The sequence below is a fragment of the Mycolicibacterium aubagnense genome (assembly GCF_010730955.1).
In the GTDB taxonomy this organism is placed as follows: Bacteria; Actinomycetota; Actinomycetes; order Mycobacteriales; family Mycobacteriaceae; genus Mycobacterium; species Mycobacterium aubagnense.
Window position 1 is genome coordinate 2168515 of sequence record NZ_AP022577.1, and the last position, 54599, is coordinate 2223113.

At 67.0% G+C, this 54599-nt stretch carries 63 protein-coding genes and 1 pseudogene (1 of these 64 running past the window's edge); 18 read left to right on the top strand and 46 right to left on the bottom strand.

All coding sequences use genetic code 11. The annotated features are described in order from the left end of the window. Window positions 1–6: 6 nt before the first annotated feature. From G6N59_RS10690 to G6N59_RS10705, 4 genes are all read left to right on the top strand, one after another. Window positions 7–1527 (top strand): CoA-acylating methylmalonate-semialdehyde dehydrogenase, encoded by a 1521-nt coding sequence (locus G6N59_RS10690; protein ID WP_138232165.1) that lies wholly within the window; start codon window positions 7–9, stop codon window positions 1525–1527. A gap of 16 nt (window positions 1528–1543) precedes the next feature. Then, the gene (locus tag G6N59_RS10695; RefSeq protein WP_138232349.1) at window positions 1544–2704 is read left to right on the top strand and encodes an acyl-CoA dehydrogenase family protein; all 1161 of its coding nucleotides are present in this window, start codon (window positions 1544–1546) and stop codon (window positions 2702–2704) included. 76 nt (window positions 2705–2780) lie between these two features. Next, on the top strand, window positions 2781–3653 hold the full coding sequence (gene mmsB / locus G6N59_RS10700; RefSeq protein ID WP_138232166.1) for a 3-hydroxyisobutyrate dehydrogenase: 873 nt from the start codon (window positions 2781–2783) through the stop codon (window positions 3651–3653). A 108-nt stretch (window positions 3654–3761) separates the two neighbouring features. Then, window positions 3762–4751 carry a hypothetical protein gene (locus G6N59_RS10705; RefSeq protein WP_138232167.1) on the top strand — a complete coding sequence of 330 codons (990 nt, stop codon included), beginning with the start codon at window positions 3762–3764 and terminating at the stop codon, window positions 4749–4751. 64 nt (window positions 4752–4815) lie between these two features. Here the strand turns inward: G6N59_RS10705 and G6N59_RS10710 are convergent, their stop codons facing one another. After that, window positions 4816–5586, bottom strand: coding sequence for an HAD family hydrolase (locus tag G6N59_RS10710; RefSeq protein ID WP_234884383.1), 771 nt, complete (start codon window positions 5584–5586; stop codon window positions 4816–4818). Between the two features lie 175 nt (window positions 5587–5761). On the opposite strand from G6N59_RS10710, the gene G6N59_RS10715 reads away from it, so the two are divergent. The 5 genes from G6N59_RS10715 to G6N59_RS10735 all read left to right on the top strand — a co-directional run bounded on the left by G6N59_RS10715 (window position 5762) and on the right by G6N59_RS10735 (window position 9829). After that, on the top strand, window positions 5762–6442 hold the full coding sequence (locus G6N59_RS10715; protein ID WP_138232168.1) for a response regulator: 681 nt from the start codon (window positions 5762–5764) through the stop codon (window positions 6440–6442). Then, a complete protein-coding gene (locus G6N59_RS10720) occupies window positions 6439–7677 on the top strand; it encodes a GAF domain-containing sensor histidine kinase (RefSeq protein WP_138232169.1) in 1239 nt (412 codons plus the stop codon). Before G6N59_RS10715 ends, G6N59_RS10720 begins: the two co-directional genes overlap by 4 nt. A 348-nt stretch (window positions 7678–8025) precedes the next feature. Next, window positions 8026–9189: an ABC transporter substrate-binding protein gene (locus G6N59_RS10725; protein ID WP_138232170.1), complete on the top strand. Its 1164-nt coding sequence runs from the start codon at window positions 8026–8028 to the stop codon at window positions 9187–9189. Window positions 9190–9205: 16 nt separating this feature from the next. Beyond that, on the top strand, window positions 9206–9421 hold the full coding sequence (locus G6N59_RS10730; protein ID WP_138232171.1) for a hypothetical protein: 216 nt from the start codon (window positions 9206–9208) through the stop codon (window positions 9419–9421). A gap of 87 nt (window positions 9422–9508) precedes the next feature. Further along, the gene (locus G6N59_RS10735; protein ID WP_138232172.1) at window positions 9509–9829 is read left to right on the top strand and encodes a hypothetical protein; all 321 of its coding nucleotides are present in this window, start codon (window positions 9509–9511) and stop codon (window positions 9827–9829) included. A 6-nt stretch (window positions 9830–9835) separates the two neighbouring features. Here G6N59_RS10735 and G6N59_RS10740 read toward each other — a convergent pair whose 3' ends face one another. The 10 genes from G6N59_RS10740 to secY form a co-directional block, all read right to left on the bottom strand. Next, on the bottom strand, window positions 9836–10324 hold the full coding sequence (locus tag G6N59_RS10740; protein ID WP_138232173.1) for a MarR family winged helix-turn-helix transcriptional regulator: 489 nt from the start codon (window positions 10322–10324) through the stop codon (window positions 9836–9838). Between the two features lie 40 nt (window positions 10325–10364). Beyond that, entirely contained in the window at window positions 10365–11408 is a 1044-nt protein-coding gene (locus tag G6N59_RS10745; protein WP_138232174.1) for a pyridoxal phosphate-dependent aminotransferase, read from the bottom strand. Continuing rightward, on the bottom strand, window positions 11405–12424 hold the full coding sequence (locus tag G6N59_RS10750; protein WP_138232175.1) for a 3-oxoacyl-ACP synthase III family protein: 1020 nt from the start codon (window positions 12422–12424) through the stop codon (window positions 11405–11407). The genes G6N59_RS10745 and G6N59_RS10750 overlap by 4 nt, the downstream gene beginning before the upstream one ends. An 8-nt stretch (window positions 12425–12432) precedes the next feature. Then, window positions 12433–13080 carry a DUF8713 domain-containing protein gene (locus G6N59_RS10755; RefSeq protein WP_138232176.1) on the bottom strand — a complete coding sequence of 216 codons (648 nt, stop codon included), beginning with the start codon at window positions 13078–13080 and terminating at the stop codon, window positions 12433–12435. Continuing rightward, the gene (locus tag G6N59_RS10760) at window positions 13061–14785 is read right to left on the bottom strand and encodes a thiamine pyrophosphate-binding protein (RefSeq protein WP_170212445.1); all 1725 of its coding nucleotides are present in this window, start codon (window positions 14783–14785) and stop codon (window positions 13061–13063) included. Before G6N59_RS10760 ends, G6N59_RS10755 begins: the two co-directional genes overlap by 20 nt. Window positions 14786–14860: 75 nt before the next feature. Beyond that, window positions 14861–15583 carry an anti-sigma factor family protein gene (locus G6N59_RS10765; RefSeq protein ID WP_407665881.1) on the bottom strand — a complete coding sequence of 241 codons (723 nt, stop codon included), beginning with the start codon at window positions 15581–15583 and terminating at the stop codon, window positions 14861–14863. Window positions 15584–15585: 2 nt separating this feature from the next. After that, a complete protein-coding gene (locus tag G6N59_RS10770; RefSeq protein WP_138232177.1) occupies window positions 15586–16110 on the bottom strand; it encodes a sigma-70 family RNA polymerase sigma factor in 525 nt (174 codons plus the stop codon). 51 nt (window positions 16111–16161) lie between these two features. Continuing rightward, window positions 16162–16965 carry a type I methionyl aminopeptidase gene (gene map / locus G6N59_RS10775; protein ID WP_138232178.1) on the bottom strand — a complete coding sequence of 268 codons (804 nt, stop codon included), beginning with the start codon at window positions 16963–16965 and terminating at the stop codon, window positions 16162–16164. A gap of 27 nt (window positions 16966–16992) precedes the next feature. Further along, window positions 16993–17538, bottom strand: coding sequence for an adenylate kinase (locus G6N59_RS10780; protein ID WP_138232179.1), 546 nt, complete (start codon window positions 17536–17538; stop codon window positions 16993–16995). Next, window positions 17535–18857, bottom strand: a complete 1323-nt coding sequence (secY, locus tag G6N59_RS10785; protein ID WP_138232180.1) for a preprotein translocase subunit SecY — start codon at window positions 18855–18857, stop codon at window positions 17535–17537. Before secY ends, G6N59_RS10780 begins: the two co-directional genes overlap by 4 nt. 329 nt (window positions 18858–19186) lie before the next feature. Here secY and G6N59_RS10790 point away from each other — a divergent pair, with 329 nt between their 5' ends. From G6N59_RS10790 to G6N59_RS10805, 4 genes are read left to right on the top strand one after another with little or no spacing between them, the layout of a single operon-like run. Next, the gene (locus G6N59_RS10790; protein WP_138232181.1) at window positions 19187–20113 is read left to right on the top strand and encodes a class I SAM-dependent methyltransferase; all 927 of its coding nucleotides are present in this window, start codon (window positions 19187–19189) and stop codon (window positions 20111–20113) included. A gap of 21 nt (window positions 20114–20134) precedes the next feature. Next, entirely contained in the window at window positions 20135–21064 is a 930-nt protein-coding gene (locus G6N59_RS10795) for a class I SAM-dependent methyltransferase (RefSeq protein ID WP_138232182.1), read from the top strand. A 13-nt stretch (window positions 21065–21077) separates the two neighbouring features. Continuing rightward, on the top strand, window positions 21078–21989 hold the full coding sequence (locus G6N59_RS10800; RefSeq protein ID WP_138232183.1) for a class I SAM-dependent methyltransferase: 912 nt from the start codon (window positions 21078–21080) through the stop codon (window positions 21987–21989). A gap of 5 nt (window positions 21990–21994) precedes the next feature. Beyond that, on the top strand, window positions 21995–22912 hold the full coding sequence (locus G6N59_RS10805) for a class I SAM-dependent methyltransferase (protein ID WP_138232184.1): 918 nt from the start codon (window positions 21995–21997) through the stop codon (window positions 22910–22912). 9 nt (window positions 22913–22921) lie between these two features. Here G6N59_RS10805 and sppA read toward each other — a convergent pair whose 3' ends face one another. Next, the gene (sppA, locus tag G6N59_RS10810) at window positions 22922–24709 is read right to left on the bottom strand and encodes a signal peptide peptidase SppA (protein WP_138232185.1); all 1788 of its coding nucleotides are present in this window, start codon (window positions 24707–24709) and stop codon (window positions 22922–22924) included. 143 nt (window positions 24710–24852) lie between these two features. On the opposite strand from sppA, the gene G6N59_RS10815 reads away from it, so the two are divergent. Together G6N59_RS10815 and G6N59_RS10820 are read left to right on the top strand one after the other, a co-directional pair. Further along, on the top strand, window positions 24853–25122 hold the full coding sequence (locus tag G6N59_RS10815; RefSeq protein WP_138232186.1) for a hypothetical protein: 270 nt from the start codon (window positions 24853–24855) through the stop codon (window positions 25120–25122). A 56-nt stretch (window positions 25123–25178) separates the two neighbouring features. After that, the gene (locus G6N59_RS10820; RefSeq protein ID WP_138232187.1) at window positions 25179–26405 is read left to right on the top strand and encodes a serine hydrolase domain-containing protein; all 1227 of its coding nucleotides are present in this window, start codon (window positions 25179–25181) and stop codon (window positions 26403–26405) included. Window positions 26406–26520: 115 nt separating this feature from the next. Here G6N59_RS10820 and rplO read toward each other — a convergent pair whose 3' ends face one another. From rplO to rpsJ, 25 genes and pseudogenes are all read right to left on the bottom strand, one after another. Continuing rightward, entirely contained in the window at window positions 26521–26964 is a 444-nt protein-coding gene (rplO, locus tag G6N59_RS10825; RefSeq protein ID WP_138232188.1) for a 50S ribosomal protein L15, read from the bottom strand. Continuing rightward, complete coding sequence (gene rpmD, locus G6N59_RS10830; RefSeq protein WP_020101428.1) at window positions 26964–27143, bottom strand: 50S ribosomal protein L30; 180 nt, start codon at window positions 27141–27143, stop codon at window positions 26964–26966. The genes rplO and rpmD overlap by 1 nt, the downstream gene beginning before the upstream one ends. A gap of 2 nt (window positions 27144–27145) precedes the next feature. After that, window positions 27146–27814 carry a 30S ribosomal protein S5 gene (rpsE, locus tag G6N59_RS10835; protein ID WP_043401777.1) on the bottom strand — a complete coding sequence of 223 codons (669 nt, stop codon included), beginning with the start codon at window positions 27812–27814 and terminating at the stop codon, window positions 27146–27148. Between the two features lie 34 nt (window positions 27815–27848). Next, entirely contained in the window at window positions 27849–28250 is a 402-nt protein-coding gene (gene rplR / locus G6N59_RS10840; protein ID WP_138232189.1) for a 50S ribosomal protein L18, read from the bottom strand. A gap of 2 nt (window positions 28251–28252) precedes the next feature. Continuing rightward, a complete protein-coding gene (gene rplF / locus G6N59_RS10845) occupies window positions 28253–28792 on the bottom strand; it encodes a 50S ribosomal protein L6 (protein WP_138232190.1) in 540 nt (179 codons plus the stop codon). 12 nt (window positions 28793–28804) lie between these two features. Beyond that, window positions 28805–29203 (bottom strand): 30S ribosomal protein S8, encoded by a 399-nt coding sequence (rpsH, locus tag G6N59_RS10850; RefSeq protein ID WP_138232191.1) that lies wholly within the window; start codon window positions 29201–29203, stop codon window positions 28805–28807. Window positions 29204–29604: 401 nt separating this feature from the next. After that, window positions 29605–29790: a type Z 30S ribosomal protein S14 gene (locus G6N59_RS10855; RefSeq protein WP_023955966.1), complete on the bottom strand. Its 186-nt coding sequence runs from the start codon at window positions 29788–29790 to the stop codon at window positions 29605–29607. A 2-nt stretch (window positions 29791–29792) separates the two neighbouring features. After that, the gene (gene rplE, locus G6N59_RS10860) at window positions 29793–30356 is read right to left on the bottom strand and encodes a 50S ribosomal protein L5 (RefSeq protein ID WP_138232192.1); all 564 of its coding nucleotides are present in this window, start codon (window positions 30354–30356) and stop codon (window positions 29793–29795) included. A gap of 1 nt (window position 30357) precedes the next feature. Next, complete coding sequence (gene rplX, locus G6N59_RS10865; protein ID WP_138232193.1) at window positions 30358–30675, bottom strand: 50S ribosomal protein L24; 318 nt, start codon at window positions 30673–30675, stop codon at window positions 30358–30360. Next, window positions 30675–31043 carry a 50S ribosomal protein L14 gene (gene rplN, locus G6N59_RS10870; RefSeq protein ID WP_020101420.1) on the bottom strand — a complete coding sequence of 123 codons (369 nt, stop codon included), beginning with the start codon at window positions 31041–31043 and terminating at the stop codon, window positions 30675–30677. Before rplN ends, rplX begins: the two co-directional genes overlap by 1 nt. A gap of 233 nt (window positions 31044–31276) precedes the next feature. Next, window positions 31277–32335: pseudogene (locus tag G6N59_RS10875) on the bottom strand (YeiH family protein); the annotation flags it as partial. A gap of 85 nt (window positions 32336–32420) precedes the next feature. Further along, window positions 32421–32546 (bottom strand): hypothetical protein, encoded by a 126-nt coding sequence (locus G6N59_RS31575; RefSeq protein ID WP_268815826.1) that lies wholly within the window; start codon window positions 32544–32546, stop codon window positions 32421–32423. Window positions 32547–32691: 145 nt separating this feature from the next. Further along, window positions 32692–33411, bottom strand: coding sequence for a hypothetical protein (locus G6N59_RS31125; RefSeq protein ID WP_234884384.1), 720 nt, complete (start codon window positions 33409–33411; stop codon window positions 32692–32694). Between the two features lie 7 nt (window positions 33412–33418). After that, entirely contained in the window at window positions 33419–35770 is a 2352-nt protein-coding gene (locus tag G6N59_RS10885; protein ID WP_138232194.1) for an arylsulfatase, read from the bottom strand. Between the two features lie 232 nt (window positions 35771–36002). After that, window positions 36003–36299, bottom strand: a complete 297-nt coding sequence (gene rpsQ, locus G6N59_RS10890; protein ID WP_020101408.1) for a 30S ribosomal protein S17 — start codon at window positions 36297–36299, stop codon at window positions 36003–36005. Window positions 36300–36301: 2 nt separating this feature from the next. Then, window positions 36302–36532 carry a 50S ribosomal protein L29 gene (gene rpmC / locus G6N59_RS10895; RefSeq protein ID WP_138232195.1) on the bottom strand — a complete coding sequence of 77 codons (231 nt, stop codon included), beginning with the start codon at window positions 36530–36532 and terminating at the stop codon, window positions 36302–36304. Next, window positions 36532–36948 (bottom strand): 50S ribosomal protein L16, encoded by a 417-nt coding sequence (gene rplP / locus G6N59_RS10900; RefSeq protein WP_020101406.1) that lies wholly within the window; start codon window positions 36946–36948, stop codon window positions 36532–36534. The genes rpmC and rplP overlap by 1 nt, the downstream gene beginning before the upstream one ends. Window positions 36949–36950: 2 nt before the next feature. Next, a complete protein-coding gene (gene rpsC, locus G6N59_RS10905; protein WP_138232196.1) occupies window positions 36951–37775 on the bottom strand; it encodes a 30S ribosomal protein S3 in 825 nt (274 codons plus the stop codon). Continuing rightward, window positions 37775–38242, bottom strand: coding sequence for a 50S ribosomal protein L22 (gene rplV / locus G6N59_RS10910; RefSeq protein WP_138232197.1), 468 nt, complete (start codon window positions 38240–38242; stop codon window positions 37775–37777). Before rplV ends, rpsC begins: the two co-directional genes overlap by 1 nt. Next, window positions 38242–38523, bottom strand: a complete 282-nt coding sequence (gene rpsS / locus G6N59_RS10915; protein WP_043401734.1) for a 30S ribosomal protein S19 — start codon at window positions 38521–38523, stop codon at window positions 38242–38244. The genes rplV and rpsS overlap by 1 nt, the downstream gene beginning before the upstream one ends. Before the next feature lie 18 nt (window positions 38524–38541). Further along, the gene (rplB, locus tag G6N59_RS10920; protein WP_043401731.1) at window positions 38542–39381 is read right to left on the bottom strand and encodes a 50S ribosomal protein L2; all 840 of its coding nucleotides are present in this window, start codon (window positions 39379–39381) and stop codon (window positions 38542–38544) included. 29 nt (window positions 39382–39410) lie between these two features. Beyond that, the gene (gene rplW, locus G6N59_RS10925; protein WP_138232198.1) at window positions 39411–39713 is read right to left on the bottom strand and encodes a 50S ribosomal protein L23; all 303 of its coding nucleotides are present in this window, start codon (window positions 39711–39713) and stop codon (window positions 39411–39413) included. Further along, window positions 39713–40369, bottom strand: a complete 657-nt coding sequence (rplD, locus tag G6N59_RS10930) for a 50S ribosomal protein L4 (protein WP_138232199.1) — start codon at window positions 40367–40369, stop codon at window positions 39713–39715. Before rplD ends, rplW begins: the two co-directional genes overlap by 1 nt. Continuing rightward, complete coding sequence (gene rplC / locus G6N59_RS10935; protein ID WP_138232200.1) at window positions 40369–41022, bottom strand: 50S ribosomal protein L3; 654 nt, start codon at window positions 41020–41022, stop codon at window positions 40369–40371. Before rplC ends, rplD begins: the two co-directional genes overlap by 1 nt. A 13-nt stretch (window positions 41023–41035) precedes the next feature. After that, window positions 41036–41341, bottom strand: coding sequence for a 30S ribosomal protein S10 (rpsJ, locus tag G6N59_RS10940; RefSeq protein WP_003883485.1), 306 nt, complete (start codon window positions 41339–41341; stop codon window positions 41036–41038). A gap of 594 nt (window positions 41342–41935) precedes the next feature. On the opposite strand from rpsJ, the gene G6N59_RS10945 reads away from it, so the two are divergent. Beyond that, a complete protein-coding gene (locus tag G6N59_RS10945; RefSeq protein WP_138232201.1) occupies window positions 41936–42409 on the top strand; it encodes a hotdog fold domain-containing protein in 474 nt (157 codons plus the stop codon). Here G6N59_RS10945 and G6N59_RS10950 read toward each other — a convergent pair. Both G6N59_RS10950 and G6N59_RS10955 read right to left on the bottom strand, forming a co-directional pair. Continuing rightward, window positions 42406–42759, bottom strand: coding sequence for a nuclear transport factor 2 family protein (locus G6N59_RS10950; protein WP_138232202.1), 354 nt, complete (start codon window positions 42757–42759; stop codon window positions 42406–42408). The two genes, G6N59_RS10945 and G6N59_RS10950, sit on opposite strands and share 4 nt — an antisense overlap. 124 nt (window positions 42760–42883) lie before the next feature. Next, window positions 42884–44521: a carboxylesterase/lipase family protein gene (locus tag G6N59_RS10955; protein WP_138232203.1), complete on the bottom strand. Its 1638-nt coding sequence runs from the start codon at window positions 44519–44521 to the stop codon at window positions 42884–42886. Between the two features lie 126 nt (window positions 44522–44647). Between G6N59_RS10955 and G6N59_RS10960 the strand changes: the two genes are divergently transcribed. Next, window positions 44648–45898 carry a cytochrome P450 gene (locus tag G6N59_RS10960; protein WP_138232204.1) on the top strand — a complete coding sequence of 417 codons (1251 nt, stop codon included), beginning with the start codon at window positions 44648–44650 and terminating at the stop codon, window positions 45896–45898. Here the strand turns inward: G6N59_RS10960 and G6N59_RS10965 are convergent. Continuing rightward, window positions 45864–46505: a TetR/AcrR family transcriptional regulator gene (locus G6N59_RS10965; protein ID WP_138232205.1), complete on the bottom strand. Its 642-nt coding sequence runs from the start codon at window positions 46503–46505 to the stop codon at window positions 45864–45866. The two genes, G6N59_RS10960 and G6N59_RS10965, sit on opposite strands and share 35 nt — an antisense overlap. A gap of 83 nt (window positions 46506–46588) precedes the next feature. Here G6N59_RS10965 and G6N59_RS10970 point away from each other — a divergent pair, with 83 nt between their 5' ends. Beyond that, on the top strand, window positions 46589–48172 hold the full coding sequence (locus G6N59_RS10970; RefSeq protein WP_138232206.1) for an MFS transporter: 1584 nt from the start codon (window positions 46589–46591) through the stop codon (window positions 48170–48172). A 54-nt stretch (window positions 48173–48226) separates the two neighbouring features. Here G6N59_RS10970 and mftG read toward each other — a convergent pair whose 3' ends face one another. The 6 genes from mftG to mftB form a co-directional block, all read right to left on the bottom strand. Further along, window positions 48227–49657 carry a mycofactocin dehydrogenase MftG gene (mftG, locus tag G6N59_RS10975; protein WP_138232207.1) on the bottom strand — a complete coding sequence of 477 codons (1431 nt, stop codon included), beginning with the start codon at window positions 49655–49657 and terminating at the stop codon, window positions 48227–48229. After that, window positions 49654–51072 carry a mycofactocin biosynthesis glycosyltransferase MftF gene (gene mftF, locus G6N59_RS10980; RefSeq protein ID WP_138232208.1) on the bottom strand — a complete coding sequence of 473 codons (1419 nt, stop codon included), beginning with the start codon at window positions 51070–51072 and terminating at the stop codon, window positions 49654–49656. The genes mftG and mftF overlap by 4 nt, the downstream gene beginning before the upstream one ends. Before the next feature lie 13 nt (window positions 51073–51085). Next, window positions 51086–51856, bottom strand: a complete 771-nt coding sequence (gene mftE / locus G6N59_RS10985; protein WP_138232209.1) for a mycofactocin biosynthesis peptidyl-dipeptidase MftE — start codon at window positions 51854–51856, stop codon at window positions 51086–51088. Between the two features lie 136 nt (window positions 51857–51992). Then, window positions 51993–53168 carry a pre-mycofactocin synthase MftD gene (gene mftD, locus G6N59_RS10990; RefSeq protein ID WP_138232210.1) on the bottom strand — a complete coding sequence of 392 codons (1176 nt, stop codon included), beginning with the start codon at window positions 53166–53168 and terminating at the stop codon, window positions 51993–51995. Between the two features lie 3 nt (window positions 53169–53171). After that, window positions 53172–54374 (bottom strand): mycofactocin radical SAM maturase, encoded by a 1203-nt coding sequence (mftC, locus tag G6N59_RS10995; protein WP_138232211.1) that lies wholly within the window; start codon window positions 54372–54374, stop codon window positions 53172–53174. Continuing rightward, window positions 54371–54599, bottom strand: partial view of a mycofactocin biosynthesis chaperone MftB gene (gene mftB / locus G6N59_RS11000; RefSeq protein ID WP_306789639.1) — the 3' portion only. Its footprint extends 146 nt past the window's final position; only the last 229 of its 375 coding nucleotides appear in the window; its start codon lies beyond the right edge, outside the window; the stop codon is at window positions 54371–54373. Before mftB ends, mftC begins: the two co-directional genes overlap by 4 nt.

The following is a 54599-nucleotide window of genomic DNA, read 5'->3' on the forward strand; positions in this document are numbered from 1 at the left end:
GACGTCATGACGACCCAGATTCCGCACTTCATCAATGGACAGCGCACCACCGGCGAATCCACCCGCACCGCCGACGTGCTCAACCCCAGTACCGGACAGGCTCAGGCGCAGGTGCTCCTCGCATCAGTCGCCGACGTCGACTCCGCGGTGGCGGGTGCCGTTGTCGCACAACGGGAGTGGGCGTCCTGGAACCCGCAGCGCCGGTCGCGCGTGCTGATGAAGTTCATCGACCTGGTCAATCAGAACAAGGACGAACTGGCCCGGCTGCTGTCCCTGGAACACGGCAAGACCTTCGAGGACTCCCTCGGCGACATCCAGCGCGGCGTCGAGGTGATCGAGTTCGCCGTGGGCATCCCCCACCTGATGAAGGGCGAGTTCACCGAGGGCGCCGGATCCGGGATCGACGTGTACTCGATGCGGCAGCCGCTCGGCGTCGTCGCCGGCATCACGCCGTTCAACTTCCCGGCCATGATCCCGCTGTGGAAGGCCGGACCCGCGCTGGCGTGCGGCAACGCCATCATCATCAAGCCGTCCGAGCGCGACCCCTCGGTGCCGCTGCGTCTGGCCGAACTGTTCATCGAGGCCGGCCTGCCGGCCGGCGTCCTGCAGGTGGTCAACGGCGACAAGGAAGCCGTCGACGCCATCCTGGCGCACCCCGACATCAAGGCCGTCGGCTTCGTCGGCAGCACGGACATCGCGCAGTACATCTACTCGAACGCCGCCGCCAACGGCAAGCGGGCGCAGTGCTTCGGTGGCGCCAAGAACCACATGATCGTGATGCCCGACGCCGACCTGGACCAAGCCGTCGACGCGCTGATCGGCGCCGGGTACGGCAGCGCGGGCGAGCGCTGCATGGCCATCAGCGTGGCGGTGCCCGTCGGCGAGGAGACGGCAAACCGGTTGCGCAACAAGCTCGTTGAGCGCGTGAACCAGCTGCGCGTCGGCCACAGCCTGGACCCGAAGGCCGACTACGGCCCACTGGTTACCGGCGCCGCCCTGGAGCGGGTGCGGGGCTACATCGGCCAGGGCGTCGACGCCGGCGCCGAGCTGGTGGTCGACGGCCGCGAACGCGCCAGCGACGACCTGACGTTCGATGACGCAGATCTGTCCGGCGGCTTCTTCATGGGCCCCACCCTGTTCGACCACGTCACGCCCGACATGTCGATCTACACGGACGAGATCTTCGGGCCGGTCCTGGTGATCGTGCGCGCCAAGGACTACGAGGAGGCGCTGCGCCTGCCGTCGGAGCACGAGTATGGCAACGGCGTCGCGGTGTTCACCCGCGACGGCGACACCGCCCGCGATTTCGTGTCGCGCGTGCAGGTCGGCATGGTCGGCGTCAACGTGCCGATCCCGGTTCCGGTGTCCTACCACAGCTTTGGCGGCTGGAAGCGGTCCGGCTTCGGCGACCTCAACCAGTACGGGACGGCGTCGATCCAGTTCTACACCAAGGTCAAGACCGTCACCGAGCGCTGGCCGTCGGGCATCAAGGACGGGGCCGAGTTCTCGATCCCGACCTTCAAGTAAGGCCCCGGCGTTGAGCATCGATCCTTTCGGACTGGACGACGACGAACGCGTGATCGCCGAGACGGCGGCCGCGTTCGCCGAAAAACGGCTGGCACCAAACGCTTTGGTGTGGGACGCCGACGATCACTTCCCCACCGACGTGCTACGGGAAGCGGCCGAGCTGGGCATGGCGGCCATCTACTGCAGCGACGACGTGGGCGGCAGTGGGCTGCGCCGGTTGGACGGCGTGCGGATTTTCGAGCAGCTCGCCGCCGCCGACCCGACCATCGCGGCGTTCCTGTCGATCCACAACATGTGCGCCTGGATGGTGGACAGCTTCGGCACGCCGGAACAGCGCAAGACGTGGCTGCCGAAGCTGGCGTCGATGGAGGCCATCGCCAGCTACTGCCTCACCGAGCCGGGCGCCGGCAGCGACGCAGCGGCCTTGCGCACCAAGGCTGTTCGTGATGGCGACTACTACGTGCTGGACGGCGTCAAGCAGTTCATCTCGGGTGCGGGCGTCTCCGACGTCTACGTGGTGATGGCCCGGACCGGAGCCGACGGCCCCCGCGGCATCTCGGCCTTCATCGTCGAAAAGGACACGCCCGGACTGAGTTTCGGCACCAACGAGGAGAAGATGGGCTGGCACGCCCAGCCCACCGCCCAGGTGATCCTGGAAGGCGTGCGGGTGCCCGCCGACGCCATGCTCGGCGGCTCGGACGGCGAGGGCACCGGTTTCTCCATCGCGATGAACGGACTCAACGGCGGCCGCATCAACATCGCCGCCTGCTCGCTGGGTGGCGCCCAGGCCGCCTACGACAAGGCCGTCGGCTACCTGGCCTCTCGGGAGGCCTTCGGCTCGGCGCTGATCGACGAACCCACCATCCGGTTCACCCTCGCCGAGATGGCCACCGCCCTCGAAACCTCGCGGAACATGTTGTGGCGGGCGGCAACTGCCCTCGACACCAACAATCCACGCAAGGTCGAACTGTGCGCCATGGCCAAGCTGCACGTCACCGAGGCCTGCTACACGGTGGCCGACCAGGCGTTGCAGTTGCACGGCGGCTACGGCTACCTGCGCGAGTACGGGTTGGAAAAGATCGTCCGCGATCTGCGGGTGCACCGCATCCTGGAGGGGACGAACGAGATCATGCGTGTGGTCATCGGGCGAGCTGCCGCGACCGCCGCACGCAATTGAGCGATTTGTGCACGAAAATCCGCGATGAGCGCGGGAAATCGTGCACAAATCGCGGAGAACTAGGGAGGACGAACTGATGGCGACGATTGCATTCCTGGGCCTGGGCCACATGGGCGGCCCCATGGCCGCGAACCTGATCGCGGCGGGGCACACCGTGCACGGCTTCGACCCGGTGCCGGCCGCGACACAGGCGGCGCAGGACCACGGTGCGACGACCTTCGACAGCGGCCCCGAGGCAGTGGCCGGCGCCGACGTCGTCATCACCATGCTGCCCAACGGTGACCTGGTGAAGAGCTGCTACGCCGACGTCATGCCCGCCGCGGCCCCGGGAGCGCTGTTCATCGACTCCTCCACCATCTCGGTCGACGACGCCCGCGAGGTGCACCGCCTGGCCGGTGAGCGCGGCTTCGCTCAGCTGGACGCCCCGGTGTCCGGCGGCGTGAAAGGCGCGACGGCCGGCACGCTGGCATTCATGGTCGGTGGCGAGCCCGAGGCCTTCGAGCGCGGGCGGGCGGTGCTCGAGCCGATGGCCGGCAAGATCATCCACTGCGGCGACTCAGGCGCCGGCCAGGCCGCCAAGGTCTGCAACAACATGGTGCTGGCCGTCCAGCAGATCGCGATCGGTGAAGCATTCGTGCTCGCCGAGCACCTCGGCCTCGACAAGCAATCACTGTTCGACGTGATCACCGGGGCGACCGGCAACTGCTGGGCCGTGCAGGTGAACTGTCCGGTGCCCGGGCCGGTGCCCGCCTCCCCCGCGAACAACGATTTCCAGCCGGGTTTCGCCACCGCGCTGATGAACAAGGACCTCGGTCTGGCGATGGCTGCAGTGCGCTCGACGGGGTCGTCGGCACCCCTCGGCAGCCACGCCGCGGACATCTACGCAAAGTTTGCCGCCGAGCATGCCGATCTCGACTTCAGCGCGGTAATCAATCTGCTTCGTCAATGACGTCGCCACACCATCACCGCACGTCACAGTGGTGTTCGTTAGTTAACTGTGACATCGCGCGCATTAGGGCATAAGATGCGTGGGTCGCACAGGGAGGATTCGCGCCGCATGACTTTCAAACTTTTCGCCCGGGGGGCAACCGTCTCCGCAACGGCGGTTGCTGTTGCGCTCTGCGGAGCCGGCGTCGCGTTCGCGTCGCCTGACCCGGTGAGCCCTGACAGCCAGGATTCGTCGCAGCAGAACAGCAAGAACAACGAGTCGGCCACCACCCCGTCAAGTGACGTCGGCACGGCCAACACCAAGAACGTCTCCAACTCGCCCTCGAGTTCCACCGCGGGCCACACCGGCAAGACGGCGCGCAACAACGACAACGGCCTCGACTGGGGTGACGACTGGAGCCTGGGCGGCTTCCCGCCGATCAACCTCTCCAGCATGCAGCCGCCGGAGGCCACCGTCGCCATCCCGCTGTCGCTGGGCCTGCCCGGCTTGAGCCTGCCCAGCCTGGTGGTCGATGCCGGCCTCGGTGGTCTCGTCACCAGCCTCGCGGGCCTCGTCCTGGGTAATCTCTCGGTGCCCGCTGCCGCCGTTCCCACCGCCTCCGCCGCCGTGGCTCCGGTCGCGACCGCCGCCACGTTCGGCACCATGTCCGCCGTCGGCGACATCGCGAAGGTCTCGTCCGCGGCTGCCGTGGCTCCGGCCATCGCGGCTCCGGCTGTCGCGGCACCGGCCCTGGGCGGACTGCCGGCCTTGGGCGCTCCGGCGCTGCCGGCCCTCGGAGTACCGGCACTCGGCTCGCTCACGGCGCTCGCCGCGCCGAAGCTGCCCCCCATCGGCATGCCGCAGCTGCCGCCTGGCGTCGGCCTGCCGAAGATGCCTGGTATCGGCATGCCGCAGCTGCCGGACTTCACCAAGCTGCCGGCCCCGCAGATGCCGGACCTGACCAAGTTGCCGTCACCCCAGATCGGTTTGCCGCAGCCGCCGCCGATCGGTATGCCGCAGCTGCCGCCGCCTCCGCCGATCGGTCTGCCGTCGATTGGTCTGCCGAAGATCGGTCTGCCGTCGATCGGCCTGCCGAGCATCGGTCTCCCGCACTTCTGATCGACCAAAGCGAGGCGGGCCACAGGCCCGCCTCGACAATTCAAAAGCTCTGAAGAACTGGTGGTCAGCCCTGGGCTGACCACCAGTTCTTGTGCAGGCGCTCACACCCGGCGGCCAGCAGGCCGTCGTACTCTGCACGCACCTGGACCGCCCCGGGGAATTCGTGTCCGGCCGAGTAGCCGGTGGTGACCACCAACGTCGCCAGCTTGGCCGCCCGCGCGGCGCGGAAACCGCGGACGCCGCCCGCCACCGCCAACGCGCTCTCCGGCCCCAGACCCAATTCCCACAGTGCGTGGCCGTGCAGATCGGGTTCGCGGCGCGGACGCGGCAGATCGTCGGGCGTCACGATGGTCTCTGCGATGCCATCGCCCAGCAGCTGACGGACCAGCGGCTCCACCCACGACCGGCTACCGGTACTCACCACGGCCACCGAAAACCCGGCGCCGAACAGTCCGGCCGCCAGATCGGCCAGGCCGTCGCGCGGGCTCACGTCACCGTCGAGCACCGACGTCTCGAACAGTTCGGTCTTGGTGCGGTACACGTGGGCTGCGATCTCGCTGCTGACCCGCCCGAAGCCGCGTCGCCGCAGGGCCGACGCGATACGACGGGACTCGTCCGCGATGCGGACCAGCCGACCGTATTCGGCCACAGACCAGGAGATGTCGAGCCCGTGTTCGGCGAAGGCAGAATTGAACGCCACCCGGTGGGCATCGCGCTCGACGTCGGCCAGGGCTCCGTCGAGGTCGAAGATCACCGCACGCAACGGATCGATCACGGCATGGGCGGGCCGCGCCACATCCCACCAGAACGTGCGCTCCACACAACTCACCGACATGGGTATAAGGGTGTCCCACATCACAGGTCCGGGGCCTCCCCCAATCGGGGGATTGGACGGGCGAGATTGCCGGTGAACATTCGCGGCGGTCCACAGCCGGTCTCCCGACCTGCGCGGAAGCGCCGCTCTAAGGTGTTGCCATGACCACCAGCGAGAAGCCGGAGGCGGATCGCGCATGACCGCTGACCCCGAAGCCGACGCCGGCACGCCGGTGCGGCTGATCCTGGTCGACGACCACGAAATGGTCATCGAGGGACTCAAGGCCATGCTGGCCGCATTCAGCAACCGGGTGCGGGTGGTCGGCCAGGCCGTCGGGGCCGAACGAGCCGCCGCCGTGGTCGACGAACTGCAGCCCGACATCGTGCTGTGCGATGTCCGGATGCAGGGCGCCAGCGGCCTGGACCTGTGCCGTGAACTGCGGGAACGCAACCCGGACCGCAAAGTCGTCATGCTGTCGGTGTACGACGACGAGCAGTACCTCTACCAGGCACTGCGGGTCGGTGCTGCGGGATATCTGCTCAAGAGCATCAGCAGCGACGACCTGGTCCGTCAGCTCGAGTTGGTGCACGGCGGGGCCACCGCCATCGATCCCGGCATGGCGGCCCGGGCGGCAGACACCGCGGCCCGCATGCAGCGTGACGAGTTCTGGCCCGGCGCCCGCCAGGGCCTCACCCAGCGGGAGAGCGAAATCCTGTCGTTCGTGGTCGACGGGCTGTCCAACCGCGGTATCGCGACCCGGTTGGTGATCGGTGAGGAGACCGTCAAGAGTCACCTGCGGTCCATCTACCGCAAGCTCAACGTCAGCGACCGTGCCGGCGCGGTGGCGACCGCGCTGCGGGAGGGCATCTACCGATGACGGCGCGCAAACCTGACGAGCGCCTACGCGAGGAATCGACGGGCAAGGTGCTGACCGCGGACCGCGAACTGGCCCTGCTGCGCGAGCTGATCCGGGCCGCCTCCAGCGGTCCCGGCGTCGAACCGCTGGCCGCGGCAGCGGCCCGGATGATCACCCGGGCCACCGGTACCGACGTCTGCTTCGTCCACGTGCTGGACGACACCGAACGGTCGCTGACCCTGACGGGTGCCACGCCACCGTTCGACCAAGAGGTGGGCAAGATCCGGCTGCCGCTGGGCGAAGGCGTCTCGGGATGGGTGGCCAGCAACCGCGAACCCGTGGTGATCACCGACGACAAGGAGTCCGACCCGCGCTACCGGCCGTTCGAATCGCTGCGCGGCAGTGACTTCGCATCCATGGTGTCGGTGCCGATGGAGACCGACCCGGGCGGGCTGGTCGGCGTCCTCAACGTACACACCGTCGACCGCCGGGAGTTCACCGCGCGCGACGTCGAGCTCCTGCTCGTGATCGGCCGGCTCATCGCCGGGGCCATGCACCAGGCCCGGCTGCACCGTCAGCTCGTGGCCCGCGAACGCGCGCACGAGAACTTCGTGGAGCAGGTCATCGAGGCCCAGGAGATCGAGCGCCGCCGACTGGCCGGCGATATCCACGACGGCATCTCGCAGCGGTTGGTGACGCTGTCCTACCGGCTCGATGCGGCCAGCCGGGCAGTCGGGTCGGATGCCGCCGTCGCCGCCGAGCAGCTGACCTTGGCCCGGGAACTGGTGGACCTGACCCTCGGGGAGGCCCGCGCGGCCATCGGCAACCTACGCCCACCGGTTCTCGACGACCTGGGCCTGGCCGGTGGGCTCGCCAGCCTGGCACGCTCCATCGGCCAGCTCCACGTCGATGTGGAGCTGGCCGACGTCCGGCTGCCCGACCACATCGAGCTCGCGCTGTACCGCATCGCCCAGGAGTGCCTGCAGAACGTCGTCAAGCACGCCCACGCCAGTAACGCGTTGCTGAAGTTCGCGGCCGACGCCGAACATGCCCGGCTCGAGATCATCGACAACGGAATCGGTTTCGACACGTTCGAGCGTCCCTTGGGCGCCGACGAGATGGGCGGCTACGGGCTGTTGTCGATGGCCGAACGCGCCGAGATCGTCGGCGGCCGGCTGAACATCCGCTCCCGGCCGGGCTCCGGCACCATCGTCACCGCCACCATCCCACTGACTTCGGTGCGCGGCCAGGCATAGCCTGCGCCGAAGGGGATGAGGTCAGTCGACCGGATCGACCGGCTCAGTGTGGTCGCGCCTATTCAGGCCTGGCGAGGGGCCCGTCCGGCAGCTGAGGAAAGCGTAGTGGGGTGAGGGATTCGCCTCTCGGCGGTTGCGATTCGGTTCGGTGGCGCGCGAGCGAACACCGCGGCTGTAGGCGGGCCCGGTGTGGTTTCGGCTTGTGTTGACTACCAAGCTCCGGGGTGCGGCGGTATCGGGATGTCGACCGCCGGCGGGTAGTGCGCTATGTGTCGGGGACCAATGGCTCTAGTTCAGTCTGCATTGCTGAGATGGAATGGGCGCCGCTTGAACGCAAGGGGAGATCTCATGACAACTACCGCCAAGCCAGTGACCGCTAAGGAGTCCAGCACGGTTCCGTTGCGTTGGGACGAGGTGTACTACACGAACTGCCCTTTGGTGTCGGCGAGCAATGTCGACCAGGAATTGGGTTGGACGCGTGAGGAGTTCAAGAAGATCGGCGTCACCTATGACTTCCTCCGGTCGCGCCGGGAGAACAACTGGTATCCCCACTACGTCCACAACCTGGACAACCTGATCCGCTTCGGCGGTCTGTTCCCACCGATCCACGTTCATGCTGACATCCGACGAACGAAGCTGCTCGGCGCCACCCACGCCCCACACGAGGGCGGCTGCATGCTGGTGCGCGCCCGCGATGACATCTACCGGATGACCGATCTACGGGGCAAGAAGATCGGCCTGACCAAGAGTCTGAACACCATCAAGAACGACTGGTGGCGCATCCAAGAGGAGCAGGGCATCGAGCTGATGCTGCGGCTGAACGGCATGACCCGCGACGACGTTGAGATCGTCGAGTTTCCCTACCCCGACGACTGGTATGACGACCCGAAGATGCTGGATCCGATGAACAACCCGTCGGAGCTGTGGCTCAAGCGTGATCACAAGCACGACTTGGCATTCCGGCCGTTGGAACCAGCACTCGAGCAGGGCCTGGTGGACGCGATCTACACCCAGAGCAAGCCGATGCAGCACCTGCAGGAGGCCACCGGCAAGTTCAAGTCCATCGAGGACCTGTCTCGCTACCCCGACTGGACGCTACAGGTGGCCAACATCCCGGCAGTCATCACCTGCACCGCCGAGATGGCCAACGAGCATCCCGAGCTGGTAGTGACGTTCATGAAGGGCATGATCAAGGTCGGCCGGTGGGCCAACGAATACAAGCGCGCCGCCGCGGCGATCCTGGACAAGCAGACGTTCTATCTCGACGTCGAGGACACCTATCAGGGCATCAAGCACATCGACATGGTGCCCAACCTGTCCGCGCAGAACCTGGCCTCCATCGAGATCGGCAAGGACTTCATGCTCAGCCACGGCTATATCCACAACGACTTCGATGTCCACGAGTGGGCCGCGCCGCAGTTCGCCGAGCGGGCGGTCAAGGAGCTACTCGAAGAGCGGTGGGCCAAACTCGGCCAAGAGCGGCTTGGCTTGCAGGGCGCGCGGCTCGGATAGCGGCACGGAATCGCTGATGAAGACAGCGGACGAACTCGTCCGCAGCCATGCGGCCAGAGGTCTTCTTGAGTTCTTCGCCGACCCCACAAATCGTCGCCACAAAGATGAGATGAACTGGAGCCGGGTCGAAAGGTCATCGTTGTCCTTCGCCGTCATCACCGAAGGATCGGCCCGAAACATGTTGTTGCCATTGATTTTTCGCGTTCCGATCAGGGTGACGCCACAACCATAAGCAACTCCCACATCGCCAATACGGATTTCCCATAGTCGCCGGTTACCGTGCCTCTACCGCAATCGATCCCGGAAGGATTCACGCCGTATGATCGTCAAACTCGTCACCCGAGGTGCCGCCATAACCGTCGCGTTGGTTGCTGTTTCGGTGCTCGGCGCCGGCGTTGCCGGCGCTGCCCCCGACACCGCTGACCCGGACCACCAGGCCGGCAGAGACGCCGGCTCCGGCAAGACCGCTCGCAACAACAGCAACGGCCTGGACTGGGGTGACGACTGGAGCCTGGGTGGCTTCCCACCGATCAACCTGTCAAGCTTGCCGGCACCCAATGTTGACCTGTCGGTTCCGCTGTCCCTCGGCTTGCCAGGGCTGTCGTTGCCCAGCCTGAATCTCAGTCTCCCGAAGCTGTAGACGGGACTAGAAATCCCCTGCGTTGCGACGCAGCGTCTCGATCGCGGTGACCAGGGCGGCCGACTGCGTGTCGGACATCCCGACGTCTGCGAATACTTCTTTGTTCAACGTGATCGTGGCGTCCTCGACCGTGGACCGGCCCAGTTCGGTCAGCCGCACCAGCGTCGTCCGGCCGTCCGTCGGATGCGGGACGCGCTCGACCAGCCCGTCTGCCTCCAGCCGCCGAATCGCGTGCGTGACGCTGGTGACGTGGACCTGCAGCCGGTCCGACGCCTTGGTGATGGGCAGCGCACCGCTGCCGCTGAACGCCAGCAGCCGTAACAACTCGTAGCGGGAGAAACTCAGGTCGTACGGCCGCAGCGCGGTTTCGACACGAGCCAGCAGGATCTGGTGGGCGCGCATCACGGAAGTCACCGCGACCATGCCGTCGGCAACGTCGCCCCAGCCGGCCCGTTCCCAGTTGGCCCGGGCCCGGGCGATGGGGTCACTGCTCACGACTTATTCATACCGCACCGACCCGGCCGAACCCAGGCAGTCAGGGCCGGACGGTCGCCCCGTTCACCGCATTACGGATGGCGGCCAGCACAGCGCGCGACGACCTGCGGTCCCCGACGGTGATCCGGACGCCGCCGTTTGCGTAGCTGCGCACCCGCGGCCCGTCGTCGCCGAAGGTCCATGCCCGCGCCCCACTCGGCAGATACACGAAGTTGGCGTGGCTGTCGGTGCAGTAGACACCCATGGACCGCAACCGCGCCCGCAGGAACGCTCCTTCCGAGGTGATCATCCGGATACGCTGGCGTAGTTGATCTTCCGCATCGTAGGACGCCGCGACGGCCACCAGCCCGGTGATCCCGATCCCGAACGGAAGCTGCATCCCCCACAGCTCACGCGCCAGCGACGGCGCGCAGATGCCGTAGCCGATGCGCAGGCCGGCTAGACCGTAGGCCTTCGAAAAGGTACGCACTACAACCAGATTGGGGTAGCGGACCACGAGCGACGGGATGTCGAGACACAAGTCGGGGGCCAGGAACTCGACGTAGGCCTCGTCGAGCAGGACCACAGTGCCCGACGGCACCCGGTCCAGGAACCGGTACAGATCTGCGGCCGACTCGACGGTCCCCGTCGGGTTGTGCGGTCGGCATACCACCACGACCCGGGCCCGCGCCGCGGCCGCCGCCATGGCCTCGAGATTGTGGTGACCGTGCCGGTCCAGCGGCACGGTCACCGACCGCAATCGCGCCATCTGCGCGAAGATCGGATAGCCGTCGAAGGTCGGTGTTGCCGTTACCAGCACATCCCCTGGCTTGGTGACGGCCCGCAGCACCTGCATGATCACGCCCGTGGCACCGGCGCCAACCACCACCTGTTCGTCGGCAACGCCGGCCCGGCCCGCGATCAGCGACCGCAACCGCTGCGGCAGGAACTCCGGATAGCGGTTCATCGCAGCAATCGACGCGGTCAGCGCGGCCCGCACCCCGGGCAGCGGTGGAAACGGATTCTCGTTGAGCGACAACGCCAATGGGTCGTCCGCGGCAGGCAGCGAATCGACCGCGTCGGTCAACGCGCAGGTTGGCGTCATCGCTGGCCGCCCCACCGCACCGCTGCCGCACCCGCGAAATCACCGGCGTGCGCGAAGGCCGCCATCATCACCACGTCGCCCTTGCTCAGCTGGCCGTCGGCGATCGCCCGATCGAGGTTCACCGGCACGCCCGCGGCGAACAGGTTTCCACATTCGTCGAACGTGTCCCGGTGCCGCTCGGCCGGCAGTTCGAGGGCCTCACGCCAGTTCCGCAGGAACACCCGGTTCGGCTGGTTGGTGACCAGCAGGCCGATATCCTTGGGCGCCAGCCCGATCCGGTCGCACACCGCGTACGCCACTTCGGGCACCTGTCGATTACCCCGGGCCAGCACCTTGGTGATCTTGCTCTCGGTGAAGCCGATGCAACCCTCCCCCGGACCGGCCTGCCACCATTTGCGCGGCGGGTCGACGGCCATGGTCATGTCACCGGCATACTCGCCGTAGGTACGGCACTCGACGTCCAGAATCGGCGAAACATCGGACAGCGCAACGAGTCCGACCGCAGCACCGTCGCCGGGCACCGCAGCCTGCGCCTTGGGCCGGATGGTGTCCTGGTCGAAAACCTGACCTGCCGCATTCTGCGCCACCGCCACCAGTGCGGTGCGGCCCTCCCCGGATGCGAGCAGCTGCCGGGCCAACTTCAGCCCCAGGATGAAGGCCGCGCACCCGCCGTTGTGCAGGTCGATCACCCAGTTCGGTTTCATGCCAAGCCGATTCGCCATACCGCCACCGCCGCCGTAGAACGGCATGTCGGGCAGCTGGGTGTGGGTGATGAGGATGTCGACGTCGGCCAGGGCATCCGATCCGTGCCGGTCGACGAGCCCGGCGGCCGCGCGTTCCACCATGTCGATGGCGGTCTCGTCAGGAGCCACGTGGTGCCGGAACTTCGGCGCCCGGAACATCAGGTTGTCCCGCAGGTCGTCGGAACCGGCGAACTGCGCGTAGTAGTCGGCGCCGATCGCCTCGCCCGGGAGATAGGTCGAGACATCCAGAAGACTGACGGCAGGCTGCTCCATGTTTTCGCTCACTTCATCCAAGCCGGGGTGATCGGCAGTCCGTTGCGGTGCCGGTACTCGGCAATCGCCTTGAGGTTGTCCAGTTCCAGCCGGTGGCCCGCCCCGAACATGTCCCAGAAGTCCCCGACCCACACGGGTCGCTGCGCCGGCGCGGTCTCCGGGTACGGGTTGTTGTCGTAGAAGGGGTGGTGGCAGTTGGTCCACAGCACCACCGAGCCGGGCTTGTTCAGCACGGTCTGCGCGTCGACGACGCGCATCAGGTAGATCATCCAGAGGTGCTGGCCCTGGTCCCAGGCGCAGTGGTAGTCGACGGTCATCGCATCGCGGTTCGCCACGGTGCGCGTGTAGATTTCGGTTTCCGAGCCCAGCCGGTCATACGCCAGCCAGAGACCGGGCTCCGCCGTCTCGGTGAACCCGCGCAGGCTGTAGGTCCACTCCTCCAGGCTGCGGGTGTCCGACAGGTACTCGAACAGTTCGTCCGGCGGGCAGTCGATGTAGTCGTTGACGGTGCAGTACTCACCGAAGACCACGTCGTGCGGGTACACCGACCGCATCATCTCCATGATGATCGGGGTGGCCTTCTCGCGGGGCGCGTTCTCGATGCGGGTGATCCCGCCGATGGGCATCGTGATGTCTTCAAGCGCGGGCAGCGACATGCTGGGAGCTCTCTTTCTGCGTGTGTTGTGCGGCTGAATCGAGAAATGGTGCGAACGTGGGGATTTCGTCGGCCGAGCATTCGACGCTGACCACCGACGGCCCATGCCGGCCGAGCGCTTCGGTCAGCGCGCCGGCCAGCTGCGGCAACTCGCTGACGTCGGTCGCATGCAGGCCGGGGAACATCGCGGCCAGCCCGGCGCCGAGCCGGGCCGGAGTGAAACGGTTGTAGCTGTAGCGGTCGCCGTAGAACAGCTGCTCGCGGGTGACGCACATGGCGTGGGCGTTGTTGTTGAACAACACGAAGGTGATCGGGAGCCGGTACTGCACCGCGGTGTGCAGCTCCATGCCGTGCATGAAGAACGAGCCGTCCCCGGCCACCACCACGGTCCGGTATTGCGGCCCAGCGGTTTTCGCCCGGGCAAAGCACATGCCGATGGCAGCGCCGAAGCTGTACCCCATCCCGCCCATGCCCAGCGCCACCACAAAGCGCCCGGCGCGGCGCACCGGCAGGGCGTGCACCGTCGAGGCGCCGGTGTTGCCGGCGTCGACCACGATGTCGGCGCCCTCGGGTAACAGGTCGTCGAGCAACGTGACGGTATCGCGGTACCGGATGCCGGGGCCCTCGTGCGCCGGCGGCTGGAGTTCGGTGTGCGGCAACGGATCCAGGACCCGGAGCCCGTGCGGCCGGCCGGCTCCCGTCAAAGCCCGGGTCAGCGCCGTCAGCGATGCCCGCAGGTTTGTCGAATTCACGTGTGTCGCCGGGACATACGGAGGCTGCGCACCGAGCGAGACGGTCTGCACCCCGGCCAGCGCATTGTCGAGGCCGGCGCGCGCCGTCACCGACAGGCGCGTCCCGACCACCAGGCACACCGCGCTGCGGGAGATCGCATCGACGACCCGCGGATGGCCCATCACCCCGGTGACCCCCAGCCACGACGATTGGCCCAATCCTGGTGAGCCACTGACGTCTTTGGCATCCGGAACCGTGGCGACCCAGGCCCGCAGTACCGCGCGTAGCTCCTCGAGTTCACGACGGGCGTCGTCGCGAGCCACCTGCTCGCCGGCGATGATCGTGACCGGCCCCAGCGCCCGGCGCAGCATCTCGGCGATGGAACCTGGGTCCGTCAATACTGAATCGCGCACCGCCACAGTGCTTTCCAGGGGATTGACCACATCGATCATGGCCTGCTGGATGTCCTTCGGCAGGAGCAACACCGCCGGACCGCCGCTGTCGGCCGCGGCCAGCGCCTCCGCCAGGGCGGGCACGATGTCCTCCGGGTCCGTCACCCGCCGGCAGTACACCGACACCGCCGAGAACAGCACCACCGCGTCGAGCGACCCCGAGCGCCCGCTCGTGTCCTGGAAGCTGCCGCGTCCGTCCATACCGGTCGGCGCCTGCCCCACCAGGGCCAGTACGGGCACCCGGCTGGCCAGCGATTCCCCCAGTCCCGCAACCAGATTCAGTGATCCGCCGCCCGACGTAGCAGCCACCACCCCGATCCGGGATACCGCCCGGCTGTATCCGTCGGCCATGGTGGCAGCGGAGAACTCGTGCTTCGCCAAGATCGGGGTGATGCCGCCACTGCAGAATGCCGCGTCGAACAGGTCCTCGATGTTGGCCCCGTCGACACCGAAGAAATACTCGGTGCCCGTCGCCGCCAGTTGCGTGATGATGTGGTCCACCACCCGATACCTGCCGACCATCGCCTCACCTGCTTCCGCTCGTCTGCTCAAGAACACGAAGCGGACCGCCGGATAGTTCAACGCCGGCGAAAAAAGCTACAGATTGCGCTCCAGCAGCACCTTGCCGCTGTCGGCGGAAACCAGTTGTACCGCAGCAATTTCCGAAACCTGCATCGGAGTGTTACCGCTCGGCAACGCAGTGGCTCCGGACATGCCGAACCACGTGGCGATCTGCGTGCGGCTACCGTCACGGCCCACCACGACCATGCCCAAATTGCTCGGCGGCGCGGCCGGTCCGCTGGACCAGTCGCCATAGCTGCAGGCCATGTCGATCCGTGTACCCCAACCGTAGCTGCTCAACGCGATGGTCGCATTGAACGGCGTGGGCGCCACGTGCTGCATGGGCAACTGCGCGACCTGCTCCTGTGTCTGGTCGCCACCGAAGAACTCCGGCCGGACCACGGCCACCACACCGATAGCCAATACCGCGGCGGCGAGACCGGCCACTGCGGTCGTCACCCAGCGGGTCCGGCGCCGGCGCCACCGCACCTTGGCCAGAACCGAATCAAGCACCTCGGGGCGCAACGGCGGCTCCGGCTGCTCCGCACCGATCTCCTGCACGTCCGCCAGCGTCAGCAGGCCCAGCAGGGCCGGCATACCGCTCAGTTCACCGACCGCGTCCCGGCACCGGGAACAGGTCTGCAGATGCGCTTCGTACTCGCGGCGTTCCGCACTCGACAGCGAACCCAGCACATAGGCGGCGTCCCAGGTTGCGTACCGGTCGCCGTCAAAGGGCCCGACCGACTCGACCATATGCATACTCACCGAGTCACCCCCATTTCCTGCAGATTCAGACGCAGCGCCCGGACCGCGTAATGCAGCCTCGATTTCACCGTGCCCTCGGCAATCTGAAGCTCCGCGGCAATCTGCGCGACGCTCAACTGCCGGTAGTACGCGCGCTCGATCACAGCGCGATGGTCGACGGAGAGCTGGCTCAGGGCACCCCCGAGCAGCATCCGATCCAGGGCGGTATCCACTTCATCGGTGGCTGCCGGGTCCGTCCGGTCCTCGGCCTCGACTACCTCTGACGAGGTGGTTTCGTGCCGGCGCCGGGCGCTGCGCTGCTCATCGATGATCAGGTTGCGGGCGACGGTATAGAGCCAGGCTCGCGGGGACTGGTTGGTGTCGGCCACGACGTCGGGGTGCCGCCACGCCCGCAGCAAAGTCTCCTGCACGACGTCCTCTGCACGCGCCGAGTCCTGGGTAAGTCGCAGGGCATAGCGCCAAAGGGCGCCTGCGTGCTCCTCGTAAAGCACCCGCATCATGGCGGCCTCCGGATCGCTCATACACCAACCTCCGTCATTGACACGAGATCAGGGGCGAACCGGTTCACCGGATCAATCGCGTAACAGGGTCAGGATTCGGGGTCCATCCTCGGTGACAGCAACGGTGTGCTCCCAGTGTGCGGCACGAGAGCCGTCCTTGGTAACCACCGTCCACTCGTCTTCGAGAATCACCGTCTTCGACGTACCCAACGTCAGCATCGGCTCGATTGCCAGCACCGAACCCGGCTCCAGGAACGGACCCCGACCGGGCGATCCCTCATTGGGCAGGAACGGGTCCATGTGCATCTCTTGACCGATGCCGTGGCCGCCGTAGCCCGCGACGATGCCGAACTTGCGGTCGTAGCGGGCGGAGGCGGCGTGAGTCGCCACCTCGATGGCGTGCGAGACGTCGGTCAGCCGGTTACCGGGCACCATGGCGGCGATACCCGCCTCCATGGACTCGCGAGTGGCGTCGGACAGCTTCTGGTCGGCGTCGATCAGCGAACCGACACCGAACGTCACGGCGGAGTCGCCGTGCCAGTCGTTCAGGATGGCGCCGCAGTCGATGGACACCAGGTCACCGCTGGCCAGCACCTCGTCGGCGGCCGGAATCCCGTGCACCACGCGGTCGTTGACCGACGCGCAGATGGTCGCCGGGAAACCGTGGTAGCCCAGGAACGACGGGATGCCGCCACCGTCGCGGATGACAGACTCGGCGATCTGGTCCAACTCGAGAGTGGACATCCCGGGCGCGGCGACCTCACGGACCGCTTTCAGCGCGGCCGCCACCAGCGAACCGGCGGCCGCCATCGCGTCCAATTCGCCGGCAGTCCGTTGCGGGACGACCTTGCGGCCGCGGCGGGGTAGACCAATCATCGAAGTACTGATTTCAGCCGGTGACGGCTACTGGCCCAGCGCCTGGAGGGCGCGGGCGAACACCTCATCCAGGCTGCCGACTGCGTCGACCGAGACGAGCTCGTCGCGGTAGTAGTCCAGCAGCGGCGCGGTCTCGTCCCGGTACACCTTCATCCGGTTGAGGATGACCTCTTCGGTGTCGTCGGCGCGGCCGCGGCTCTTCAGCCGGGTCAGCAGCTCGGACTCCGACACGCGGAACTCCAGCACCGCGTCCAGTTTCAGGTTGCGCTTGGCCAGCATCTCGCGCAGAGCGACGGCCTGCTCGACCGAGCGGGGGAAGCCGTCGAGGATGAATCCGGCGGCGGTGTCGTCGGCGTCGAGACGATCGTCGACGAGCGCGTTGGTCAGCTCGGCCGGAACGAGGTCGCCGGCGTCGAGGTACTTCTTGGCCTCGACACCGAGCGGGGTGCCCTTGCTGATGTTGCTACGGAATAAATCCCCCGTGGAGATCTGCGGGATGCCGAACTTCTCGGCCAGCTTCTCGGCCTGAGTGCCCTTGCCTGCCCCCGGCGGTCCCAGCAGAACCATTCTCATTTGAGGAACCCTTCGTAGTTGCGCTGCATCAGCTGGCTCTCGATTTGCTTCACCGTGTCCAGACCCACGCCGATCATGATCAGCACGGCCGTACCGCCGAACGGCAGGTTCTGCGCGCTGCCGCCGCCACCCTGCAGGAACAGATTAGGCAGCACCGCGATCAAGCCGAGGTAAATCGAGCCCGGCAGCGTGATCCGGCTGAGGACGTACCGGAGGTAGTCGGCCGTGGGCTTGCCCGGCCGGATGCCCGGGATGAAGCCACCGAACTTCTTCATCTCGTCCGCCCGCTCATCGGGGTTGAACGTGATGGACACGTAGAAGTACGTGAAGAAGATGATCAGCCCGAAGTAGATCGCGATGTAGATCGGGTCGGCCGGGTTGGTCAGGTACTTGGCAACCGCCTTGGACCACCAGCCGTTGGACGCGTTCGGATCGCCGGCGGTGACCAGCTGCGTGATGAGGTGCGGGATGTAGATCAGCGACGACGCGAAGATGACCGGGATGACGCCGGCCTGGTTGACCTTCAGCGGCAGGTAGGTCGAGGTACCGCCGTACATGCGACGGCCCACCATGCGCTTGGCGTACTGCACCGGGATACGGCGCTGGCCCTGCTCGACGAAGACGACACCGACGATGATGATCAGCGCCGCGGCCACGACCGAGGTGAACACCACGCCGCCGCGGCTCTCCAGGATCGACTGGCCTTCGGACGGGATGCGGGCGGCGATACCGGCGAAGATCATCAGCGACATGCCGTTGCCGATGCCACGCTCGGTGACGAGCTCGCCCATCCACATGACCAGGGCGGCGCCGGCGGTCATGACCAGCACGATCACCACGAGGGTGAAGATGCTCTGGTCCTGGATGATGTTCAGGGTGCAGCCCTGCAGCAGGTTGCCGCTGGCGGCCATGGCGACGATCGAGGTGCCCTGCAGCACTGCCAGCGCGATCGCGAGATAACGCGTGTACTGCGTCATCTTGGCCTGTCCGGACTGGCCTTCCTTCTGGAGCTGTTCGAACCGTGGGATGACCACCACCAACAGCTGCACGATGATGCTCGCGGTGATGTAGGGCATCACGCCGACCGCCAGCACCGACAGGTGCAGCAGCGCACCGCCCGAGAACAGGTTGATCAGCGAGTAGACCTGCGCCGCGTCACCGCCACTGACCTGCTCGATGCACTTCTGCACGTTCGGGTAGTTCACCCCGGGGGACGGCAGTGCTGCGCCGGCCCGATACAGGATGACTACACCCAGCGTGAAGAGGATCTTGCGTCGCAGATCGGCCGTCCGCAGGGACGAGATAAAAGCCGAAAGCACTCTTCCTCCTGCGCAGCCGAGCTGGGGCCGCGGCGTGCTGATGGGGCTGGTCAGGTCCAGCGTCTGGTTAATTCCGTGCACGACCAACGGCAGGTAATCGACCTGCCTGGGCGCGCCGTCAAATCAGTCTCCGAGAATAACAGTTGCCGCCCCCGCGACCTGCATCCGCTCGGCGTCGACGCCTCGCCGCCCGGCCCGGACGGGCCGGAACATGCCGTGACCCGGCATTTCTGCCGGGTTCAGGAACGGCGCGTACAGTCGCCGCCAGGGTTATTACACAAGCTAACTACCGGCCCACTCAGCAGATAACTCACGACAGGAACGACGCGATGGCACGCACTGACAACGACACCTGGGACCTGGCCTCGAGCGTGGGCGCGACCGCGACTCTGGTGGCCGCCGCCCGCGCCCTCGCCACCCAGGCCGATGACCCCATCATCGACGACCCGTTCGCCGCTCCCCTGGTCCGTGCGGTCGGGGTCGACTTCTTCACCAAGCTGGTCGACGGTGCCACCGACCCCGCCCAGTACGGCGCCGGGTACGGCCCGACCATGTCGCAACTGACCAACGGGATGGCGGCCCGCACCCGATTCTTCGACGACTTCTTCCACGACGCCGGCAAGGCAGGCATCCGGCAGGCCGTCATCCTGGCCGCCGGGCTCGACGCCCGGGCCTACCGCTTGTCCTGGCCGGCGGGCACCGTCGTCTACGAGATCGACCAGCCCGATGTCATCGAGTTCAAGTCAAAGGCTGTCGCGGATCTGGGTGCGGCGCCGACCACGCAGCGGCGCGCGGTGGCGATCGACCTGCGCGAGGACTGGCCGGCCGCACTGCGCGCCGCGGGACTGGACCCCACCAAGCCCACCGCCTGGATCGCCGAGGGACTGTTCGGCTACCTGCCGCCCGAGGCTCAGGACCGGTTGCTCGACCAGATCTCCGAACTGTCGGCGCCAGGCAGCCGGATGGGCGCCGAAGGCGTACCGGCCACCCCGGACCTCGATGAGGACGCGGTGCGCGAGCGGATGAAGGCGGCATCGGAGCACTGGCGCGAGCAAGGCTTCGAACTCGACTTCGCCGATCTGGTCTATCTCGGCGACCGGGCCGACGTGGACACCTACCTGCAGGGCCACGGCTGGCAGACCACCGCCATCACCTCCAACGAATTGCTGGTCCGCAACGGCCTGCCCGCCGTCGAGGCCGACCCGAACGGCCAGCCCGCCATGGGCGAGGTCAACTACGTCACCGCGCTGCGCTGATCCACCGACAGGAGTGAACCGATGACCCGCACCGACAGCGACACCTGGGACCTGGCCTCGAGCGTGGGCGCCACCGCCACCATGGTGGCCACCGCCCGCGCCCTGGCGACGAAGGAAGCGGAGCCGCTCATCCGGGATCCGTACGCCGATCCGCTGGTGCGGGCCGTCGGAGTCGAGTTCTTCATCAAACTGCTCGACGGGCAGATCGATCTCAGTGGCGAGGCCGGGACCGCCGCCGCGATGATCACCAACCTGATGGCGGTGCGGACGAAGTTCTTCGATGACTTCTTCATGGACGCCGTAGGCGTCGGTTCGACCGGGGTGGCCGGCTCCGCTGAAATCCGACAGGCCGTCATCCTGGCCGCCGGCCTCGACTCGCGCGCCTATCGGCTCGACTGGCCGGCCGGCACCGTCGTCTACGAGATCGACCAGCCCGAGGTGATCGCCGCCAAAACCGGGACCATGGCGCAGATCGGTGCCACGCCGACCTGCGAACGCCGCACCGTCGCGATCGATCTGCGTGACGACTGGCCCGCCGCGCTGCGTGCCGCGGGGTTCGATCCGTCGGCACCGACGGCCTGGATCGCCGAGGGGCTGCTGATCTACCTGCCACCCGAAGCGCAGGACAAGCTGTTCGACAACATCACCGCCCTCTCGGCGCCGGGCAGCCGGCTGGCCACCGAGTTCCACACCGACCACGGCGCCGGCATGGCCCAGCGTGGCGCGGCCATGAGCGAGCGGTGGCGCGGCGCCGGACTGGACCTCAACCTGACCGACCTCTGGTACCAGGGCGACCGCACCTCGGTGGTCGAGCACCTCGATGCCAGCGGCTGGAATACCACCGCCCGCCCGCGACTTGAAGTGTTCGCAGAATACGGCCGCCCACTCGCCGAGACCGAAGACACTGCCGCACTGCGTAATTCACTGTCCGTGACGGCCATCAAGAACTAGGAGCTGCACCGCAATGACACGAACTGACGGAGATTCCTGGGACCTGGCCTCCAGCGTCGGGGCCACCGCCACCATGGTTGCGGGCCAGCGCGCCCTCGCCCACCGCGAGCAGTTGATCGACGACCCGTACGCCGAGCCACTGGTCCGGGCCGTCGGACTGGACTTCTTCACCAAAGCGCTGGACGGTGACATCGACCTCGGAGAGGTGAACCCGGCCTTCACCCCGCGCCGTGCGGCCGAGGGCATGACGGTGCGCACCCGCTGGTTCGACCAGTTGTTCCTCGATGCGGCCGCCACCGGCGTACGGCAGGCGGTGATCCTGGCCGCCGGTCTGGATGCGCGCGCCTACCGGCTGCCGTGGCCAGACGGCACCGTCGTCTTCGAGGTGGACCAGCCCGAGGTCATCGAGTTCAAGTCCACGACGCTGGCCAACCTGGGTGCCGCCCCCACGGCGACCCGGCGCACCGTCGCCGTCGATCTGCGGGACGACTGGATGCAGGCACTGCGCGACAACGGCTTTGATGCCGCGGCGCCCACCGCCTGGATCGCCGAAGGGCTGCTCATCTACCTGCCGCCGGAGGCCCAGGATCGGTTGTTCGACAACATCACCGCCCTCTCGGCACCGGGTAGCTTCGTGGCCACCGAGCACGTCGGCGACCTCAGCAGCGCCTTCGACGACGAACGCATGCAGGCGATGCGCGAGCGGATGAAGGCGCTCGGTTCGAACATCGAGATGGCCGACCTCATCTACCAGGGCGACCGCAACCACGTCACCGACTATCTGACCGGCCTCGGCTGGGACGTCACCGCGCGGTCTGTCGAAGAAGCGCACGCCGACAACGGTTTCCAGTACCCGGACGACGAACTGTCCCGGGCCTGGACGCAGCTGAAGTACGTCCGCGCCGTCCTGGGCCAGCAGGCATAACCGCCATGGCACGGACGCACGGGGACAGCTGGGATCTGGCGTCGAGCGTGGGCGCGACGGCCACGCTGGTCGCGACCGGGCGGGCGATCGCCAGCACCCATCCGCACGGTTTGATCGACGATCCGTTCGCGGCGCCGCTGGTGCGCGCCGTCGGGATCGAGGCGTTCACCAACATGGTCGACGGTGAACTGGACCTCGCCGCTCTCGAGACGTTCGCCCCCGATGCCGCGGCACGGGCCCGGGCCAACATCGACGAAATGGCCGTTCGCACCCGGTTTTTCGACGACTACCTCCTGACGGCGACCGACGGCGGCATCCGGCAGGCCGTCATCCTGGCCTCCGGGCTGGACTCGCGCGCCTACCGGCTGCCCTGGCCCGACGGCACCGTGGTCTACGAGATCGACCAGCCAGATGTCATCGAATTCAAGACGCAGACCCTGGCCGGCCTCGGCGCGGAGCCGACAGCGCAGCGCCGGACCGTCGCGATCGATCTGCGCGAGGACTGGCCGGCGGCGCTGCGGGCAGCCGGTTTCGATCCCAGCAGGCCGACGGCGTGGCTGGCCGAAGGTCTGCTGATCTACCTGCCGCCGGAAGCCCAGGACACGCTGTTCGACACCATTCACGAGCTCAGCGCACCCGGTAGCGCCGTAGCCACCGAATTCGTACCCGGGCTCAAGGATTTCGACGCCGACAAGGCTCGTGAAGCCACCGCGGGGTTCGCGCAGCTCGGCTTGAACATGGACATGCCGTCGCTGGTCTACCACGGTGAAAGGCATTCCGCCGCAGACTATCTGGCAGCCAAGGGCTGGCGGATGGCCGGCATCGGCCGGGCGGATCTGCACAGCCGCCACGGGTTGACGGCAACCGTCATCGATGACGACCCGATGCGCGAAATCGTCTACATCAGCGGCACTCTCGGCTGAGCCCGCTTCCTAGAAGCGGTAGTCCCCCAGCCACAGCGCGCTGACCCCGGTCAGCGACCGCTCGGCCTGGCCAAGCGCACCGACCAGTGAGCGGCCGAGCACCGCGGCCACCGCGTCCGGCAACGACGCCGCGGCGGGTTGCGAGGACGCCTTGGGCCGCACGTGATCCAGCAGTGACGAACCCGGGTAGTTGACGGTTCGGACCGGAGCTTCAACATCGATGCCGGCCAGCACCTTGGCCCGGCGCACCGCGGTCCGCAGACCGCCGAGTTCATCGACCAGGCCGTGCTCCAGCGCGTCGGCGCCGGTCCAGATGCGGCCGCGCGCCACCTGTTCGACGGCCTCGACCGGCAGGTTGCGGCCGTCGGCGACCCGCTCGACGAAGTCGGTGTAGAACAGGTCGGCCTCGGCCACCACGTGTGCGTGCTGAGCCTCGGTGAAGGGCTGGTTCGCCGACCATGCGTCGGCATTCTCGTTGGTCCGCACCGAATCCGAGCCGACACCGAGCCGTTCCTTCAGCCCACGCGTGACCAGCTTGCCCGTCACCACGCCGATGGATCCGGTGATGGTGCCGGCGTTGGCGACGATGTGGTCGGCGGCCATCGACACGTAGTAACCGCCCGACGCGGCGACCGCACCCATCGATGCGACAACAGGTTTGCCCGCCTCGCGCAGCCGCGCCACCTCGCGCCAGATGGTCTCTGAACCCGTGACCGCGCCGCCCGGGCTGTCCACCCGGAGTACGACGGCCGCGACGTCGTCATCGGCGGCCGCCTCGCGCAGGGCCGCGGCGATGGTGTCGCCGCCCACGCTCGACGGACCAGGCGGGAAGGCGCTGGGGCCGCCGCGGCCGCTGACGATCGGCCCGGCCATGGTGACGACGGCGATGGTCGGCTTGTGCTTGACCCCCGGCAGCGGCGGCACCTCGGGCAGGCTGTGACCCGCGGTGGCCTTGGCGTACCGGGACAGGAACAGCCGCGGCGGGGCGTCTTTGCCGTCGGCTTCCGCTGTGCCCCCGATCAATTCGCTGACCCGGGCATAGGCCTCATCACGGAAACCGATACGGTCCACCAGCTTGGCGGCCAGCGCGTCGTCGCGCAGCAGCGGCGCCCTGTCGACCAGGGTGTCGAGTTCGCCGGCGTCGGCACCACGGGATGCGGCGATGGCAGCCAGCACCTGGGCATGCAGGCTCTCGATGAGCCGCCCGTCGGCCTCGCGGTGCGGCTCGGTGTATCGATCCTGCGTGAACATGTTGGCCGCCGACTTGTACTCGCCACGCGCGACGAACTGTGCCTCGATGCCGGCCTTGTCGAACGCGTCCCGCAGGAACAGCGCGTTGGTGGCGAAGCCCACCAGGCCGACCGTGCCCGAGGGCTGCATCCAGACTTCCCGGAACGCCGAGGCCAGGTAGTACGACATGGTGCCGGGGTACGTCTCGGCCCAGGCGATGGATGGCTTGACAGCACTGAACGCGACGATGGCGTCGCGCAGTTCCTGCACCGGACCCGCTGCGGCAGCGGGCAATTGGACGCGGGCGATCAGCCCGGCCACGCGCTTGTCGTCGGCCGCACGGTGGATGGCGGCGACGGCTTCGCGCAGCACCAGCGGCCGGGAATTGCCCATGACGAAGGCCACCGGGTCGAAGCCGGCGGTCTCCGGCGGCACAGCCTGCAGGTCGAGTTCCAGTACACAGCCGTTCGGTACGCCGTGGTGACGCACGGTGTCGACCTTGCGGACAAGGGCACGCAACTCATCGGGGCCGGGAAGACCGGGCAGGCTGGGCCGGAAAGCAAACATCTTCCGAGCGTACCGACTGGCTGAACCGGGCGAATGTGGCGTGAATCCGGGGCGGAGTCGGTATTGGCGTAACGGCCAATTGTCCCACGGTGCGCGCCGACCGGCATTAAGCTCAGTGTTTCCCCTCCTGCCAGGAGCCCAGCATGGCGAAGCTCAAACGTCTTGCACCAGTTGTGATGCTGACTGTCGCGGCATCGATTGCCGGCGCGGCACCCGCCGGCGCACAGCCCGACTGCCAATTCGGCGCAGGACTCGGGCCCAATACCGCGTGTGGATCGGCACCGCAGGACGACTTCACCGACCTCGTCCCCTTCTACGGGCCCCGCCGGGGATACGGCTACGGAAACGGTGGCTTCTTGGGCGGCATGTACGGCGACAGCGCCTTGCCAGGCATCTCCGCGGGGCCAGGCTGAGCCGATTCCGCGGGTTTTCGGCCTGCCGATAGCGGAACCGTTACAGAATCACGCCCATGGTGCTGACAGTCTCCGTATCCCCCGATCTGGTTCACGGCGATGCCGATGAGGGCTACGGCAGGGTCGCCGATGCGTTCCGGGCCAACTTCGCGGCCGGCAGTGAGGTCGGTGCGGCGCTGTGCGTCTACCGCGACGGCCGCAAGGTCGTCGACATGTGGGGCGGCTACCGCGACGGGGTCAGCAAGGCGCCGTGGCAGGCCGACACCATGGTCAACATGTTCTCGTCGACGAAAGGCGTTGCGGCCCTTGCCGTTGCGCACGCGGTGTCGAAGGGGCTGTTCGATTACGACGAGCGGGTCGCCGAATACTGGCCCGAGTTCGCCGCACAGGACAAGGGCAACGTCACCGTGCGTCAGCTGCTGGCGCACCAGGCCGGGCTGTGTGTACTGACCCCCAACCCGCTGCTGTCCGACATCGCCGATCCGGTGCGGCTGTCCGCGATCCTCGCAGCGCAGAAACCGGCATGGACGCCGGGCACTCGCCACGGGTACCACGCGATCACCATCGGCTGGTACGAGTCCGAGCTGATCCGTCGCACCGACGGGCGCACACTCGGGCGGTATCTGGCCGACGAGATCACCGGGCCCTTGGGCCTCGATCTGTACATCGGCCTGCCCGACTCTGTCGATCGCGGCCGGCTTGCCACGTTGCACCATTGGCAGCGCTACGAGTCGCTGAAGCATCTCGATGTCATGCCTGCCGGCTTCCTGATCGGCAGCCTCAATCCGCGGGGACTGTTGGCCAGGACCGCAGCCATCCCCGCCGACATCGATCCCTACGCCGGCGACTACAACACCGACCGGGTGCGCCGTGTCGAGATTCCGTCCGCCAACGGCACCGGGACGGCCCGCGCTCTCGCCCACCTCTACGGTGCCGCGGCGGTCGGCGGGAGCGAAATAGGTTTCACCCCAGAAACTTTCGACGCGTTGACCGCGCCGCCGCGCAACCCGTCGGGCGGCACGCGAGACATGGTGCTGCGGCTGGACGGTGCGTACTCCCTCGGCTTCTGCAAGGAGTTCCCGCGGATGGTGTTCGGCTCGTCGTCGCGGGCGTTCGGCACCCCAGGCTTCGGTGGCTCGTTCGGTTTCGCGGACCCCGACACCGGCATCGGTTTCGGCTACGTCATGAACCGGCTGGGCTTCCACCTGGTCAGTGATCCCCGCGAGCTGGCGGTGCGCCAGGCGCTCTTCCGCGATGTCCTCCGCGCCCGGGTACAGACATAGTCTGCGTTGACCCTGAACTCGAGGCGTACACGTTCAAGTGGCGCGGGCCCTCAGCGCAGGATCAACGCAAAAAGAAGGGCCCCCGCCGAAGCGGAGGCCCTTCTCGGTAGAGCTCTTACAGCTCGGTCGCGCTGCCACCGGCAGCGGTGATCGCCTCACGGGCGCTACCGCTGAACTTGTTGGCGGTGACATCGACCTTGACGGCCAGCTTGCCGTCGCCGAGCACCTTGACCAGGACGTTCTTGCGAACCAGGCCCGCGGCCACCAGCTCGTCCAGACCGACGGTGCCGCCCTGCGGGAACGCCTTGGCGAGGTCGCCGACGTTCACCACCGCGTACTCCGTGCGGAAGCGGTTGCGGAAGCCCTTGAGCTTCGGCAGCCGCATGTGGATCGGCATCTGGCCACCCTCGAACGTCACGGGGACGTTCTTGCGGGCCTTGGTGCCCTTGGTACCGCGACCAGCGGTCTTACCCTTGGAGCCCTCACCACGACCGACGCGGGTCTTGGCCTTCTTGGACCCCGCGGCAGGCTTCAGGTCGTGCAGCTTGATGACACTCATTACGCCTCCTCAACGGTGACGAGATGGTTGACCACCGCGAGCAGACCACGGGTCTGCGCGTTGTCCTCGCGAACGACGGACTGGCGGATCTTGCGCAGTCCCAGCGTCCGCAGGCTTTCGCGCTGCTTCCACCGGGCACCCACGGTGCCACGCACCTGGGTGATCTTCAGTTCAGCCATGATTATGCCGATCCTTCACGCGCTGCCGATGCGGCCAGCGCTTCTGCCTCACGCCGGGCCCGCAGCATGCCGGCCGGCGCAACATCTTCGATGGGCAGGCCACGACGGGCCGCCACTTCCTCGGGGCGCTGAATCATCTTCAACGCGGCAACGGTGGCGTGCACCACGTTGATCGCGTTGTCGCTGCCCAGCGACTTGGCGAGGACGTCGTGCACACCGGCGCATTCCAGCACCGCGCGGCACGCGCCACCGGCGATGACACCGGTACCCGGGCTGGCCGGACGCAGCATCACGACACCGGCAGCGGCCTCACCCTGAACCGGGTGGACGATGGTGGCGCCGATCAGCGGGACCCGGAAGAAGCTCTTGCGTGCTTCCTCGACACCCTTGGCAATGGCGGCTGGAACTTCCTTGGCCTTGCCGTAGCCGACGCCCACCATGCCGTGGCCGTCACCGACGATCACCAGGGCGGTGAAGCTGAAGCGCCGACCACCCTTGACCACCTTCGAAACGCGGTTGATGGTGACAACGCGCTCAATGTAGTTGCTCTTCTCACCACGGTCGTCACCGCGGCCACGGCCACCGCGATCATCGCGGCGACCACGGCCATCGCGGTCACCACGACCTCCACGGTTGTCCTGCGCCGAAGCGGCGCCAGCCTGCTCGGCCATCATGCAGTCCTTCCGGTCATCTTCAAGTAAGTCATCAGAACGTCAACCCGCTTTCACGAGCGGCGTCGGCGAGAGCGGCGATCCGGCCGCCGTAGGTGTATCCACCACGGTCGAAAACAACCTCGGAGATGCCGGCAGCCTTGGCGCGCTCGGCGATCAGCTGACCCACCCGGGTGCTGACGGCCTTCTTGTCACCGTCGACGGCCCGCACGTCGGCCTCGATGGACGACGCGGCGGCCAGCGTGGTGCCGGTCAGGTCGTCGATCACCTGGACGTGGATGTGCCGCGAGGAGCGGTTGACCATCAGGCGCGGACGCTCGGACGTGCCGGCGACCTTCTTACGCAGACGGGCGTGACGACGCAGACGCGCCACCCGACGGGTCTCAGAAATGTTCTGGCCCAACGGCTTACGCTTGTCAGTCTCAGTGTTGGCCATTGCTACTTACCTGTCTTTCCGACCTTGCGGCGGATCTGCTCACCCTCGTAGCGAATGCCCTTGCCCTTGTACGGGTCGGGGCGACGCAGGCGGCGGATGACTGCCGAGATCTGGCCGACTTTCTGCTTGTCGATGCCGGACACCGAGAACTTCGTCGGGGTCTCGACAGCGAACGTGATGCCCTCAGGGGCTTCGATCAGCACCGGGTGGCTGTAGCCGAGCGCGAACTCCAGGTTCGAGCCCTTGGCCTGCACGCGGTAACCGACGCCGAAGATTTCCATCTTGGTGGTGTAACCCTGGGTCACACCGGTCACCAGGTTGGCGATCAGGGTGCGCGACAGCCCGTGCAGCGAGCGGTTACGACGCTCGTCGTTCGGACGGGTCACCACAACGGCGCCCTCGTCGTTGCGCGCCACCTCGATGGGCTCGGCGACATCCAGCGTCAGGGTGCCCTTGGGGCCCTTGACCGCGACGTTCTGGCCGTCGATGGTCACATCGACGCCGGCCGGAATGAGAACCGGCTGCTTTCCAATACGCGACATGTTTTCTGCCCCCTACCAGACGTAAGCGAGGACTTCGCCGCCCACGCCTTGTCGAGCTGCCTGGCGGTCGGTGAGCAGGCCAGTGGACGTGGAGATGATCGCCACGCCAAGGCCACCGAGAACCCGCGGCAGGTTGGTGGATTTCGCATACACCCGCAGACCGGGCTTGGACACCCGGCGGAGGCCGGCGATGCTGCGCTCGCGGCTGGGGCCGTACTTGAGGGATACAACGAGGTTCTTGCCCACGCGGGCGTCCTCGGTGCGGTAGTCAGTGATGTAACCCTCCTTTTTGAGGATCTCGGCGATGTTCGCCTTGATCTTCGAGTGGGGCAGGGTCACCTGGTCGTGGTACGCCGAGTTGGCGTTGCGCAGACGTGTCAAGAAGTCTGCGATCGGATCCGTCATTGTCATGACAGCGTTGATCAACCTTTCTCGCTGCGGTTCCCATACATCACGCCCGTGCTGGTCCCACCTTGCGGTGGCTCGGCACGTCACATCGTGGGCCTGCTACGAAGTGTTTTCCCGTATCTGACCGAGTGCGGTCAGGGGCCGTGCATCGGTAGTGCAATCCAGCTTCAGAAGGCACATACCGATCGGCCATTGGACGCAAACGCCCATGGCAACCTGCCCAGTCTAGACAATGCGCAGCTCAGGGCCAAATCCGTGCGCATCGCCACCGAAAGTAGGGCTTGACGCGGTTTCCGGGACGGATTTCCGCGTAAGCCCCCACTCTCGACACCAGCCGAGACGCGAAAACCGCCCCGGTCGCGAGGACCGGGGCGGCTTTCTACAGCGTCATGAGACGGGCAGAGTCACCAGCTGGACTTCTGCACGCCGGGCAGCTCGCCGGCGTGGGCCATCTCCCGCAGGCAGATTCGGCACAGGCCGAACTTGCGGAACACCGAGTGCGGGCGACCGCACCGGTTGCAGCGGGTGTAGCCACGCACCGCGAACTTCGGCTTCTTGTTGGCCTTGTTGACCAGAGCCTTCTTTGCCATTGTCAGTTCTCCTTGAACGGGAAGCCCAGGGCCCGCAGCAACGCACGGCCTTCGTCGTCAGTGGTGGCCGAGGTGACGACCGTGATGTCCATGCCGCGGGGGCGGTCGATCGAGTCGACGTCGATCTCGTGGAACATCGACTGCTCGTTGAGGCCGAAGGTGTAGTTGCCGCTGCCGTCGAACTGCTTGGCCGACAGACCGCGGAAGTCGCGGATACGGGGCAGTGCGATGGAGATCAGGCGGTCCAGGAACTCCCACATGCGGTCGCCACGGAGGGTGACGCGGCAGCCGATCGGCATGCCCTCACGCAGCTTGAACTGCGCGATGGACTTGCGGGCCTTGCGGATTTCCGGCTTCTGACCGGTGATCAGCGTCAGGTCGTTGACCGCGCCGTTGATCAGCTTGGCGTCGCGGGCGGCGTCACCGACACCCATGTTGACGACGACCTTGACCACGCCGGGGATCTGCATGACGTTGGCGTAGTTGAATTCGTTGTTGAGCGCGTCGCGGATCTCTTCGCGGTAGCGCGTCTTCAGCCGGGGCTGAGTCTTTTCCACTGTGGTCATCTCAGATGTCCTTGCCGTTGCGCTTCGAGATACGGACCTTCTTGCCGGTCTCCTCATCGACGCGGTAGCCGATGCGGGTCGCGTTGCCGTCGGAGTCGACCACCATCACGTTGGAAACGTGGATCGCCGCCTCCTGGGTGACGATGCCGCCCGACGACGCACCACGCTCGTTCTGCGACTGAGCGGTGTGCTTCTTGATCCGGTTGACGCCCTCAACGAGCACCTTGTTGCGGGTCGGGTAGGCCTCGATGACCTTGCCCTTGGCACCCTTGTCCTTGCCGGCGATGACCAGCACGGTGTCGCCCTTGTGCACCTTCATCACAAAACCTCCGGGGCCAGCGAGACGATCTTCATGAACTTCTTCTCGCGCAGTTCGCGACCGACCGGCCCGAAGATGCGGGTACCGCGGGGGTCATTGTCGTTCTTGATGATGACGGCGGCGTTCTCGTCGAACTTGATGTAGCTGCCGTCCGGCCGGCGGCGCTCCTTGACGGTGCGCACGACGACGGCCTTGACCACGTCACCACGCTTGACGTTGCCGCCCGGGATGGCGTCCTTGACGGTCGCCACGATGATGTCGCCGATACCGGCGTAGCGCCGCGACGAGCCACCGAGCACGCGGATGCAAAGGATTTCCTTTGCGCCCGTGTTGTCGGCGACCTTGAGTCGCGATTCCTGCTGAATCACTCGATCTCCTGACCTGGGGTTTGTATGCACGCCAGATACCGACCTGGACGTGCGCGGTCTTGTTGTCCAAAGGCACGCAAAGTCAGCGAGTGACCGGGGTCTGCCCTGGGCAACCCCTACATACTAGGCGAGCTGCGACAACGCTCCAAATCGCTGCTCATTCCGGCCCGGAACAGACGAAAAGGTCGCTGCCATTCGATGACAGCGACCTTTTTCATCGATCCGCGGTCGGATCAGCCGCCGACGCCCCAGCCCAGGACCCGCGATGTCAGCAGCACCAAAGCCAACGACACGGTAGCCACCACGACCAGACCGATCACCGCGACGACGAGCGGCCGCCAGCCGGTGCGCGCGATCTGCCGGAAATCGGTGGACAGCCCCACCCCGGCGAAGGTCAGCAGGAACGCCCACTTGGAGACGGCACCGAGGTTCGCCACCTGCCCCTTGCTCAGCAGCCCCGCGGTCACGACGGCCGAGACCGCCAGGAAACCGAGCACGAACTTCGGGAACTTCTGCCAGACGAACACGGCCTTGGCACGCACGCCGGAGGCAACGGCGTCGGCCTCTCCCCTGGCGGCCCAGTAGATGGCGAAGCCGAGGACGACGAAGCCGATGAGCGCGTTGCGGACCGACTTCACCAGGACGGCGATCTTGCCGGCTTCGTCGGAGAAGAGGTAGCCGGTCGCCGTGGTCTCGGCGGTGTTGTCCACCGCGAGACCGGCCCAGAGCCCGAACTCGTGGTCGGTCAGGCCGATGGCGTGGCCGAGCGGCGGCAGCACGAACAGGGCGACGGCACCGAGCGCCAAGATCGACGCGATCGCATAGCTGACGTCGGAGTTGCGGGCCCGGATGGCGCCCTTGGCCGCGATGATCGCCGACACCCCGCAGATCGACGTTCCGATGGCCAGCAGCGAGCCGAGCTTGCCGGACAATCCGAACCACCGGGCGGCGGCGATGATGATGGCGCCCGCGACGGTCATGTCGATCAGGATCTGCAGCAGGCTGGTCGCGCCGAGCTTGAGGACATCGCCGAGGACGAACCGGGCGCCCAGCAGGACGATGCCGATCTTGAGCCAGAACTCGTACGTGCCGACGCCGGGCCGGAAGATTCGGTGCAGACCAACGGTATTGGTGATGATCAGGCCGAAAACGATGGCCCACAGCACGTATTCGATGTCAGGTACCCGCCAGTGCTGCTGCTTGGCCAGCGCCAGCCAGGCGACTTCGGCATATTTGCCGGCCAGGCCCACCGCGATCAGCAGCAGTAGGCCGGGCAGGTAATCGAGGAACCGCCGTGCGCCGGTGTGTTCTTCGACGTCGTCCTCGGGCGCCGGTTCCAACTGGTCGGCCGCGCCGGCCGTCTCCACGCTCACCGCGTCACCACACGATCTTCGGCAACACGCCGGCCACTGCCAGCGCTGTCACCGCAAGGCCGAGAATCGTTGCCCACCAATCGGTCCCGAGCCGGTTCACCCAGCTCGTCGCCCCTGTCGACTCTGTCATTGCGCTCTCCCGTCACCGATTTTCCGCTCATGGTGCGGCAGCGGAACGCGCGGGAACACCGATGGAATCGGCGTGAATCTAGCGATGGCCTCAGTGCGATCTCGGTCAGCCCGAGTCTCGGCGTCGCGGCGGTGGCGCGCGCCGCTCAGCCCATCCGAATGCCGAAATCGCCCAGCAGCACCGGCTTGGCCGCATCGATACCTTTCGAGCCGGTGGGCCCCTGCAGCTGCACTGCGATGAGGTAGTCCCCGGTGTTGGTCCATACATGCACGATGCGGTCCACGTAGTCATCACCGGAGCCGGGCTTGTCGGCCAGCACACCCATCAGCTTCTGCCCGCTGTAACCACACAGCTCGTCGGGCAGGATGCTGACGCTGTTGAATTCGTGGCCCGCGGTGCGGGCATCGGTGTATTCCCGGAACGCCGACGCAGCATCCTGAGCGGTCGGGGTGATCTTCACGGTGGCGGTCAGGCCGTCGGGTCCAGTCAGGTTCAGCGCGACGTCACCGGACGGTGGCGCGCCCTGCCCGAATCCGTCGGGTATCGCGACGACGACACTCGGCGCACCGGGCGCTCCCGTCGTCGCCGTCATGGTCTGCGCGGGCGGGGCGGGCGGATCGCAGGTCTGCTCCCCCGCCGCGACGGGACGTTTGGTGGTCTCGACCACCCCGTACGCCGGCAGATCAGGCACCGTCGACGCCGACGCTGACGACGTGGGCGACCCGGCCGGCGAGGATGCAGCCGCGGACGTGGCGACGCCGGACGCCGTTGTGCTGGAAGGCTTCTCGCCGCCTCTGCCGCCGCATGCGGCCAGCAGGGCGGCGGCTGACACCACGGTGACGCACTGGATGACCGGTCCGCTCACCACGGCCTCAGTCCTTGCAGAACGCCTGGGCGAGTTCCCGTTCGACGTCCACGTATGGCGTACCCGAGATGTCGAAAACCACCTTCGCGATGGTGCCGCCGGTGAACTGGTACGGCGCCGAGTAGCGATTCGACACCGGCTGGCCGTCGTTGCGCCCGACAGCCACCCCGCCGCCACTCAGCCCGAACATGCCCGGGTGGGTCCGGACGCCGTCACGGGTCGCCACCACGGCGTCATCGACGCATAGTTCGACTGTGCCGAGCGGGGTATGGCTACCTTCGACCGTGCCGGTGCGGTTGTACCGCACCCCGAACACGTGCCGGCCCAACGGCAGCAGGTTCGGCGCGGACACCTCCTGCTCATCCTCGCCCATGAAGTTGTAGATGTAATGCAGCCGACCGTCCTGGACGAACAGCACATGGCCACCGTGGCCGGCACCGTGCTTGGCCAATACCCCCTGAGCATCGGCGGACTCCACGTCGACCTCGGCCAGGATCGAGAAGGACTGCCCGCGCAGTTCGACGCACGCACCGAGACCCACCTCGGCGGTACCCGGGTAGTAGGTGAAGTTCTGCCGCGCCCCGGACAGGTAGGGCCGGTCCCGCGTCATCGTCTCGAGCATGTTCAGATCTGAGAGCGGCAGGCCGTTGTACTTGGCCGCTTCGGCATACCAGAGTTCCTGCAGTTCAGCCAGTTTCGCCGGGTTCTCGGTGGCCAAGTCATGGCACTGGCTGCGGTCGGACTCGATGTGGAACAGCTCCCAGCGGTCCTTGTCGAAATGTGACCAGCCCGACGGGGTGGCTGCGTGCACCGTGTTTGCGAACCACCCGTTGTGCCAGATGCCACGGGTGCCCAGCATCGAGTAGAACTGTGTCGTCTTACCGGTGTCGACGCCCGAATCCTCCAGAGCGGCTTTGAAACTCACCCCTTCCAGCGGCCGCTGCGGGACTCCGCGGACCTCGGCCGGCGGCTCGACGCCCAGCAGGTCGTAGACCGTCGGGGTGATGTCCGCGACGTTGACGTAGTTGTCACGCACCTCGCCGTGGGCGGCAATGCCATTGGGCCAGCTGATGATTGCGGTGTCGGCGATGCCGCCCTCGTGTGAGGCGTAACGCTTGAACAGCTTGTATGGCGTATTGAACGCCATCGCCCAGCCGATCGGATAGTGGTTGTAGGTGTCCGGCGACCCGAGGGTGTCGAAGTAGCGCATGTTCTCTTCGACGGTGTCGATGTAGCCGTTGAAGAACTTCACTTCGTTGACCGAGCCGTTCGGGCCGCCTTCGCCGCTGGCCCCGTTGTCTGAGATGACGACGATGAGGGTGTTGTCCAGCTGCCCGGACTCCTCCAGGTAGTCGAGAATCCGGCCGATCTGCGCGTCGGTGTACGACAGGAAGCCGGCGAACACCTCGGCCATCCGGGCGAACAGCCGCTTCTCGTCGTCGCTGAGCCCGTCCCAGGGGCGGACGGTGTCCTGCAGCGGCCACGGTTCACCATTGGGGCCCTTGACATCCAGATACGGATTCACGGGCGAGAGCTCGGTGTCGGGCGGGACGATGCCGAGGCGCTTCTGGTTCTCGAGCACCAAGTCGCGGTAGGCCTCGTAGCCCATGTCGAACGTGCCGGCGTACTTGTCGGCCCATTCTTTGAAGACATGGTGCGGCGCATGTCCGGCGCCCGGGCAGACGTAGGAGAACCACGGCTTGTCCGGGGCGATGACCTTGGCATCGCGGATGAACTCGATGGTCTTGTCCGCCAGGTCTTTCGACAGGTGATAACCCTCTTCCGGGGTGGCCGGCGGGGCGACGGGATGGTTGTCGTACACCAGCTCCGGGTACCACTGGTCGGTCTCGCCGCCCATGAACCCGTAGAAGCGTTCGAAGCCGCGCGACAGCGGCCAGTGCCGTTTCGTCGACGCCAGGTTCGACTCCTCCAACGGCGTCAGATGCCACTTGCCGACGCAGTACGTGTTCCAGCCCCGCTCGGCCAACACCTCGGACAGCAACGCCGTCTCAAACGGTATGCGCCCGTTGCAGTTCGGGAAGCCATCGGTGAATTCTTCGATGGTGGCCATGCCGACCGAGGTGGCGTTGCGCCCGGTCAGCAGGGAAGCCCGGGTCGGCGAACAGAGGGCGGTGGTGTGGAACTGGGACAGCCGTACCCCTTTTTCGGCGATGCGGCGCATGGCCGGCATGTCGACCAGGCCGCCGAAGCAGTCCCAGGTGGCAATGCCGGTGTCGTCCCACACCAGGTACAGCACATTGGGTGCACCCGTGGGCGCCGTCGGCGCGGCATACGGAGTCCAGTCGGGCTCCGAGTCGCGAATGTCGAGTTTGATCTTGCCCTGGAATTCAATTGCCATGCCGCCTCGTCCCGGTCTGCGCTCGCCGGTCTCGGCGCTCGCCCGGAGATTACACCCGCGGCCTGTGCCGCGCCCGCGATATTGACGGGCGCGACGAGATGCCGGTGACCCGTCCGCCGAGAAATCCGATGCGGCCCAGTGTCTACCTACGCCGCCGATTTTCCGGCCGAACACAAAACTGCCCCTCTTCCGAAGAAGAGGGGCAGTTCCATGTCTGTCGAAGGAGCCTTCGCTACTTCGCCTTTTCCAACACCTCGACCAGACGCCAGCGCTTGGTGGCCGACAGCGGACGGGTCTCCATCAGCGAGACGCGGTCGCCGATACCGGCATCGCCGTTCTCGTCGTGCGCCTTGACCTTGGTGGTGGTGCGGATGATCTTCCCGTAGAGCGGGTGGCTCTTACGGGATTCCAGCTCGACCACGATGGTCTTTTCCATCTTGTCCGACACCACGTAACCGATGGCGGTCTTGCGGCTGCCGCGCTCGGTCTCGGTGGCCGGCGTGTGCTTGGGGCCTTTAGTTTCTGCCATGACTAATCCTTACCAACCGGCCCGGACGCCAGGCCCAACTCGCGTTCGCGCAGAACGGTGTAGACCCGCGCGATCTCCTGCCGCACGGTGCGCAGCCGGCGGTTGTTCGACAGCTGACCGGTGGCCATCTGGAAGCGAAGGTTGAACAGCTCTTCCTTCGACTCCCGCAGACGCGTGATCAGCTCTTCCTCGGTGAGCTCACGCAGTTCACCAGGCGAAACTCCAACTGCCATCAGAACTGCTCCTCTCGAGTCACGATGCGTGCCTTGATCGGCAGCTTGTGGATGGCGCGGGTGAGCGCCTCCCGGGCGATCTTCTCGTCGGGGTAGCTGAGCTCGAAGAGCACGCGACCCGGCTTGACGTTGGCGACCCACCACTCCGGCGAACCCTTACCGGAACCCATGCGGGTTTCGGCAGGCTTCTTGGTCAGCGGGCGGTCCGGGAAGATGTTGATCCAGACCTTGCCGCCACGCTTGATGTGCCGGTTGATCGCGATACGAGCGGATTCGATCTGCCGGTTGGTGATGTAGGCGTGGCCCAGGGCCTGGATGCCGTAGTCACCGAAGCTGACCGAGGTGCCGCCGCTGGCGATACCGCGCTGCTCGGGGTGGTGCTGCTTGCGGTGCTTGACCTTGCGGGGAATCAGCATGACTAGCTCTCCGTTGCTTCCGTCGGCGCATCGCCGGAGGTGGCATCTGAAGCAACAACATCACCCGTCGCCGCACGGCCGGCCTCGGTGCTGGTCGCCGTGGTGCCCGACGAACCGCTGCGACGCGGACGGGTACCGGACGGACGATCCCGACGGGGACGGTCGGCGGCGGGAGCGGCGGCGGACAGCTCACGCTTGCCACCGACGATGTCGCCCTTGTAGATCCACACCTTCACGCCGATCCGGCCGAATGTGGTCTTGGCCTCGTACAGGCCGTAATCGATGTCGGCGCGCAGCGTGTGAAGCGGCACGCGACCTTCGCGGTAGAACTCCGAGCGGCTCATCTCAGCACCGCCGAGGCGGCCCGAGCACTGCACCCGGATGCCCTTGACGTTGGGCTGACGCATGGCCGACTGGATGGCCTTGCGCATGGCACGACGGAACGCGACACGGTTGCTCAGCTGCTCGGCAACGCCCTGCGCCACCAGCTGCGCGACGGCCTCGGGGTTCTTCACCTCGAGGATGTTCAGCTGAACCTGCTTGCCGGTCAGCTTCTCCAGGTCGGCGCGGATGCGGTCGGCCTCGGTGCCACGGCGACCGATGACGATGCCCGGACGTGCGGTGTGGATGTCCACCCGGACGCGGTCACGCGTGCGCTCGATCTGCACGTCGGCGATACCGGCGCGCTCCAGGCCGGTGGCCAGCAGCTTGCGGATGGCGACGTCTTCCTTGACGTAGTCCGCGTACTGCTTGTCGGCGTACCAACGGGACTTCCATTCGGTGGTGATACCGAGGCGGAAGCCGTGCGGGTTGATTTTCTGGCCCACTACTCCGAGCCTCCCTTCGTCTCGGTCTTCGCAGAGGCGGCCTTGCTGCCCTGCGCACGACGGGCGCGAGAGGCACCGGCCGACGCAGACGCCTTGGCGCCCTTGTCCTTCGCCGGACGGCTCTCGACGACCACGGTGATGTGGCTGGTGCGCTTGCGGATTCGGTACGCACGCCCCTGGGCGCGCGGCCGGATGCGCTTGGCGGTCGGGCCCTCGTCGGCGAAGACCGTGGCGACCACGAGGGTCGTCGGGTCCAGGCCCTCGTTGTTCTGCGCGTTGGCGGCAGCGCTGGCGATCACCTTGGCGACCGGCTCGCTGGCAGCCTGCGGTGCCCACCGCAGGATGTCGAGCGCCTCTTCGACGCTCTTGCCACGGACGAGGTCGATGACCCGGCGGGCCTTGCTCGCCGACACACGCACGAAGCGCGCTTTGGCGCTCGCGGACGGGTATTCAGTAACGGTAGTCATTAGCGGCGCTTGCTCTTCCGGTCGTCCTTGATGTGACCCTTGAAGGTCCGCGTCGGGGCGAACTCGCCGAGCTTGTGCCCAACCATCGCTTCGCTGACGAACACCGGCACATGCTTGCGACCGTCGTGGACGGCGAAGGTGTGGCCGATGAAGTCGGGGATGATGGTCGACCGACGGGACCAGGTCTTGATGACCTGCTTGGTGTTCTTCTCGTTCTGGACGTCGACCTTCTTGAGCAGATGGTCGTCGACGAACGGACCCTTTTTGAGGCTACGAGGCATCGTCTATTCCTTTCCGGCCTAGCGCTTGTTCTTGCCGGTGCGCCGGCGGCGGACGATGAGCTTGTCGCTCGGCTTGTTGGGCTTGCGGGTACGGCCTTCGGGCTTGCCCCACGGGCTGACCGGGTGGCGACCACCGGAGGTCTTACCCTCACCACCACCGTGCGGGTGGTCAACCGGGTTCATCACGACACCACGGACGGTCGGGCGCTTGCCCTTCCACCGCATACGGCCGGCCTTACCCCAGTTGATGTTGGCCTGCTCGGCGTTGCCGACCTCGCCGACGGTGGCGCGGCAGCGCACGTCGACGCGACGGATTTCACCGGACGGCATACGCAGCGTGGCGTAGGCGCCTTCCTTACCGAGCAGCTGGATGCTGACACCGGCCGAGCGGGCCAGCTTGGCGCCGCCGCCCGGACGCAGCTCCACGGCGTGGATGACGGTACCGGCCGGGATGTTGCGCATCGGCAGGTTGTTACCCGGCTTGATGTCGGCGTTCGGCCCCTGCTCGATGACGTCGCCCTGCTTCAGATCCTTGGGGGCGAGGATGTAGCGCTTCTCGCCGTCCACGAAGTGCAGCAGCGCGATGTTCGCGGTGCGGTTGGGGTCGTACTCGATGTGCGCGACCTTGGCGTTGACGCCGTCCTTGTCATGGCGACGGAAGTCGATGACGCGGTAGGCACGCTTGTGACCGCCACCCTTGTGACGAGTCGTGATGCGGCCGTGCGCGTTACGACCACCAGTGCCGTGCAGCGGACGGATCAGCGACTTCTCCGGAGTCGAACGAGTGATCTCGGCGAAGTCGGAGACGCTCGAACCGCGACGACCGGGGGTCGTCGGCTTGTACTTGCGAATTCCCATTATCAGTTAATCCCTTAACTCCCGGCCGGTCAGGCCGGAGCTCCGAACAGTTCGATCGGCTTGCTGCCGGCGGACAGGGTCACGATCGCGCGCTTGGTGCTCTTGCGCTGACCGAAACCGGTGCGGGTGCGCTTGCGCTTGCCCTTCCGGTTCGCGGTGTTCACCGAGTCGACCTTCACGTCGAAAATCTTCTCGATAGCGATCTTGATCTGCGTCTTGTTGGACTCCGGTGCCACGATGAACGTGTACGTGTTGTCCTCGATGAGCCCGTAGGACTTCTCCGAGATGACCGGGGCCAGGATGATGTCGCGAGGATCTGTAATCGTTGCCATCAGACCGACGCTCCTTCTTTTTCGTCCTTGGTGTTAGAGGTGATGTAGGCGTTGAGCGCCTCCACCGAGAACACCAGGTCATCGGCGTTCAGGACGTCGTAGGTGTTCAGCTGATCCGGCGAGATCACGTGCACGCCAGGCAGGTTGCGAACGCTCTTGGCACCGACCTCATCGCTGCGGCCGATCACGACGAGCACCTTCTTGTTGTCGGTCAGCGACGACAGGAACGACTTGGCGCTCTTGGTCGACGGGTTCTGACCGGCCACCAGCTCGGTGATCGCGTGGATGCGCTCGTTGCGGGCCCGGTCCGACAGCGCGCTGCGCAGGGCAGCGGCGATCATCTTCTTCGGGGTCCGCTGCGAGTAGTCACGCGGCTGCGGGCCGTGCACGACGCCACCACCGGTGAACTGCGGGGCGCGGGTCGAACCCTGACGGGCGCGGCCGGTGCCCTTCTGGCGGTACGGCTTCTTGCCACCACCGGACACCATGGCCCGCGTCTTGGTGGCGTGGGTGCCCTGGCGAGCGGCGGCCAGCTGGGCCGTCACCACCTGGTGCATCAGCGCGATGTTCGGCTCGACGTCGAACAGCTCGGCGGGCAGCTCGACAGAGCCGTCCTTCTTGCCGTCCGGGGTCTTGACGTCAATCTTCAAAGTCATTACTTCTCACCTCGTTTGATCGCGGTGCGAACGACGACCAGTCCACCGTTGCGGCCGGGGATGGCGCCCTTGATGAGCAGCACACCGTTCTCGGCGTCAACCTTGTGAACCTTCAGGTTCTGGGTCGTCACGCGGTCGCTACCCATACGGCCGGACATGCGGGTGCCCTTGAAGACACGGCCCGGGGTGGCGCAGCCACCGATCGAACCGGGACGACGGTGCACAGCCTGGGCACCGTGCGCGGCGCCCTGGCCCTTGAAGCCGTGGCGCTTCATGGTGCCGGCGAAGCCCTTGCCCTTGCTGGTGCCGGTCACGTCGACGTAACCACCGTCGGCGAAGATCTCGGCGGTCAGCTCCTGGCCGACCTCGTACTCTGCGGCCGCGGCCTCGTCGTCGAGACGAAGCTCGGCCAGGTGACGGCGCGGGTTGACGCCTGCAGCAGCGAACTGACCGGTGACCGGCTTGTTCACCTTGCGAGGGCTGATCTCGCCGTACGCGAGCTGCACGGCGCTGTAGCCGTCGCGCTCGGTGGTGCGAATGCGGGTCACCACGTTGGGGCCGGCCTTGACGACCGTGACCGGGACGACTTTGTTGTTCTCGTCGAACACCTGCGTCATGCCCAGCTTGGTGCCCAAAATGCCTTTGCGTGCCATTTTTCTGGGTCTCCTACTGGATGTTGACGTCGACGCTCGCCGGCAGATCGATGCGCATCAAGGCGTCAACGGTCTTCGGCGTGGGGTCGAGGATGTCGATAAGGCGCTTGTGGGTACGCATTTCGAAATGCTCCCGCGAGTCCTTGTACTTATGGGGAGACCGGATAACGCAGTACACGTTCTTCTCGGTCGGCAGCGGCACCGGGCCGACCACGCTTGCTCCCGTACGGGTGACCGTCTCAACGATCTTGCGCGCCGAGGCGTCAATCGCCTCGTGGTCGTAGGCCTTGAGCCTGATGCGGATCTTCTGTCCCGCCACGCTTCTCCTACCTAACTGTCACGGGCCCGTGCTCGGGCCTGGTCTTCAATACGCACGCCCCGGGATACCCGGTGACGCGCGTTGGCTATGCCGCCGCTCTTTACGTTTCTGTGGTTCACCGACCCCCGCGCTCGGGCGTGTCGCCTTTGCGCACAGTCGTCCGCGCTGGAAATCCATCGTGGGCGATGCTGGGACCGGATGCGCCCGAGATGGGCGCCGGTCGTATGCCCGCAGCGGGCGAACCCGGCGCAAGGCAACCCGAACAGTATGCCCCAGATCCGGGCTTGCTCCAAATCCGCTGCGGAGCCTTCCGCCGCGCCCGGGTTTTGCCGCCGGTCCTGCGTCGATCCTGCGGCGCGGGCGGCGATGTTCGACCGGATTGCGCCGCGGTTACAGAGTGAACCGAGGCGCCCAGTTGATCCTGCATCCACGGCGCAAGAGTTCGAGTGGCCAGCACCCTAGGCACAGGATCAACGCGCCGCCAGGGCACCCTTCGCGCTGACCCTGTACTGGTGGCGGGAACGCGCGAGTGACTCGGGCCCAGGCCGCAGAATTAGCGTCGGCACTCAACTTACTTTTGAGTAAGATAGCCATATGTCGACACTGAGCCCCACGTACCGCGCCTGGAAGCAGCTCTCGGGACGGCCCGGCGGCAGCCTGATGTTCTCCGCCGCCGCGATGGTGCGAGTGCCGTACTTCGCCTCGATCTTGCCCCGGGTGCTGACGATGGAGCCCGGCTACGCCCAGGTGGCGGTGCCGAAGTGGTTCTTCGTCTACAACCATCTGCACACCGTGCATGCGATCGCCTCGTGCAACGCGGCCGAAGCCGCCATGGGTATGGCCATGGAAGCAACGGTGCCGACGACCCACCGCTGGATCCCCAAGGCCATGAACGTGCGGTACCTGGCCAAGGCCACCACATCGCTGCGGGCGCACGCGCGGGTTGATGTCCCCGACTTCGACACCCTGACCAAGGGCACCGATGTCGTGGTGTCGGTCTCGGTGGTCGACGCCTCGGGCGAAGAGGTCGTGCACGCCGACATCACGACGTGGGTGACGCCTGCCTAATCGAGGTAGGTGCCGTGGCCTTCGCGCACCAGCGCGCCGTCGAAGATCAGCACCTCGTTGACCAGCTGGTCGCGATGGTTCCGGTAATTGATGACGAGAGCGTTCGTCCCTACATAGGTGGCCACGACCTCGAAATGCAGGTCCGGTAGCGCGGCGAGGGCGGCGACCCAATACCGGCGCAGCGCGTCCTTGCCTCGCACCACTCCCCCGGACTCCGGCACCACGCGCGCCGCGACCGGCGAGGTGAAGACGGCGTCGCCATGGAAGTGCGCGAGGACCGCCTCGACGTCGTGAGCGTTCCAGGCCTCGCACCAGTCCCGGGCGAAAGACTCAGGGTCGGGAATCGTCATGCCGCCCCATCGAAGTCGACGCTGCGCTGCGTCGGCAACTGATTTCCACCCACCCCGAGCGTGGGGCGTCACGAGATGACACGCCGATGACGTCACCAGAAGCCCCCACGCTCGGTGTGGGACCTCAGTGCTGCAAGTCCGCCCAGAACGCGCACTGGTGCACCTGGTCGTAGTCGGTGACCACGCGACTTCCGTCGGGGCGCAGCGACATCCGGCTGTCGTGCTCGTCTCCGGCCAACGCCGGCCATTCCGGCGCCCCGTCGCCGCCGGGCCGGCCGTCGCGGACGAACGAACTCCAGTAGCCGATCATCTGATCCGACAAGGCGACCTGCTCCGGCGTGGGTGGCGGCGCCCCGCCCATGTTGAAGATGTAGCGCAGATCCAGCGAATGACTGGCGCCGACGGGGAAAGGCAACTGGCGCAGCGGATCCGGCGTCGGGGGCGCTGGATCGGCGAATTCGTAGCCGTACACCGGAGCGTCGGCGACCAGCGCGTCGCCGATGCGGTCGGCGACGCAGGCGAACGCCCCGTCGGTGACTGCGGTCGAATACGCGACCGCGGCGCTGCCGCCATAGCGGTCCAGCGGGTAGCGCTGCGCAACGGCGGCAGCGTCGGCGCCGAACGTGGACTCCAGCAGGCGCGGGTAGCCGTCGGCGTGGAACCGTTTGCCCGCGCGCAGATACTGCAGTGCGACGAAAAGGGTGAACTCGTCGCGCGTGGTGCCGATCATCACGGGCACCCGAGCGGCACCGCCAGTGCTGATGGCCTGCATCGGGTCAACCGGCAGCAGCGTCGTCCCGGTGACTGGACCGCTGAGCGTGTTCTCACCGATTCCGTAGTACCACACCGGTTTTCGCAGTTTGTCGACCGGCAGCTGACGCAGGCAGTCTGCCGCGTCCGCGGGATCGCCGCACCCCGCGGCCTTCGCATAAGCCAGGCTGGACCGGGTGGCCTCGGGCAGCGAGACCTGGGCTTGGCATGGCCCGCTGGCGATGATGGCGCCCCGGAACAGGCCGGCCGACGCGGGCGCCACGAGGTGGTCACACACCGACATCCCGCCGGCGGATTCACCGGCGATGGTCACCTTGTCGGGGTCGCCGCCGAACGCGGCGATGTTGTCGCGTACCCAGCGCAGCGCGGCTTGCTGGTCGGCCAGTCCGTAATTGCCCACGTCGGGTCCCGCGCCCAGCGCGGGATGGGCCAGGAACCCGAGCGCGCCGAGCCGGTAGTTGACCGTCACGACCACGATGTCGCCACGAGTGGTCAGCCGCGTCGAGTTGTAGATGCTGCTGGAGCCGTTGATGAACCCGCCGCCGTGGAGCCACACCAGCACCGGCCGGCGCGCACCGGACGTCTGCACCGGAGGCGTCCAGACGTTGAGGGTCAGGCAGTCCTCGCTGGTGTTGCGACCCATCTCGAGGTCGCCCTTGGGGTCCTGGATACAGCGGGCCCCCGGCTTTGCGGCGTCACGGGCCCCGTCCCACGCGAGCGCGGGAGCTGGCGGACGGAAGCGAAGCGGGCCCACTGGCGGTGCAGCATAAGGGATTCCACCGAAGAAGCGGAGGTCCGGATCGACCATCCCGCGGACGGTTCCCGCGGTGGTGTGCACCAGAGCCGGATCCGACGTCGCGGCGTCCGGGGCGACGGCGGTGGCGCCGTCACTGTGCGGATCCAGGCCACAGCCGGCCACCAGCAGCGCCGTCGCGGCCACTGCTGCAGCGCGCTGCAGCAGTCGACGCGGGCGGATAGCTGACACGAGCACCCAGCGTACTGAACACCCGCCGCACACCGCCCCGAAATATTTTCGGCGACCCCCTCCCCACCGCGCACCGAACAACCTAGACTCCACTTGACAGCTGTCAAGTTTCGCGCCTGTGTGAGGAGTTCAATGACTGCACCCACCACGGACGAGGCCGCCAAGGTCCTTGCCGACCCCACCGCCTACGCCGACGACGAGCGCCTGCACTCGGCACTGAGACAGCTGAGGGCCACCAATCCCGTTGCCTGGGTGGATAATCCGCCGTACCGGCCGTTCTGGGCGATCACCAAACACGCCGACATCATGGCGATCGAGCGCGACAACAACCTGTTCGTCAGCGAACCACGTCCGCTGCTGATGCAAGCCGACGCCGAGGATCTGCTCAAGGCCCAGGCCGAGGCGGGCATGGGGCTGCGCACGCTGATCCACATGGACGACCCGCACCACCGCAAGGTCCGCGCGATCGGCGCAGACTGGTTCCGGCCGAAAGCCATGCGTGACCTGAAGGTCCGGGTCGACGAACTGGCCAAGCGGTACGTGGACCGGATGCGCGACGTGGGCCCGGAGTGCGACTTCGTCGAGGAGATCGCGATCCAGTTCCCGCTGTACGTGATCATGTCGCTGCTCGGCCTCCCCGAAGAGGACTACGGCCGCATGCACGCGCTCACTCAGGAGCTGTTCGGCGGAGACGACGAGGAGTACTCCCGCGGCCAGTCGCCCGAAGAGCTGTTCACCGTGCTCCTCGACTTCTTCCAGTACTTCGCGGCACTGACCGCATCCCGGCGTGCCAACCCCACCGAGGACCTCGCGTCCGCCATCGCCAACGGCCGCATCGACGGCGAGCCGCTCAGCGACATGGACACCGCGTCCTACTACGTCATCGTCGCCAGCGCCGGCCACGACACCACCAAGGACGCCATCTCCGGCGGGCTGCACGCGCTGATCCAGAATCCCGGTGAACTGGCCCGGCTGAAGGCGAATCCGGACCTGATGTCCACCGCCGTCGAGGAGATGATCCGGTGGAGCACACCGGTGAAGGAATTCATGCGCACCGCCACCGCCGACACCGTGGTGCACGGGGTACCGATCGCCGAGGGTGAATCCGTCTATCTCGCTTACGTTTCCGGCAACCGCGACGAAGAAGTGTTCGAAGACCCGTTCCGATTCGACGTCGGGCGCGAGCCGAACAAACACCTGGCCTTCGGCTACGGCGTGCACTTCTGCCTGGGTGCAGCGCTGGCTCGCATGGAGATGAACAGCCTGTTCAGCGAATTGCTGCCCCGACTGGATTCGATCGAACTGGCCGGTACCCCAGAGCTCTCCGCGACGACATTCGTCGGCGGCTTCAAGCACCTGCCGATCCGGTATTCGCTCCGCTGATCCGGTGGGTCGCCAAGAATCCGTCTACGGCGGCAACGGCGATCTCGCGGTAGTCGAAATTCGGCAGCGTGCTGAGCTTGCCCAGCACGACCGGGCCGAGGAGCAGGACGGTCGCCCGGAGCCGGTCGACGTCGCCGAGTTCGGCGACGGCCGCGGGACTGGAGAGCACCGCTTCGAACGGCGCGGCGTACTGTTCGGCCACCCGCTCCCGTAGGTTGCGGACCTCGGCGCTCTCGGTGCCGGCCGCCCCGGAGGGCAGGTGCTCGAGATTGCCGCCGAGCGCCAGCCACGACATGGCAGTCAGGCTGACGGGCGCCTCTGCGATCAGTTCCGCCTGCGCACGCACGAGCGCGATCAACCGCTCGCGCAGGTCTCCCTCGGCGAGCGGCACCGGGGCCGGCGGGATGAGCGCGTGAAATGCGGCAGCCAGCAGGTCATTTCCGCTGGGATAGTGGCGATAGAGGGTGGCCCGGGCGACATTGGACGCTCGGATCACCGCGTCTATGGTCACGGCACTGGGGCCGCCGGAGCGCAACAGGGCGGTCGCCGCCTCGAGAAGCCGCGCCCGCGAGCGGGCCGGCCTGGGATCACCGTGTTCGCTGGACACTGCCAAATCACCTCCGGGCAACAAACGAGACTGTTAGTCTCGTTTAAAGATCATCAGTCTTGAAATTACCGGAAGGTGGCCGCATGGCCGACAAGGTGAGTGCGGTGAGTCCAGCGGACGCGAGCACCTGCTCCGAAACCGTTCCGGAGGAGACCGCCGCACCCACCTCGCGTCGCCGCGCCTGGACCCTCTGCGTGGCGTGTTGCAGTGTGCTGGTGGTGATTTCATCGATGGTGGCACTCAACACCGCGCTCGGTGACATCGCCGTGGCAACATCGGCCAACCAGACCCAACTCACCTGGATCATCGACAGCTACACCCTGGTGCTGGCCTGCCTGTTGCTGCCGGCCGGAGCCATCGGTGACCGCTACGGCCGCCGCGGTGCACTGCTGTTCGGCCTCGTCGTCTTCGCGCTGGCCTCGATCGTTCCGGCCCTGAGCGCCGCGCCCGCGCACATCATCGCCGCCCGAGCGGCGGCCGGCGCGGGTGCCGCGTTCATGATGCCCGCGACCCTGTCCTTGATCACTGCGTCGTACCCGACGGACCAGCGCACCAAAGCAGTGGGCATCTGGGCCGGAATCTCCGGCTGCGGCGCGGTGGTCGGCATGCTCGGATCTGGTGTGCTGCTGCACTTCTGGCCCTGGCAGTCGATCTTCTGGGCCTTCACTGTGTCGAGCCTCATCCTTGCCGCGCTGACCACGACCATCACGAGCTCCCGCGACCCGGAGTCCCGGCCCCTGGACGTCACCGGCGCCGTCGTCATCGCAGTAGCGGTGGCGTCCCTGGTCTACGGCATCCTGGCAGCACCCGACCGCGGCTGGACCCACCCGGTGGTGTTGGGCGGCATCACCGCCGGGCTCATCCTGGCCGCGGTGTTCGCTGTCCTCGAGCTGCGTACGCGGTATCCGCTGCTGGACGTCCGGTTGTTCTTCGACCGCCGGTTCGGTACCGGTGCGGCCGCCATCACCGTGCTGTTCATGGTGCTGTTCGGCTTCTTCTATCTGTCGATGCAGTTCATGCAACTGGTCATGGGATACAGCCCGATCGGTATCGCATTCGCCTTGACCCCGCTCGCCGTCCCGATGCTGATCCTGTCCCCGCTGTCCTCCTGGTATCTGCCCAAGGTGGGGCTGCGCCTGGTGGTGTTCATCGGCCTGTGGCTGCTGTCGGCCGGGCTGTTACTCCTGTGCCAGGTACGGGTCGACTCACCGTACCCGGACGTGGCGTGGCCCCTGCTCGTGATCAGCACGGGCGTCGGATTATTCACCGCACCAACAACTTCGGCGATCATGACGTCGGTGTCCGACGACAAGCAAGGCGTCGCGTCAGCGGTCAACGACACCACCCGGGAAGTGGGGGCCGCCCTCGGTATCGCGCTGACCGGCTCCCTGCTCGCGACGGGATACACCGAGCACATCGAACCCGCGCTGGCCGGCTTCCCGCCCCCCGTGCGCGATGCCGCCCGCGGCTCACTGGCCGGTGCGGTGGCCGCCGCACCCCATCTGGGACCACTTGGCAACCAGCTCGTCGAAGCGTCCAGAGTCGCGTTTCTGCACGCCATGCAGACGTCACTGGTGGTACTTGCCTCGATCACCGCGGTGGCCGGTGTACTGATCGCGCTGCGGGCTCCCGGACGCGAACGCGCCCCGCAGAAGAACGTCGAATAGCCTTTTGCCACACGCATTTTAAAGGTGTGCGTGCGGCACCTGGCGGTTCGGCGGCTAAGAAAGGATGAATCCGGCGGCTCGGTGCGCCAACATGACGATGGTCGCGTGCGGGCCCCGGCCCGTGATGCCGGGGAGCGCGGCACCGTCGGCGACCCATAGCGCTTCGATACTGCGCACCCGGCAGCGCGAGTCCAGGACAGCGCGCTCGTCGCCGTCAGCGCCCATCGGCGCCGTGGCCGACAGATGCTGCGCGGTGGACCAGGCGGGTTCGCCGTCGGCGACAACATCGCCGAACAGGTCGCGGCACAGTTCATAACCGCCGCGCAGCGCGGCGGCGTCGGCCGGGTCGGCGTCGTAGCGGTGTTCGATGGTCGGATGCACGTCGGCGTCGTCCGACACCAGGAGCACCCGGCCCTGCGCACGGGGCCGCATCAGGGAGATGCCGATGTGCACCGGATCGGCGTCGCCCGGGACCCCACCGGTCATGGCTGCGAAACCCCAGGTGTACGGGCGGATTTCCAATTCCTCGGTGGTGAGCAACAGCTCGAGCGGCGGGCGGCCGGGATCCGCGGGCCACGCGGTGGGCACCACCCATTCCGGGTGATCGGCGCACGCGACGCCCACCGGAAGGTCTGCCACCACAGGAACGCCGACGCTCCGCAGCTGTGCGGCGGGCCCGATCCCGGACAGCATCAACAGGTGCGCCGATTCAATTGCACCGGCGCACAACACAATCCGGTCGGCGTAGCGATCCACCGCGCCGTCCGGGCCCAGGCACCGCACGCCCACCGCACGGTCGCCGTCGAACAACACCCGCAGCGCGCGCGTCCCCGCGCGCACCGTCAGATTGTCGCGGCCGCGCGCAGCCGCGAGGTAGACCTCGCCCGGACCGTGTCGGTGACCGGTGACATCGATGTTCAGCGGCACCGCGCCGAGGCCGGGCCGCACCCCGGCGGCCGCGTTCAAGTCGTCGATCCACGGGTAGCGGAGACCGGCCGCGTCCCGGAAAGCCTGTGAGGACGCTGCGAACTCGCTGATCCGGCGCACCGGGACGGGGCCGGTGGAACCGTGTTCGGCGCCCGCGCCCGATCCATGTTCGGCTCCGCCGAAGTCATGGTCGGTCTCAATGGCGCGGTAGTGCGGCAGCACGTCCGGCCACGCCCAGCCCGGCACCGCCCAGGCTTCGAAATCCGACGGCCACGCCCGGCAGAAATAGCCGCCGTTGATGGCCCCGGACCCGCCCAGAACGCGACCTCTCACGATGTCGACGGGCCGCGCGGGATTCTGCGTCAACGTGGTGCGGTGCTGTCGCGCCACCGTACTGTCGACGCCGATGGGCAGCACCCAGCCGGGCTCCGGCTGGACTGTACCGCCGGTCTCCAACAGCGTCACCTGGCAGGCGGGGTCGGCCGAAAGCCGCTCGGCCAGAACGCAGCCGGCACTTCCCGCCCCGACGATCAGGACGTCGTCGTGCGGCGGGCTCAAGTCCGGATCTGCGGCTTGAGCGCACCCAGGTGCCGCTCGCGCACGACGCCGCCCCACAGCCCCAGGCCGTACGCGATGTCGTCGAGACGCTTGAGCAGCAGGTAAGCCAGCAGGCCCACGCGTTGGGTGTTGTCGTCCACCGTGTGGTGGCGGCGGGCCCAGTCGACGACGCCATCCACAATCGCGGCAATCAGCACCACTTGCCGCCAGCGCCGGAAACACACCGCCAGTACCAGCGCCACCGGCCAGTAGTGCCGGCACAGTGCCGCGGCGAGCTGCAGCGCGGCGGCCCACAGTCCCTGCGCCGCGACCGCGGCGACTTCCCGCGGTTCGGTATCGATGGACCGCAACGAGTTCGCGATGCGGCGGCCGGTGATCGCGGCGGCGATGGTCGAGGCCAGGTAGCCGACACCCGAGCCCATGGCCAGCAGCACCCAGACCACCAGAGTCCAGCCGGAGATCACCAGCGGCGCTGTCTTGCCGGGGTGGCGCACCGACAGCGGCGCGGCAGAGGAACCGTAAAAGGCCTTGCGGGCGAACCACTCTCCCAGCCCGGTGCGGTGATCGTGGCCGACCAGCGCGATGGGTTCGTACCGCAACCGGGCCCCGGCCTCGATGAACCGCCAGCACAGGTCCACGTCCTCGCCGGACTGCAGCGACTCGTCGAATCCACCCACCTGGTCGAGCGCCGCCCGCCGGCAGATGATGGCCGCGCTCGGCACATAGGCCACCGTGCCGTAAGGCACCACGGGCGCTTCCCGCATACCGAGGTCCAGCGACGAGCGCACGGCCTCGTAGCGCGCGATCAGATTGTCGGGCTCGTGCAGCCCGACGATGCGGGGCGCGACCAGCGCGACGGCCGGATCGCAAAAGTGCCCCAGCAGCGCTTCCAACCAACCGCGACGAGGCACGACGTCCGAGTCCAGGAACGCCACGAAATCGGTCTCGCAGGCGGCCAGCCCGGTGTTGCGGGCCGCGGCCGGGCCGCGGCTGACCTCATGCCGGAGCACCCGGACGTCACAGTGCCCGGCGAGGTCGCAGAAATCGGCGGCCTGCAGCGGCACCACCGAGCCGTCGTCGACCACCACCACACGCATGCCGCGCAAGGACCGCACCAGCCGGGTCACGCCAACTGCGTTGTCGCGTACCGGAACAACGACCGTGACGTCGAGATGCGACGGACCGGTGGCCGGCCGCGGGTGGGCCACCGTGGCGTCGAGCAAGGTGCGCGCCAACTGCGCACTCTGGGCGTCGTGGACCTCGAGCCGGCCGCCGTCGAGCATCGTCTGCGCCGCGGGAGCCAGCCGCAACAACCGCGTCGGGGAGCCACCGAGCAGCGCGGCGCCCTCACCCAGCACCTTGACCCGTCGATCGACTTGGACGGCAAAGCCGTCGGGCAGCCTCGGCCCCGTCACTGTCCCACCCCCGTCACGCGAGCATTCCCCCCGGGCCGGGCCGCCACGTGCTGATCCTGCGCACACAGCTCCCGACCATTTCTGCAAAGATACGGGACCCCTCGTCCGCCGTGGCCGTCGTCGGATCACCCAGCACGCCGACAGGGCTGACCGCGGCCACTCCGCCGCTGCGCAATGCCGGCAGCAGCTCCGGCAAAGGCGCGGTGTTGCCTGCGACGCTCTCCTCGACCCAGACATCCGCCGGCGAAAGATGCAGCAGTACAGACGTTTCGGTATGGCCGGCGTGAGCGTCCGACCCCGCGGCCGTGCACGAGCACCAGGCCACGTCGCGACCCTCGGACCGCAGCAACGTGACGGCCGCCGTCAGTGCCGCCACATTGCCGCCATGACCGTTGACGAACACCACCCGGCGGGCCCAATTGCACGCCGACCGCCCGAACTCGACCAGCAAATGTTCGAGCGCGGCCAGCCCGATCGAGATGGTGCCGGGGAAACTCTCGTGCTCACCGCTGGCGCCGTAGCTGATGGCAGAGCCGACCAGCCAGGTGGGCGCATCGACGCCGGGCGTCGTCTCACACAACTGGGCGGCCACGGACCGCGACACCGCCTCCGCGATCCGGGTGTCGGTGTCCAGCGGCAGGTGCGGCCCATGCTGCTCGGTGGAACCAAGCGGGACGATCAACGAAGGCCGCATCGATTGCAACTGCCTCGACGTCGAGTTCCCGAGCTCGCTGGGAAAAGGCACCCGCCGATGGTAAGCCGAATTCGCCCGCTGTGCGCCAATTGTTGCCGTATACGCAACAATTGGTTGCGAATGGTCAAACTGCCGTAGTTGTCAAGGCCCCTTTGACCATCACGTCAGCCACGTGAGCATCGCGCGTATCAGCGGACCCGTCGAATCCCGGGACCACCGGACCGACTCAGCCGCCCAGCCGCCGGGTGAAGCCCTCCGGCACCAGAATGTCGTCCGGCCCCAGGTCGTGGATCGAGGCCTTGCCAAGACCACGCAGTGCCGAGTCGATACCGCCGTGCATGATGTCGAGCACGTTCTCGACACCGGCCTGCCCCTCGGCCGCCAGCCCCCACAGGTAGGCGCGGCCGAGCATCACCGCGCGGGCGCCCAACGCCAGTGCCTTGACCACATCGCTGCCGCGGCGGACACCGCCATCCAGCAAAACCTCGACCTGGTCGCCGACAGCCTCGGCAATGGCCGGCAGCGCCCGGATGGACGCCGGGGTGCTGTCCAGGTTGTTACCGCCGTGGTTGGACACCGAGATCGCCGAAACACCCACATCCACAGCACGTTTGGCGTCGTCGATGCGCATGACGCCCTTGAGCATGAACGGCCCGCCCCACAGCTCGCGCAGCCAGGCGATGTCCTCCCAGGTCGGCGCCGGGGTGCCCATCCATTCGCCGTAGGCCTGGAAGAACGGCGGCGCGGCCTGGCCACCCGTGGCCTGGTTCGGCACCGACAGGGCCGGCGGCCGCATGGTCTTGGCCCACTGCAGGAGCCAGCGCGGCTTGGTCATGACCTCGGGGCTCATCTTGACGATGGTTTTGAGATCCATCTTTTCCGGGATCTTGGGGCTACCCCAGTCGCGGCCGTGCGAGAAGCTCCAGTCGGTGGTGACGATCAGGCCCTTGGCGCCGGCCGCGCGGGCCCGCTCGGCCCGGGCCGCGATGTCGTCACGACTGCCGAGCCAGTAGATCTGGAAGAACGTCTTGTCATTCGCCGCGATGACCTCTTCTATCGGCTTGCTGGCGAACGACGACAGGCCCATCGCGGTGCCGCGGGCCGCGGCGGCGCGGGCGACGGCGACCTCACCGTCGGGATGGATCGCCTGCACACCCGTCGGAGAAATGATCACGGGCAGTGAGATCTCCTGCCCCATAACCGTTGTGGCCATCTCGCGCTTGTCCAGCGCACCGATGACATGCGGGGCGAAGCCGAGCTCGCCGAACGCGGCGACGTTGTCGGCGACGGTCAGGCCCTTCTCACTCGCCGAGATCAGCGAGGAGTAGGCAGACTTGGGCAGCCGCTTCTTCGCGCGCTCCTGCGCGATCGCGACGGTTTCGAACCAGGTATCACGAGCCATGATCTAGACGGGACTTTCGTTACAGAATTTCTGGGGGGCCTTGGCCGGCATGGCCAGGAGTTTGAGCGGAATCGGCCCTTTGCGGCCGCCGCTGCGGGAGTGGTCGAGGTGCGACTTCGGCTTGTCGCGATCCTGTGCCAGCGCAGGCTCGCCGTAGCCCTGGACGCACTCGGGGTCCGGGCCGTCCATCGGCAGACCGGTGAAGAACTTGGCCGCCATGCAGCCTCCACGGCAGCTGTCGTAGTGCCCGCAGCTACCGCAGGCACCCGCCGACTGCGGTTCCCGCAGCTCGCGGAACAGTGGGGCGTTCTGCCAGACGTTCTGGAAACCAGCCCCAAAACCTGTGTCACTCAGGATGTTTCCGGCCAGGAAGCGCTCGTGGATGGCGAACGGGCAGGCATAGACGTCGCCCACCGGGTCGATCAGGCACACGACGCGACCGGCGCCACACAGGTTCAGACCGGCCAGCGCACCCGGCTCGCCGAGGCCCGAGAGGTGGAAGAACGAGTCACCGGTGAGCACCCGCTCCCCCTTGGCGACCAGCCAGTTGTACAACTGCACCTGCTGCTCGGCGGTGGGGTGCAGGTCGTCCCACACATCGGCGCCGCGGCCGGACGGGCGAAGGCGGGTGATGCGCAGGGTGGCGCCGTACCTGTCGGCAAGGGCTTTGAAATCGTCGAGCTGGTCGACGTTGTGGCGGGTCACCACGACCGAGATCTTGGCGTCCTTGAAGCCCGCCGCGGACAGGTTCTCCAGGGCCCGAATCGCCATGGCGAACGAGCCCGGTCCACGCACCGCGTCGTTGATCTCCGCGGTGGCACCGTCGAGCGAAATCTGAACGTCCACATAGTCACTCGCGGCCAGCTTCGCGGCGACCGCTTCGTCGATCCGCACCCCGTTGGTGGAGAACTTGACGCCCACGTGGTGCTCGGTGGCGTAGTCGACGAGCTCCCAGAAGTCCGACCGCACGGTCGGCTCGCCGCCGCCGATGTTCACGTAGAACACCTGCATGCGCTCGAGTTCGTCGATGATGTCCTTGCACTGCTGAGTGCTGAGCTCACGCGGATCGCGCTTGCCCGACGACGACAGGCAGTGCACGCAAGACAGGTTGCAGGCGTAGGTCAGTTCCCAGGTGAGACAGATGGGCGCGTCGAGGCCGTGCTCGAACTGCTCGATCAGCCGGGGCACGGGTGCCGTTGCAGTCATGAAGTGATGGATCCTTCTGGGCTGTTTGCGCTGTCTTGTTCAGCGGGCACCAGCATCTTGGACTGCACCAGCACGCCGAACGCGTGCAGATACGGCCCCTGCTGGGCGTCGTCGATGTCCGCCGCGCGAAGGGCGCTGCGGACATCCGGATGGTCGGCCAGGGAGTTGACCACCTCGACGATGGTCCGGTTCTTCAGGAACGAAAGTTTGCGCGTACCAAAGTGA

Excerpts from the sequence above, each read along its gene's own strand:
- G6N59_RS10720 (WP_138232169.1), top strand. The coding sequence starts at position 6,439 with ATGACGGCGCGCAAACCTGACGAGCGCCTACGCGAGGAATCGACGGGC.
- mftD (WP_138232210.1), bottom strand. The coding sequence starts at position 53,168 with ATGGCTCGTGATACCTGGTTCGAAACCGTCGCGATCGCGCAGGAGCGC.
- G6N59_RS10730 (WP_138232171.1), top strand. The coding sequence starts at position 9,206 with ATGAAGACAGCGGACGAACTCGTCCGCAGCCATGCGGCCAGAGGTCTT.
- G6N59_RS10760 (WP_170212445.1), bottom strand. The coding sequence starts at position 14,785 with ATGGTCGGCAGGTATCGGGTGGTGGACCACATCATCACGCAACTGGCG.
- rpmD (WP_020101428.1), bottom strand. The coding sequence starts at position 27,143 with ATGGCTGAACTGAAGATCACCCAGGTGCGTGGCACCGTGGGTGCCCGG.
- rplX (WP_138232193.1), bottom strand. The coding sequence starts at position 30,675 with ATGAAGGTGCACAAGGGCGACACCGTGCTGGTCATCGCCGGCAAGGAC.
- G6N59_RS10855 (WP_023955966.1), bottom strand. The coding sequence starts at position 29,790 with ATGGCAAAGAAGGCTCTGGTCAACAAGGCCAACAAGAAGCCGAAGTTC.
- rplD (WP_138232199.1), bottom strand. The coding sequence starts at position 40,369 with ATGACTTTGAAGATTGACGTCAAGACCCCGGACGGCAAGAAGGACGGC.
- rpsE (WP_043401777.1), bottom strand. The coding sequence starts at position 27,814 with ATGGCCGAGCAGGCTGGCGCCGCTTCGGCGCAGGACAACCGTGGAGGT.
- rplP (WP_020101406.1), bottom strand. The coding sequence starts at position 36,948 with ATGCTGATTCCCCGCAAGGTCAAGCACCGCAAGCAGCACCACCCCGAG.
- rpsQ (WP_020101408.1), bottom strand. The coding sequence starts at position 36,299 with ATGGCAGAAACTAAAGGCCCCAAGCACACGCCGGCCACCGAGACCGAG.
- G6N59_RS10715 (WP_138232168.1), top strand. The coding sequence starts at position 5,762 with ATGACCGCTGACCCCGAAGCCGACGCCGGCACGCCGGTGCGGCTGATC.
- G6N59_RS10745 (WP_138232174.1), bottom strand. The coding sequence starts at position 11,408 with ATGACGCCAACCTGCGCGTTGACCGACGCGGTCGATTCGCTGCCTGCC.
- G6N59_RS10795 (WP_138232182.1), top strand. The coding sequence starts at position 20,135 with ATGACCCGCACCGACAGCGACACCTGGGACCTGGCCTCGAGCGTGGGC.
- rplR (WP_138232189.1), bottom strand. The coding sequence starts at position 28,250 with ATGGCCAACACTGAGACTGACAAGCGTAAGCCGTTGGGCCAGAACATT.
- rplC (WP_138232200.1), bottom strand. The coding sequence starts at position 41,022 with ATGGCACGCAAAGGCATTTTGGGCACCAAGCTGGGCATGACGCAGGTG.
- rplO (WP_138232188.1), bottom strand. The coding sequence starts at position 26,964 with ATGAGTGTCATCAAGCTGCACGACCTGAAGCCTGCCGCGGGGTCCAAG.
- G6N59_RS10725 (WP_138232170.1), top strand. The coding sequence starts at position 8,026 with ATGACAACTACCGCCAAGCCAGTGACCGCTAAGGAGTCCAGCACGGTT.
- G6N59_RS10710 (WP_234884383.1), bottom strand. The coding sequence starts at position 5,586 with ATGTCGGTGAGTTGTGTGGAGCGCACGTTCTGGTGGGATGTGGCGCGG.
- G6N59_RS10800 (WP_138232183.1), top strand. The coding sequence starts at position 21,078 with ATGACACGAACTGACGGAGATTCCTGGGACCTGGCCTCCAGCGTCGGG.
- G6N59_RS10750 (WP_138232175.1), bottom strand. The coding sequence starts at position 12,424 with ATGGAGCAGCCTGCCGTCAGTCTTCTGGATGTCTCGACCTATCTCCCG.
- rplF (WP_138232190.1), bottom strand. The coding sequence starts at position 28,792 with ATGTCGCGTATTGGAAAGCAGCCGGTTCTCATTCCGGCCGGCGTCGAT.
- mftC (WP_138232211.1), bottom strand. The coding sequence starts at position 54,374 with ATGACTGCAACGGCACCCGTGCCCCGGCTGATCGAGCAGTTCGAGCAC.
- rpmC (WP_138232195.1), bottom strand. The coding sequence starts at position 36,532 with ATGGCAGTTGGAGTTTCGCCTGGTGAACTGCGTGAGCTCACCGAGGAA.
- rpsH (WP_138232191.1), bottom strand. The coding sequence starts at position 29,203 with ATGACAATGACGGATCCGATCGCAGACTTCTTGACACGTCTGCGCAAC.
- G6N59_RS10765 (WP_407665881.1), bottom strand. The coding sequence starts at position 15,583 with ATGCATATGGTCGAGTCGGTCGGGCCCTTTGACGGCGACCGGTACGCA.
- G6N59_RS10705 (WP_138232167.1), top strand. The coding sequence starts at position 3,762 with ATGACTTTCAAACTTTTCGCCCGGGGGGCAACCGTCTCCGCAACGGCG.
- G6N59_RS10780 (WP_138232179.1), bottom strand. The coding sequence starts at position 17,538 with ATGAGAATGGTTCTGCTGGGACCGCCGGGGGCAGGCAAGGGCACTCAG.
- G6N59_RS10950 (WP_138232202.1), bottom strand. The coding sequence starts at position 42,759 with ATGACGATTCCCGACCCTGAGTCTTTCGCCCGGGACTGGTGCGAGGCC.
- rplV (WP_138232197.1), bottom strand. The coding sequence starts at position 38,242 with ATGACTACCGTTACTGAATACCCGTCCGCGAGCGCCAAAGCGCGCTTC.
- G6N59_RS10945 (WP_138232201.1), top strand. The coding sequence starts at position 41,936 with ATGTCGACACTGAGCCCCACGTACCGCGCCTGGAAGCAGCTCTCGGGA.
- map (WP_138232178.1), bottom strand. The coding sequence starts at position 16,965 with ATGATTGGTCTACCCCGCCGCGGCCGCAAGGTCGTCCCGCAACGGACT.
- G6N59_RS10690 (WP_138232165.1), top strand. The coding sequence starts at position 7 with ATGACGACCCAGATTCCGCACTTCATCAATGGACAGCGCACCACCGGC.
- G6N59_RS10885 (WP_138232194.1), bottom strand. The coding sequence starts at position 35,770 with ATGGCAATTGAATTCCAGGGCAAGATCAAACTCGACATTCGCGACTCG.
- rpsS (WP_043401734.1), bottom strand. The coding sequence starts at position 38,523 with ATGCCTCGTAGCCTCAAAAAGGGTCCGTTCGTCGACGACCATCTGCTC.
- G6N59_RS10820 (WP_138232187.1), top strand. The coding sequence starts at position 25,179 with ATGGTGCTGACAGTCTCCGTATCCCCCGATCTGGTTCACGGCGATGCC.
- G6N59_RS10735 (WP_138232172.1), top strand. The coding sequence starts at position 9,509 with ATGATCGTCAAACTCGTCACCCGAGGTGCCGCCATAACCGTCGCGTTG.
- rplW (WP_138232198.1), bottom strand. The coding sequence starts at position 39,713 with ATGGCAACGATTACAGATCCTCGCGACATCATCCTGGCCCCGGTCATC.
- G6N59_RS10790 (WP_138232181.1), top strand. The coding sequence starts at position 19,187 with ATGGCACGCACTGACAACGACACCTGGGACCTGGCCTCGAGCGTGGGC.
- G6N59_RS10805 (WP_138232184.1), top strand. The coding sequence starts at position 21,995 with ATGGCACGGACGCACGGGGACAGCTGGGATCTGGCGTCGAGCGTGGGC.
- rplB (WP_043401731.1), bottom strand. The coding sequence starts at position 39,381 with ATGGGAATTCGCAAGTACAAGCCGACGACCCCCGGTCGTCGCGGTTCG.
- G6N59_RS10970 (WP_138232206.1), top strand. The coding sequence starts at position 46,589 with ATGGCCGACAAGGTGAGTGCGGTGAGTCCAGCGGACGCGAGCACCTGC.
- G6N59_RS10815 (WP_138232186.1), top strand. The coding sequence starts at position 24,853 with ATGGCGAAGCTCAAACGTCTTGCACCAGTTGTGATGCTGACTGTCGCG.
- G6N59_RS31575 (WP_268815826.1), bottom strand. The coding sequence starts at position 32,546 with ATGACAGAGTCGACAGGGGCGACGAGCTGGGTGAACCGGCTCGGGACC.
- G6N59_RS10770 (WP_138232177.1), bottom strand. The coding sequence starts at position 16,110 with ATGAGCGATCCGGAGGCCGCCATGATGCGGGTGCTTTACGAGGAGCAC.
- G6N59_RS10960 (WP_138232204.1), top strand. The coding sequence starts at position 44,648 with ATGACTGCACCCACCACGGACGAGGCCGCCAAGGTCCTTGCCGACCCC.
- G6N59_RS10755 (WP_138232176.1), bottom strand. The coding sequence starts at position 13,080 with ATGTCGCTGCCCGCGCTTGAAGACATCACGATGCCCATCGGCGGGATC.
- rplE (WP_138232192.1), bottom strand. The coding sequence starts at position 30,356 with ATGACCACAGTGGAAAAGACTCAGCCCCGGCTGAAGACGCGCTACCGC.
- sppA (WP_138232185.1), bottom strand. The coding sequence starts at position 24,709 with ATGTTTGCTTTCCGGCCCAGCCTGCCCGGTCTTCCCGGCCCCGATGAG.
- mmsB (WP_138232166.1), top strand. The coding sequence starts at position 2,781 with ATGGCGACGATTGCATTCCTGGGCCTGGGCCACATGGGCGGCCCCATG.